Below are 56484 nucleotides of genomic sequence, written 5' to 3' on the forward strand. Positions count from 1 at the left end.
GGAGCCCTCGCTCATGGACGAGGCCCGCGAGGAACTCGGCGGCCTCGGCCGCGCCGCCGGTTCCGCCCAGGCGCAGGAGTGGGGCGTACTGGCGAACGGGAATCCGCCGACGCTGCACACCCACGACCGCTACGGGCACCGCGTCGACGAGGTCGAGTTCCATCCGGCCTGGCACCGCCTCATGGCCAAGGGCGTCTCGGCCGGGCTCACGTCGGCCTGGTCGCGGCCCGGCGGCCATCTGCGGCGCGCGGCCGCGTTCCTGGTGTGGAGCCAGGTCGAGGCGGGCCACACCTGCCCCCTGTCGATGACGCACGCGGCGGTGCCCGCGCTGCGGGCCGACCCGGCGCTGGCCGCCGAGTGGGAGCCCGGGCTGACGTCGACGGTGTACGACGCGGGGCTGCGGCCCGCCGCCACGAAGGCGGGCGTCGTGTTCGGGATGGGCATGACGGAGAAGCAGGGCGGCTCCGACGTCCGCGCGAACACGACGCGGGCGACGCCGCTCGCCGAGGACGGCACGTACGAGCTGACCGGGCACAAGTGGTTCTGTTCGGCGCCCATGTCGGACGGGTTCCTCGTCCTGGCGCAGGCCCCCGGGGGACTCACGTGCTTCCTGCTGCCGCGTGTCCTGGAGGACGGCACGCGCAACCCGTTCGCGATCCAGCGGCTCAAGGACAAGCTGGGCAACCGCTCGAACGCGTCGGCCGAGGTCGAGTTCGACGGGACGTGGGCGCGCCGGGTCGGGGACGAGGGGCGCGGGGTGCGCACCATCATCGAGATGGTCGCCGCCACGCGCCTGGACTGTGTGCTCGGTTCGGCCGCGATCATGCGCCAGGCCGTCGCGCAGGCGATCCACCACTGCACGTACCGCGAGGCGTTCGGCGGCCGGCTCGTCGACAAGCCGCTGATGCGCAACGTGCTGGCCGACCTGGCACTGGAGTCGGAGGCCGCGACGACGCTGGCGCTGCGGCTCGCGGCCGCCCAGGACGCCGTGCAGGACACCGGGTCGGAGCAGGAGCGGGCGTTCCTGCGGATCGCGGTGCCGGCCGCCAAGTACTGGGTGACGAAGCGGTGTACGCCGATGGCGGCGGAGGCCCTGGAGTGCCTGGGCGGCAACGGCTACGTGGAGGAGTCCGGCATGCCGAGGCTGCTGCGCGAGTCGCCGCTCAACTCGATCTGGGAGGGGTCCGGCAATGTGCAGGCGCTCGACGTGCTGCGGGCGTTGCAGCGCGAGCCGCAGGCGCTCAACGCGTTCCTCCAGGAGGTCGGCAGGGCGCGCGGCGCCGATCACCGCCTCGACGGCGCGATCAAGGACCTGCTGACCGAACTCGCCGACCTGGAAGGCATCGAGGCACGGGCGCGCCGGGTCGTGCAGCGGATCGCTCTCGTGCTCCAGGGCTCGCTGCTGGTGCGTCACGCGCCGTCGGAGGTCGCCGACGCGTTCTGCGCCTCGCGGCTCGGCGGGGACTGGGGTGCGGCGTTCGGCACGCTGCCGCACAGCCTGGACCTGCGGTCGGTCGTCGAGCGGGCGCGCCCCGCGAGCTGAGCGAGGGGCCCGGGGCTACCGGATCACGACCGGGGCCACAGGGGTCGACGACGGAAGTCACGGGGGTGATGCTGCGCCGACACGGCATCACCCCCGCCCTTCAGGCCCCTTGAGGAGCTCCCGCGCCGCCGGAGCGGCACGGTTTCAGCTTCGACCGACGTACGGCTGTTCGCCAGAGTTGCAGAGGGTTGCAACTGTCGCGCCCGCTTTTCCGCCCCAAGAAGGCCGGTGAAGCGGCACGATATGCACACGTCCCCACGCACTGGTCTGTTCCAGGAGGACCCGTGACGCAGCAGAACTCGACCGTCGATCTCGGCCGGCTGTCCACCATGGACTGCTCGCTGGCCGCGCGGCTCCTGAAAGGTGTCCGCGCCGCGACCCTGTCGGGGCAGCGACCGCAGATCCTGCCGCGCCCGGTGATCGGCGAGTCCTGGAACCGCATGCTCCGCAGCGGGGTCGACCCGGACCGTGACGTGCGCTCGGGCCTGCTGAGCCCGGAGGAGCTCGAGGAGCGCCGCCAGTCGTCCGTGCTCCTGGAGATCCTGCCGGTGCTGCGCGAGGCGCTGGTCACCGTCGCGGACGCGGCGCAGCACATCATGGTCGTGTCCGACGCGGACGGGCGCATCCTGTGGCGCGAGGGCAGCGCGGCGGTGCTGCACAAGGCCGACCGGCTCGGCTTCGAACCGGGCGCGGACTGGGCCGAGCAGACCGTCGGGACGAACGGGGTGGGCACGCCGCTCGTGACGCGGCGCCCGGTGCAGGTCTTCTCCGCCGAGCACTTCGTGATGTCGCTGCACAGCTGGACGTGCACGGGGGCCCCGATCACGGACCCGCGCGACGGGCAGCTGATCGGCGTCGTCGATGTGAGCGGCCCGCTGGAGACGATGCACCCGGCGACGCTCTCGCTCGTCGGGACGGTCGCGCAGCTGGCGGAGGCGCGGCTGCGGGAGCGGCACGCGGCGGCGCTCGACCGGTTGCGGGCCGTCGCGGCGCCGGTGCTCGCGCGGATCGGCGGCCGGGCGGTCGCGGTGGACGTCCAGGGCTGGACGGCTGCGGTGACGGGGATGCAGCCGGTGGACCGGATCGCGCTGCCCAAGTCGCTGTCCGAGTTCTCGGAACTCTCGGACGGGCGGGCCTGGGTGCCGACGCTGGGCATGTGCGCGGTGGCGCCGCTGCCGGGCGGCTGGCTGCTGCGGCCCGACGGCCCGGACGGGGCGGCCGAACCGCTCGGCGGCACCCGTGTCGTCCTGGACGTGAGCAGGCCCCGGAGCTGGTCGGTCACGGTGACGGACGGCACGCGGTCCTGGACGCACGAGCTGAGCCCGCGCCACGCCGAACTCCTCTATCTGCTGGCCCTGCACCGCCCCGGCGGGCGCAGCGCGTCGGGCCTCTCGGAGGACATGTTCGGCGACCCGACGCGCACGGTGACGGTGCGCGCCGAGATGTCGCGCGTACGCCGCTATCTCGGCAGCCTGCTCGGGCACCGCCCGTACCGCTTCCACGAGGAGGCGGAGCTGGAGGTGGTGCTCCCGCAGAGTCCGGCGGACCTGCTGCCGCACTCGGTGGCGCCCGGCGTGCTGAGATCACGGTCGGCGCCGCCGCGCTGACCCCGTCCCCACAACAGCGGTCCCCTCGGACGGAGTTGCCTCTCAGACCCGGGCGAGGATCACCGAGCGCGTGAGGTGGCGGGGCCGGTCCGGGTCACGGCCGCCGGCCACCGCGACCGCCACCGCGAGGCGCTGCGTCCGTACCAGTTCGGCCAGCGGGTCGAGGCCGCCGGCCACCCACATGCCGCCGGTGGCGTGCACCTCGTCGGCGAGACCGGCGGGCGCCTCGCCGAGCATCCAGGTGACGGTGCCGCGGGTCGAGCAACTGATCGGGCCGTGCCGGTACTCCAGGGCCGGATGCGCGCCGGTCCAGGGAAGCCGGCTCTCGCGCATCTTGTGGGCCGCCTCGCCGGCGAGCCCCACGGTCCAGCCCCGGCCGAGGAACGTGAACTGTGTGCAGCCGACGAGCCACGGGGCCAGCGGCTCGGCGAGCGCGTCGTGAGCGTCGTCCACGACGTCCTGCGAGTGCAGCCCGAAGTGGGTGCGCAGCAGGGTGAGGGCCGAGGTCGGGAAGCGGGTCTGCACGACGGACTTCTCGTCGGCGAAGTCGAGTGTGAGCACGTCGTCGGCGGCCGAGGCCACCGGGGTCGCGGCGTCCGTGGTGATCACGGTGGTCCTGACGCGTCCGCGCAGCCCGGCGAGGAGGCGGAGCACCTCGGTGGTGGCGCCCGAGCGGGTCAGGGCGACGACCCGGTCGTAGTGGCGTCCGGCAGGGAACTCGGAGGCCGCGTGGGCGTGGGTCTCGCCGTGGCCGGCGTCCTCGCGCAGCGCGGCGGCGGCCTGCGCCATGAAGAGCGAGGTGCCGCAGCCGACGACGGCGACCCGCTCGCCCGGCTCGGGGAGCAACGCCCGCCGGTCCAGCGCCAGTTCGGCCGCCCGGTCCCAGCACTCGGGCTGGCTGTACAGCTCGTTCTCCATATGGCTCATGACGCACCCTCACATCCCAGCACATGCTTGGTTGTGCAAGTTATAGCGCGTTTTCAAGCATTTGAGATCAGCACATCTCCTCGAACCTCGCCGAGAGTCCATGTGCGCGCACCAGAAGTCCATGCCCTTGCCCATCCGTCGCGGCCACTCTCTTGTCGAGCACGAGCACGAGCACAAGCGCATGTCTGCAAGCACCTCCCTCCCCCACCGTTCAGGAGGAACCTGTGCGTCGCTTCAGATCCATCAGATCCGTCTGCCTGACCGCCGTCGTCGCGGTCGCCGCCGCTCTGGGCCTGTCCGCACCGGCCCAGGCCGCGGGGCAGACCCCCGGCACCTACACCAACTACGGCTTCCCGTCCGGCACGACGGCCCTCACCGAGGCCACCTGGGGGACGACGGTCGAGGCGGACCCGGGCCGCGGAAACGTCTACTGGGCCCACCAGTTCGACTTCACCAACAGCGTCGGCGGCTACGTCGGCCAACAGCGCTGGCGCACCGGCACCGGCATGTTCCTCTTCTCCCTGTGGGGCTCGACGGCGGCGAAGGCGGGCTCGGCCGGCACGTACTGCCAGACCTTCGACGAGTCGGGCACCGGGTACACGTGCCGCTACAACCAGGCGTTCACGGCGGGACACCACTACACCTACCGCGTCTCCCCCGACACGACCGACGGCTGGTACAAGGCGACGATCTCCGACGTCACGGCCGGCACGTCCTTCGTCCTGGGCAGCCTCCAGGTCGGCTCGGGCGCCCGGATCAGCGCGGGCGGCATGGTCGACTGGGTCGAGTACTTCGACTGGAACAGCAACTCGGCGACCTGTGAGGACGAGCCCTACTCACGGGCCCGCTTCGACCTCCCCAAGGGCACGTCGACGGGCGGCTCCGCCGTCACCGCCTCCGTCGGCTCGACGTCCACGAGCAGCACCTGCACCCAGTACGCCGGGGTCACCCAGGTCTCCGGCGGCAGCGTGCACGACGACGCGACCGGCAACTCCGCCTCGGGCGACATCACGGGCGGCAGCGGCAAGTGCGTCGACATCACGGGCGGCAGCAGCACCGACGGCACCCCGCTCGAACTGTGGACGTGCGGCGGCGGCAACAACCAGAACTGGGTCCTGTCCCACGACGGCACCGTACGCGCGCTCTACAAGTGCATGACGGCGAGCGGGAGTTCGGTGCAGCTCTCCGCGTGCGACGGCTCGGCCGCGCAGCAGTGGCAGCGATCCGGGGACACCCTCGTCAACCAGGGAAAGTGCCTGGACGCCCAGGGCGGCGCGAGCACGGACGGCACGAGGCTGATCACGTACACCTGCACGGGTGGCGCCAACCAGCTCTGGACGACGCCGAGTTGATGCATCCGTGACCGGGCGCCGCCGCCACGCCCCACGGGCGCCCGGTCACACGCAGACGACTTCGATGCCCTGCGCCGTGATCTCCTCGACGAGCGCCTCGGGGGCGTCCTTGTCGGTGACCAGGATCGACACCGCGTTCAGCGCGCACACCTGGGCGAACGCCCGGCGGCCCAGCTTCGAGGAGTCGGCCACCACGATGACCGTGCCCGCCCGTTCGGCGAGCGAGCGGTTCGCGCTGGCCTCCGACTCGTCGTGCGTGGCCGCGCCGAGGTCCGGGTGGACCGCGTCCACACCGAGGATCGTGTAGTCGAGGGCGAGGCTCTGCAGGACGGACGTGACGAGCGGGCCGACGAGTTCGTACGAGCTCGGCCGGGCCACGCCGCCCGTGACGACGATCTTCACATGGGGGCGGATCGCCAGCTCGTTGGCGATGTTGATCGCGTTGGTGACGACGGTCAGCGCGACGCCGCCGGACGTGCCGCCCGGGTCGGTGCGGACGGCCAGTTCCCTGGCCACCTCGGAGGTCGTGGTGCCGCCGTTGATGCCGACGACGGAGCCCGACGGGACGAGTTCGGCGACCGCCTTGGCGATCCGCTGCTTCTCGTCCGCCTTGCGGGCCGTCTTGTAACGCAGCGGCAGGTCGTAGGCGACGGAGCTCACCACGGCCCCGCCGCGCGTGCGGGTCAGCAGGGACTGCCGGGCCAGTTCGTCCATGTCGCGCCGGATCGTGGCGGAGGAACAGCCCAGTCGCTCGGCCGCCTCCGTGACATCGAGATGACCCTCATTGCCGAGTATTTCCAGCAGTTGGGTCCATCGGGCGTGTGCGCCCACTTGTTCCTCCTCGCGACGCGCGTAGCGTAACCCGCGCCGTTCTCCGCATCCAGACGTGATCATCCGCGCACTTACACGTGACCGTCTGTGTGCGCACGCGGGTGTGGGCGGGCCCGCCCCCTCCGACGGGCCCGCCCACGCCTGCGCTGTGACTGCTACTGCCCGGCGTCGCGCGGCAGTTGACCGCCGTCGAAGTACGCGAGAAGCTCCGGCTCCAGCTCCGGCACGTCGTACGGGACGCCCCCCTCGCGCAGCGAGCGGGTGGCGAGCGCACCGGCGGCGACGCTCATCCGGGCCGCGACGGGCGACGTGTCGGTGACGCCGCCCTCGCGCACGAAGCGGCAGAACTCGCCGATGATGCGCTCGTCGGCGCCGCCGTGCGAACCCGTCGCCTCGGGCACGCGGTAGACGATGTCTGCGTCCTTGCGGTAGCCGGTCGGGCCCGTGTTCCAGACACGGACCTCGTCGCCGGGGCTGTCCCCGAAGTTCTCGAGGCGGCCCTCGGTGCCGATGACCGTGTAGTTGCGGAAGTAGTCGGGGCTGAAGTGGCACTGCTGGTAAGCGGCGATGACGCCGTTGTCCAGCTGCATGTTCATCACCGACACGTCCTCGACGTCCACGACGTGGTGCAGGTCGTGGCGCTCCGTCGGCGGCCAGTCGAACTCCTTCAGCCAGCCGTCGGGGCGCGGGGTGTCCGGCTCGCGGCGCGGCAGGTCCCCGTAGACCATGAGGTCGCCGAGGGCGTTGACACGCTTGGTGTAGCCGCCGGCCAGCCAGTGCACCACGTCGAGGTCGTGCGCCGCCTTCTGGAGGAGGAGGCCCGTGGTGCGGGTGCGGTCGGCGTGCCAGTCCTTGAAGTAGTAGTCGCCGCCGTACGAGACGAAGTGCCGTACCCACACGGTCTTCGGCTCGCCGATCTCGCCGCGCGCGATGATGTCGCGCATGAGACGCACGACGCCCATGTGGCGCATGTTGTGGCCGACGTAGAGGCGGGTGCCGGTCTTGTACGCGGTGCGCAGGATGGTGTCGCACTGCTCGACCGAGATGCCGAGCGGCTTCTCGACGTAGGCCGGCTTGCCCGCCTCGAGAGCCTCGCAGGCGATGGCTTCATGGGTGTCGTCGGGGGTGGCGACGATGACGGCGTCGATCGAGGGGTCCTCGAGGAGCCTTCGGTGGTCGTCGACGGCGATCGCGCCCTCGTACAGCTCCGGCACCTTCGCCCGGATCTGCGGGTCGAGGTCGGCCACCGCCGCCACGACCGACCCGTTGCCGGGGCGGTGGGCGGCGGTCGCCAGGTTCCGTCGCAGTCCGAGCCCGATGACTCCGATGCGCAGGTCTTCCACGTGCGGGTGTCCTGTTCTGTGTGCGATACGCGTAGGGGTGCGGGTCCTGCCGGGCGGTGCTACTTGCTGTCGGCGATGGCCTTCTCGAACTCGTCGCGCATCGCGTTGCCCGCCTCGCGCTGCCAGGTCGGCAGGATGTCCTTCTTGAAGGAGGAGAGCGGGGTGCGGCCGGCGACGATGTCCTTGACGGCCTGGTACACGGTGTCGCTCGAGGAGGCGCCCTTGTTGGCGTTGGTGTCCGAGAAGAAGCCCGTGGTCGGGTTGATCTTGGCGAGCTTCATCAGCTCGACCTGGGCGGCGTGGATGCCGCGGGTGATGTCGGGCTTGCCCGGGAGGTACAGCGTCTCGGGGGCGTTGCCGAAGAAGTTGATGGCCTGGCGGGTGGTGATGACCTCGGCGTTGCCCTTCTTGTTGAGGAGCACGTCGCCGTCCTTGGAGCGGGTGTGGTGCGTGCCCTCGATGCCGTTGTCCAGGAAGAGCCGCTCCTCGGTGCCGAAGGGGGCGCTGAGGTAGTTCATGACCTGGAGCAGCGTGTCGATACGGTCCTTGCTCACGGCCTTGTTGATGGCCGTGAAGCCGACCGATCCGTAGCCGAAGCCCCAAGTGGGGGTCATCCCCTTCTCCGCGGCGAACGGGATGACGACCTTCTCCGGCCAGTCGTACTGGTTGCTGTCGCTGAGGAAGCCGGGGAAGGACTGGACGTGCAGTCCGAGGAACCCGCCCTCCATCTTCTCCAGGGTCGTCGGCAGGTTCGGGTCCGGCCAGAACAGCTGCGCCTTCTGGCACTTGAGGGCGAACTCCAGGCCGGCGTGGAACTCGTCGGTCTCGAAGTAGTGGGTGAGCTTGCCGCCCTCCGCGCGCCAGCCGTTGGGCGCGCCGTGCCAGTAGGCGAACTGCAGGATGTGGTTCACGTACGCCGGCTCGAGGACGTACTTCTTGCGCTTGACGTCGAGGAGCTCCTTCGCCTTGTCGAAGAAGTCCTGGGCGCTGTCGAACTGCACGCCGCCGACCGGCTTCCAGAAGTCCTCGTTCGCGACGTAGACCTGGCCCATGCGGCCGTACGGGACCGCCATGCCCCAGATCTTGCCGTTGAAGACGGCCGTCTTCCAGGCGAACCCGGGGATGTTGGCGAGGTTCGGGTACTTCTTGACCGCGTCGCCCGACAGGTACTCGGTGAGGTCGTGGAACTTCGCCTCGAGCAGCGCGGGGACGTTCTTGAGGCCCTGGTTCGGCGGGAACCACATGAGGTCGGGCATGTCGCCGCCGGCGATGGTGGCGTTGAACTTCGCGCGGTAGACGTCGTCGGCACCGAGGCCGTTGACGATCGTCATCTTCAGCTCGGAACCCAGGCGCTTGTTGAGCTCCTGCCAGTACTGGTTGCGGTTCATCGCGGGGGCCGCGGTCGTGAAGGTCTCGGTCAGGGCCGTGACCGGCTTGCCGTCGCCCGGCTTCTTGCTGACGCTGCGGGTCAGGTTCTTGGGGTAGCGAAGGTACGCCGGGTCGAGGCCCGCCGCGTTGCCCGGCAGGTCGGGCGCCGGGACGTTCGCGGGGACGTACGTCGGCAGCTTCAGCTTGGCCGACGCCTTGGCGCCGCCACCACCCGAGGCCGCGCCGGAACCACAGGCCGTGAGGGAACCGGCGCCGGCGATGGTGAGGCCGGCGACGGTCGCGGCACCGAGGAACCCGCGGCGGTTGAAGTCTCTGGAGGACATGACTCTCCTATAGGGGCGAGGAGTGGTTGAGGGTGGTGGCTCAGGCCTTGATGGCGCCGGTGAGAACGCCCTTGACGAAGTACTTCTGGAGGAACGGGTAGACCGCGATGATCGGCAGGACCGCGAGGATGAGCACGGCCATCGACAGAGCGGTGCTGGCGGGCAGCACGCTCACGCCGAGCGCCTTCGCGTTGAAGGTGTCGCCCTGGAGGACGTAGCTGCGCAGCACCACCTGGAGCGGCAGCTTGTCCGGGTCGTTGATGTAGAGCATCGCGTTGAAGAAGCTGTTCCAGTACGTCACCGCGTAGAACATGCCGACCACGGCGATGACGGCCTTCGACAGGGGGAGCACGATCCGGCACAGGATGGTGAGTTCACCGGCGCCGTCGAGGCGGGCCGCCTCGTGCAGCTCGTCGGGAATCCCCTGGAAGAAGGCCCGGACCACGATGATGTTGAACGCGTTGAGCAGGATCGGCGCGATCATCGCCCCGTAGGTGTCGAGCAGGCCCAGCTCCTGGACCACCAGGTAGTTGGGGATGATGCCCGGCGTGAAGAGGAACGTGCCGACGACGATCAGGAGCAGCGGCTTGCCCGCGAAGGTCCGCGGCCGGGAGAGGCCGTAGGCGAGCGCGATCGTGCAGAGCAGGCTGAGCGCCGTGCCGACGACCGTGACACCGATGCTCACGATGGCGGCGCGGGTGATGACACCGCCGGACAGGACCACCCGGTACGCCTCGAGCGTGGGGTGCGACGGGAACAGCACGTAGCCGCCGTTCGCGGCGAGTTCGGCCTTGGAGGAGAGGCTGGTGCCGATGGCGAGCAGGAACGGGTAGCCGACCGCCACGATCATCGCGACGATCACGATGAACTTCAGCGTCTGAGCCGCCGGGTTGGGCTGTTCCATCCAGGCGGGGCGCTCGGCGGAGCCCCGGCGCTTCCTGCTGCCGGTGCGGCCTTGTCGGCTCTCCCCGCTCTCCTGGCTCTCGGGCCGCAGGGTGGTGGAGATGGGCGCGGTGCTCACTGGTAGACCCCCTGCTCGCCGAGGCGGTGCGCGAACTTGTTGGCGAGGACGATCATCACGAAGCCGATGACGCCCTTCATCAGGCCGGCGGCGGTGGACATGCCCCAGTCGCCGTCGACGACGCCGTGGAAGTAGACGTAGGTGTCGAGGACTTCGGAGGCGTCCCGGCCGACGTTGTCGCGCTGGAGGAGGATCTGCTCGAAGCCGACCGAAAGGATGTCGCCGAGGCGCAGGATGAGCAGCATGATCATCACGGGCCTGATGCCGGGCAGCGTGATGTGCCACATGCGGCGCAGCCAGCCCGCTCCGTCCATCGCCGCCGACTCGTAGAGCGAGGTGTCGATGGACGCCATCGCGGCGAGGAAGATGATCGCTCCCCAGCCGGCGTCCTTCCAGACGCTCTGGGAGGTGATCAGGTAGATGAACGTGTCGGGGTTGTTCATGATGTTGCCGACGTGCACGCCGTGGTCGTTCAGATAGCTGGTGACCGTGCCCGCGCCGCCGAAGACCTGCTGGAACATGCCGACGACGACGACCCACGACAGGAAGTGCGGCAGGTAGACGACCGTCTGCATGAGGCGGCGGGTCTTGTTGCTGATCAGCGAGTTCAGGAAGAGCGCGAGGGCGATCGGCGCGGGGAAGTAGAGGATCAGCTGGACGGCGCTGATCTTCAGCGTGTTCCAGACGGCCGTCCAGAACTCCGGCTGTTCGAGCAGGGCCCTGAAGTTGTCCCAGCCGACCAGCGGGCTTCCCTTGAAGCCGAGGTAGGGCTGGTAGTCCTGGAAGGCGATGCTGTTGCCCGCGAGCGGGAGGTAGAAGAACACCGCGAAGTAGAGGATGCCCGGCACGCACAGCAGGAGCAGGGTGCGGTCCTGCCTCAGACGCTCGCGCAGGCTGCGCCGGTCGGCGGGCTTGCGCCCCTTCCTGCCCGGTGTCCCCTTCGTGCCGGACGCCTTCTTCCTGCCCGACGTTCCGGGTGCCTCGTGCGGTAGGTCGGGGGGGTTGTGCGATGTGGGCGTGGGCGATGCGGACGCAGCGGCCGACACATTCACCTCCTGCGTCGAGTGGCGGGCGAGGGTTGGTTTCACAGGGCCCTCGCGGGGGCTGCGGCCCGGCGCGCGAGGTACCGGAATCTTGCGTCAGCCCGCCAACAGATGACAAGACTTGATTGGTAACTATTTAGATCTTGCAGCTTCACGCATGAAACGCGCAGGCAACGCACACGGTCACCTCAGCCGCACGCACCGCCCCCGACCTGGGCGAAGCCGACGTTCCGCATTCAGGCCACCGACCGCCGGCGTGGGGACTTTGGTGGAAATTGCTTCGTAGGGCCCGGCGGCACGAGCCCGGTCACCGAGGTCACGCTCGACGGCAAGGCGTACGAAGCGGACCCCAAGACGGCACCGACGGTCACCGGCCGCGCACACGCCGGTCTCCCCAGATCCGCCCGGCGTCGAGATGTCGCGCGCCGGGCCGGGCCTTCAAGGTCACCAGCCGCGCGCGGCACCGAGCCGTTCCGGCTCGACACCGACTTCACACGCCGCCCGAAGGAATCGGACAGCGCGGGGCGTCCACGTCGACGTACGGCCTCGCCCGCCGTCTCACCCTCCCCGCACTCGAGGAGGACGACATCCGGCGCACCCGTGAGGCCGCGATCGGGGTGCTCGCGGCACGGCGACGGCCCGGCGCGCACCCTCTTGCCCCGCGCCGCCCGATGGCGCAGGATGTGCCCGGCGCGCGCGATCATGCTCTAAGTTCAGCGCTTTCAATCACCTTCGCGCAAAGACATCGCGCGCAGCGCAGCCCGACGCACTCCCTTCACGCATCCACCTCCATCACAGGCAGGGTTTTCGATGACTGGACGCTTCACCCGTTCCCTCAAGCGGCGGTCCGTGCCGCTCTTCGCGGCGCTCGGCCTCGCCGCCGGAGCCGGCCTGGCCCTGGCCCCCGCGGCCAGCGCGGACGACGCCATCGGCACGACCCCGGGGACGTACACCTACTACTCGTTCCCGTCGGCGGCCGACGGGCTCAGCGAGGTCACCTGGTCCACGACGGTCGAGAAGGACCCCGGCTACAACGCGAACACCTTCTGGAGCCACCAGTTCGGTTTCAACGTCGGCAACGGCGCCTACATCGGGATGCAGCGCAACGGCGGCGACAAGCCGACGTTCCTGTTCTCGGTGTGGGACAGCTTCGAGCGCAAGCCCGGCTCGGAGGGGAGCTACTGCCTCCAGTTCGGCGGCGAGGGCGAGGGCTCCAGCTGTCGCATGAACCACGACTGGGAGGAGGGGCACACCTACACCTCCACGGTCGCGTACGAGGGCGACGGCTGGTTCGGCGCCACCATCCACGACAAGACCACGGGCGAGTCGTTCAAGCTCGGCAGCGTGCAGACGCCGGCCACCGCCATCAAGTCCACGGGCCTGATCGACTGGGTCGAGTACTTCGAGTGGAACGACCCACGGGCCACCTGTTACGACCAGCCGTACTCGGACGCCCACTTCGGCCTGCCCACCGGCACCGCCGTCGGCGCCGGCGCGGCCGTCAGCTCTGTGACCAAGACGAAGAGCAACCCGCCGTGCGCCGCCGCCGTGGACGCGCGTCCCGACGGAAGCACCGATCAGCGTCTGGCGCTGGGCAATTCGAAGCGCGCCGAGATCTCCGCGCCCGGCGACAAGTGCCTCGCCCCGAGCGGCGCCACCGAGGACGGCGCGGAGCTCACGCTCGCCGCGTGCAAGGACAACGGCCCCGGCGCCTTCGAGCAGTCCTGGGTCCTCGCGGCCGACGGCACCGTCCGACTGCCGTCGAACTACTGCCTGACCGCGAGCGACAAGAAGAGCGTGCGCATCGCCGACTGCGCGGGCGACATCGCCACCGGCGGCCAGGTCACCGACCCGGCCAAGCTGTGGACGTACGACCCGGGCAGGAAGACCCTGGTGAACCGGGCGACCGGGCGCTCCCTCGCCCACGCGGGCTCCGGCGTGAAGCTCGCGCCGGCCGGACCGGACACGCAGGGCTGGAACGCGCCGGTGCCGGTCGGCGCCCCGTAGGACGCCCCGTCGGACGCCCCGTCGGACGCCCCGACCAGGATCGGGGCGCCCCGCCGGTCCTCACCGGTCGGACGAACTCCCGTTCCACGCGCCGATGTTGGGCGCCGCTCCCGGCACCACCGGGTTGCCCGCGTAGTCGCGGGTGCCCGCGTCCGCGAGCGGCGCCCCCGCGCCGAGTGCGGGCGATCCGGCACGCAGGGCGTAGGCGGCCCCGGCATCGCCGCGGCCCGTGGCCGTGCCCGGACGGGCCAGCAGCGGGTCGGCGGTGGTGCCGCCGGGGTTGGGTGGCGTCGCCCCGATCCCGTACAGGACGTTGTGGGACGCGGTGACGCCGCCGGAGCGCAGCGTGAAGGCCGCCGTGCCGGTTCCTTCCTTCACCACGATGTTGTCGTCGAAGGCGATCTCGTGCCGGCTGGTGGTGTTCTCGTTGACGACGGTCTGGCCGACGCCGTCACCGACGTAGATCGTGTTGTGCAGGAAGCGGACCCCGGAGAACGAGCCGCGGCAGGTCTCGATGCCTCTGAAGTGGTCGTTCTGGCTGATGTTGAAGCGGATCACGGCGTCGCCGAGGGTGCCGTCGGCGCTGCAGACGAGGAAGAAGCCGCCCGCGTTGTCGTGGCTGTAGTTGTACTGGAAGACGGTCCCGAAGGAGCCCTCGTCGACGTCGTACGCCATGCCGTCGCGGGTCGTCTCGCCGCCGGACGTCTCGTTGTACTGGAACACGGTGCCGTCCGCGTTCCACGGCCACATGCCCGCGTTGTATCCGGCGGAGCGCCGCTGGAAGCCGTGCAGGATGTTGTGCTCGACCAGGGCGTTCCTGGTGGCGGTCATGACGATGCCGTCCCCGCCGAGGTCGTCGAGGGTGTTGCCGCGCACGACGACGCCGGTGGACGGGACCCAGTGCGGGCCGTTCGGGTCGTAGCCGCTGATGGCGGGCCGCTGGTTCCAGCTGGAGGCGAAGAAGATGCCCTCGCGGTCGACGGTCCTGAGGGTGTTGTTCTCGACGCGTACGTCGTCGTAGCGCGTCTCCTTCTCCGACCCCGTGACGGAGAAGAGGATGCCCGCGGAGCCGTCGTTGTCCTTGGTGTCGTCGCCGCGGATGTCGTGGATGTCGAGCCCGGTGAGGCGGTAGTGCCGGCCGGTGCCGTAGTCGCTGAGGACGACACGCACGCCGCGGCGCTTGGTGCCCGGGTTCGCCGCGTTGGTGATCTCCAGGTCGGAGACCTCGATCCACTGCGTGTTGCGCAGGAGGACGGCGTCGGGCGCGCCCGCACCGTCGATCACCGGCTTCGCTCCGCTGCCGTACGGGGCGATGCGGACGGGGCTGCCGGGGGCGCCCGCGCCGTTCGGGGCGAGGGTGCCCGTGCAGCGGGTGCCGCGCTTGAGGAGCACCTGGTCACCGGGGCCGAGGCGCTGGGCGTCGACGGCGGCGAGCGTGCGCCACGGCGCCGCCCGCGTGCCCTTCTGCGGGCCGGTTCCGGGCCGGCAGTCGACGTAGTGGGTGCGCGCCTTGAAAGGGGAGGCGGCCGTGGCGGCGGGGGCGGCCGCGAGGGCCGTGACGCCGGCGGTCGCGGCGGCGCAGAAGGCGACGAGCGCGGTACTGACGCGGCTGCGTCTCATGACGTATCTCCGTGAGTGGTTGCGGATGCCGGAGGGGATGGGGTCTCCCGGCGGGACGGCTCAGAGCGTGCCGCCCGCCAGGGCGCGACTCCATGGACTTACGGAGGGGGTTCGTGGACATCCGCCGGTCCGCACCCTCCGGTCCCCGCGCGAACTCACACCCCGGGGATGCCCCGGGCCTGGAACGCCTTGCGCACGGCGTCCGCGGCACTCTTTCCGTACATCTTCTGCGCGGTCGCCACGGTCTTCAGAGCCGCGTCCGTGAAGCTGGTGTCGGGGGCGAAGCCGAACTGCGCGTCGACGATGACGCGGTCGGCCGTGCGTGCGCCGAGCGCGGACCTGATGTCGAACAGCGCCTGGGACCAGATCTCACCGTCCGCGTGCACCTCCCCCACCTTGTCGGCGTACGTCTTGCCGGTGTCGAGGCGGCGCAGACAGTGCGGGGCGGTGGCCGTGTACGAGACCGAGTCCCAGTCTCCGACACAGGCGAGGTCGGTCTTGCGCGGCCAGCCGTACTTGGCGTCCGCGTAGGAGCCGACGGACGCCGCCAGGTAGTCGCCCCACGCCTCCCCGATGGCGCCGGCCTCCTCGGACGTGCCGAACCCGGGGACCTGGGCGTTGTGCACGGCGTGACCGTACTCGTGGACGATGACCTCGGCGTCCTCAGCGTCGTCGACGCCGCCCTTGCCGAAGCGGATCTCGGCCTTCTTGTCGGTGAAGAAGGAGTTGTCGGCGCCCCACTGGTCGATACGGACCGGCTGTTGCCGGTCGTTGGCCCCGGGCAGTTCGCTGCCGAAGCCGAGGCTCTGGAGGTACTCCTGTGCCTCGTTGACCCAGAAGTAGGCCATGACCTGCTCGAACTGGTCGTCCTTGCGGTCATACGCACCTGCGTCGGCGACAGAGGCGGCGCCGCCGGTGTTCGATCTCACCGAGACCCACTTGCCGGAGAGGCCGCCGCTCGCATCGAGGTTGCGCAGGGCGGCGAGGGTGTAGGCGGAGGCGGGCACCGCGGTCGCGGAGTCCTTCGCGTCGGTGAGGGTCTGGTCGCCGGACGACTGGACGGGGTTGACCATGAAGATCCGGCCTTGCGGGTCCGCGGCCTGTGCACCGGCCGTGGCGGAGGCCGGGGCGGCGAGGGTCGCGAGGGCCACGGTGGCGATGGCCGTGGCGAGGAGGCCGCGGGGTGTGCGGCGAGCTGTCGTGCGGGGCATGAACATCCTCCGGATACGTCGTGCGCGGGGGGCGGCATGGCGCGGGCGGATCTTCCCGTATCGCGGACCGCTTTGGCCAGGGTGCGGGCCCCGTGATTGCCTGACCCGCATGAGCAACATCGCTGTGACCACCTGGTCCCTGGAGCAGACCGCTCCCTCCGACCTCCGGCCGGCCGCCGCGCCCGAGGGCGGCGACCTCCGTGTCGTCCGCGCCGAGGTGCCCTCGCCGGAGTTCAGCCGTTTCCTGTACGCGTCCGTCGGGGGCGACATCCTCTGGACCGACCGGCTGAGCTGGACGTACGCGCGCTGGCAGGAGGTCCTGGAGCGTCCGGGCACCGAGACATGGGTGGCGTACGAGAAGGGGACCCCGGCCGGTTACGTCGAGCTGGAGGCGCAGGACGACGGTGTCGTCGAGGTCGTCTACTTCGGCCTGATCCCCGCTTTCCGGGGCCGCCGCATCGGCGGTCACCTCCTCTCCTACGGAGTGGCCCGCGCCTGGGACCTGGCCGAGCGCTGGCCGGACCGCACGCCGACGAAGCGGGTCTGGCTGCACACGTGCAGCAAGGACGGTGAGCACGCGATGGCCAACTACGAGCGGCGCGGGTTCCGCCTCTTCGACACGAAAGTCGAGGAGGAGCCCGAGGTGGCGACGCCGGGGCCGTGGCCCGGGGCGTAGCCGGGGACGCGCGAGTGGGACAGGAACGGGAAGGGGCGCCGCGGAACACCGCGGCGCCCCTTCCCGCACTCTCCCCTCCCCGTACGCTCCCCTTCTCCGAGGCCCCTTTCCGTCCCGTCCAGTGACGCGCGACACACCTGTCCGCGATGCGAGACAGTCTTGTCCACCTTCTGGACAGTGGTGGACTGGGCCGAAAGTCCCATGACACGCTTCCGTCATGGATCGAGCTGGAATTGCCTTGGTGAGTCGGCGGCACGTCGATCTCTGCCGCATGTCCAGCGCCATGTGTCCGGTGAGCTGACTCCACCAGCACCGCCGCACTTTCTCCCCGTACAGCACCGTGCGCACCGCCGCGCCCTCGCGCGAAGTGTGCTGGTCAAAGCTGTCAGAGCCTCCGCCCGCCTGAAGGACGTACACCCATGGCTGCCACCCCTGAAAAGCCCACGACCGCCGCGCCGCGCCGCAAGGTGAGCCGTCACCGCGGCGAGGGCCAGTGGGCCGTGGGTCACTTCACGCCGCTCAACGGCAACGAGCAGTTCAAGAAGGACGACGACGGTCTCAATGTGCGGACACGCATTGAGACGATCTACTCGAAGCGCGGCTTCGACTCCATCGACCCCAACGACCTCAGGGGCCGCATGCGCTGGTGGGGGCTCTACACCCAGCGCAAGCCCGGGATCGACGGCGGCAAGACCGCGATCCTGGAGCCTGAGGAGCTGGACGACGAGTACTTCATGCTCCGCGTCCGCATCGACGGCGGCCGACTGACCACCGAACAGCTGCGCGTCATCGGCGAGATCTCGCAGGAGTTCGCCCGCGGGACCGCCGACATCACCGACCGGCAGAACATCCAGTACCACTGGATCCGCATCGAGGACGTGCCGGAGATCTGGCGGCGCCTCGAAGCGGTCGGGCTCTCCACCACCGAGGCCTGCGGTGACACGCCCCGCGTCATCCTCGGCTCGCCCGTCGCCGGCGTCGCCGCCGACGAGATCATCGACGGCACGCCCGCCATCGACGAGATCCAGCGGCGCTTCATCGGCAACCCCGAGTTCTCGAACCTGCCGCGCAAGTTCAAGACCGCGATCTCCGGCTCCCCGCAGCTCGACGTGGCGCACGAGATCAACGACATCGCGTTCGTCGGCGTGAACCACCCCGAGCACGGCCCAGGCTTCGACCTCTGGGTCGGCGGCGGCCTGTCCACCAACCCCAAGCTGGGCCAGCGCCTCGGCGCCTGGGTGCCGCTCGACGAGGTGCCGGACGTGTACGGCGGCGTCATCGGCATCTTCCGCGACTACGGCTACCGCCGCCTGCGCACCCGCGCCCGCCTGAAGTTCCTGCTCGCCGACTGGGGCACCGAGAAGTTCCGCCAGGTCCTGGAGGACGAGTACCTCCAGCGGAAGCTGGTCGACGGCCCCGCGCCCGAGCAGCCCGCCGGCACCTGGCGCGACCACCTCGGCGTGCACCCCCAGAAGGACGGCCTCTTCTACATCGGCTTCGCGCCCCGCGTCGGCCGCGTGGACGGCACGACCCTCACCAAGATCGCCGAGATCGCGGGCGCCCACGGCTCCGGCCGGCTGCGCACCACCGCCGAGCAGAAGATGATCGTGCTCGACGTGGCCGAGGACCAGGTCGAGTCGCTGGTGGCCGAGCTGGAGGCGCTGGACCTGAAGGTCAACGCGTCCCCCTTCCGGCGCGGCACCATGGCCTGCACCGGCATCGAGTTCTGCAAGCTCGCGATCGTCGAGACGAAGGCGCGCGGCGCCTCGCTGATCGACGAACTGGAGCGCCGCGTCCCGGAGTTCGACGAGCCGCTCACGATCAACATCAACGGCTGCCCGAACGCCTGCGCCCGTATCCAGGTCGCGGACATCGGCCTCAAGGGCCAGCTGATGCTCGACCAGGACGGCAACCAGGTCGAGGGCTACCAGGTGCACCTGGGCGGCGCGCTGGGCCTCGAGGCCGGGTTCGGCCGCAAGGTCCGCGGCCTGAAGGTCACCGCGGCCGAGCTCCCCGACTACGTCGAGCGGGTCCTCAAGCGCTTCCAGGCGGAGCGCGAGGACGGCGAGCGCTTCGCCACCTGGACGGCCCGCGCCTCCGAGGAGGCCCTGTCATGAGCGAGCGGGCCGCCCCCTTCTACTGCCCCTACTGCGGTGACGAGGATCTGCGTCCGAACGAGACCGGGCACGGCGCGTGGGAATGCGCGGCGTGCAATCGGGCCTTCCAGTTGAAGTTTCTCGGGTTGCTCACCCGGGGAGTTCAGCGCAACGACGGTGGAGGGGAAGACATATGACGACCACTCAGGCCAGTGAGGTCGCCGGCAGGACCGAGCCCGACCTGCGGGAACTCGCGGAGCGGGCCGGGCGCGACCTGGAGGACGCGTCCGCCCTGGAGATCCTCACCTGGGCCGTCGACACGTTCGGCAAGCGCTTCTGCGTGACCTCCTCCATGGAGGACGCGGTCGTCGCCCATCTCGCCTCGCGTGCCCGGCCCGGCGTGGACGTCGTCTTCCTCGACACCGGCTACCACTTCGAGGAGACCATCGGCACCAGGGACGCCGTCGAGGCCGTGATGGACGTCAACGTCATCACGCTCACGCCCCGGCAGACCGTCGCCGAGCAGGACGCCGAGTTCGGGCCGAAGCTGCACGACCGCGACCCCGACCTGTGCTGCGCCATGCGGAAGGTCAAGCCCCTCGAGGACGGCCTGAGTTCGTACACGGCGTGGGCCACGGGACTGCGCCGCGACGAGTCCCCGACGCGGGCGAACACCCCGGTCGTCGGCTGGGACGAGAAGCGCCGCAAGGTGAAGGTCTCGCCGATCGCCCGCTGGACGCAGGACGACGTCGAGGCGTACGTCGCCGAGCACGGTGTGCTGACCAACCCCCTGCTCATGGACGGGTACGGGTCGGTGGGCTGCGCCCCCTGCACCCGGCGCCTGCTCGAGGGCGAGGACGCGCGGGCCGGCCGCTGGGCGGGACGCAACAAGACCGAGTGCGGGATCCACGGCTGATGCCCGGAACCACAGAGACTTTGGAGAAGCAAGTGACCGGAGCCACTGTCTGGCTCACGGGTCTGCCGAGCGCGGGCAAGACCACCATCGCCAACGAGCTCGCCGAGCAGTTGCGCGCCGACGGCCGCCGCGTCGAGGTGCTCGACGGCGACGAGATCCGCGAGTTCCTCTCGGCGGGCCTCGGCTTCAGCCGCGCGGACCGCGACACGAACGTGCAGCGCATCGGCTTCCTCGCCGAACTCCTCGCCCGTAACGGCGTGTTGGCGCTCGTCCCGGTGATCGCGCCGTTCGCGGACAGCCGCGAGGCGGTGCGCAAGCGCCACCAGGCCGGCGGCACCGGCTACCTGGAGGTGCACGTGGCCACACCCGTCGAGGTGTGCTCCGTGCGCGACGTGAAGGGCCTGTACGCGAAGCAGGCGGCGGGCGAGATCTCCGGGCTGACCGGGGTCGACGACCCGTACGAGGCGCCCGAATCGCCCGACCTGCGCATCGAGTCGCACACCCAGACCGTGCAGGAGTCCGCGGCCGCGCTCCACGCGCTGCTCACCGAGCGGGGTGTCCTGTGAGCGACGCACGCGCGGCCAGTGCGCGACAGACGACGCCGATGCCCGCACCTCTGCGCCGCGCAGGCGGAGAAGCGAACGAAAGGGAGTCAGCATGACGACCGTCGCACCCACCACCGGCGAAGCGACCGACAGCCCGTACGCGCTCTCGCACCTGGACGCCCTCGAATCCGAGGCCGTGCACATCTTCCGTGAGGTCGCGGGCGAGTTCGAGCGGCCGGTGATCCTCTTCTCCGGCGGCAAGGACTCCATCGTGATGCTGCACCTGGCGCTCAAGGCGTTCGCGCCGGCACCGGTTCCGTTCACGCTGCTGCACGTCGACACCGGGCACAACTTCCCCGAGGTCCTCGACTACCGCGACCGCGTCGTGGCCCAGCACGGACTGCGGCTGCACGTCGCGTCCGTGCAGGAGTACATCGACCGCGGCGCCCTCAAGGAACGCCCCGACGGGACGCGCAACCCGCTGCAGACGGTGCCCCTGACGGAGAAGATCCAGGCGGAGCGCTTCGACGCCGTCTTCGGCGGCGGACGCCGCGACGAGGAGAAGGCCCGCGCCAAGGAGCGCGTGTTCTCCCTGCGCGACGAATTCTCCCAGTGGGACCCCCGCCGCCAGCGCCCCGAGCTGTGGCAGCTGTACAACGGCCGCCACGCCCCCGGCGAGCACGTACGCGTCTTCCCGCTGTCCAACTGGACCGAGCTCGACGTGTGGCAGTACATCGCCCGCGAGGCCATCGAACTGCCGCAGATCTACTTCGCGCACGAGCGGGACGTCTTCAAGCGCTCCGGCATGTGGCTGACCGCCGGTGAGTGGGGCGGCCCCAAGGAGGGCGAGAGCGTCGAGAAGCGCCTCGTGCGCTACCGCACGGTCGGCGACATGTCGTGCACCGGCGCCGTCGACTCCGACGCGACGACGCTGGACGCCGTGATCGCCGAGATCGCCGCCTCCCGGCTCACCGAGCGGGGCGCGACCCGCGCCGACGACAAGATGTCCGAGGCCGCGATGGAAGACCGCAAGCGCGAGGGGTATTTCTAGATGAGCACCACCACAGAGCAGTTGGCCGACCTGTCGGCCACCACCCTGCTGCGGTTCGCCACCGCCGGTTCCGTCGACGACGGCAAGTCCACCCTCGTGGGCCGCCTGCTGCACGACTCCAAGTCGGTCCTCACCGACCAGCTGGAGGCCGTCGAGCACGCGTCCCGCAACCGCGGTCAGGAGGCGCCCGACCTGGCGCTGCTCACCGACGGCCTGCGCGCCGAGCGCGAGCAGGGCATCACCATCGACGTCGCCTACCGCTACTTCGCCACGCCCCGGCGCCGGTTCATCCTGGCCGACACCCCGGGCCATGTGCAGTACACCCGCAACATGGTCACCGGCGCATCCACCGCCGACCTCGCCGTCGTCCTCGTCGACGCCCGCAACGGCGTCATCGAGCAGACCCGCCGGCACGCCGCCGTCGCCGCGCTCCTGCGCGTCCCGCACGTCGTGCTCGCGGTGAACAAGATGGACCTCGTCGACTACGCGGAGCCCGTCTTCGCGAGGATCGCCGAGGAGTTCACGGCGTACGCGTCCGACCTGGGCGTTCCCGAGATCACCGCGATCCCGATCTCCGCGCTCGCCGGTGACAACGTCGTGGAGCCGTCCGCGAACATGGACTGGTACGGCGGCCCGACCGTCCTCGAGCACCTGGAGACGGTCCCGGTCAGCCACGACCTGACGAGCTGCCACGCGCGGCTGCCCGTCCAGGTCGTCATCCGCCCGCAGACCGCCGAGCACCCCGACTACCGCGGTTACGCGGGCCAGATCGCGGCCGGCACGTTCCGTGTCGGCGAGTCCGTCACGGTGCTGCCCTCGGGCCGCACGTCGAAGGTCTCCGGGATCGACCTGCTGGGCAAGTCGGTCGACGTCGCGTGGACGCCGCAGTCGGTGACCCTCCTCCTGGAGGACGACATCGACATCTCGCGCGGCGACCTGATCGTGCCGAGCGGCGACGCGCCCGCCACGTCGCAGGACGTCGAGGCGACCGTCTGCCACGTGGCCGACCAGCCTCTCGCCGTCGGCCAGCGCGTGCTGCTCAAGCACACGACGCGCACGGTCAAGGCGATCGTCAAGGAGATCCCCTCGCGGCTGACCCTGGACGACCTGTCCCAGCACCCCGAGCCGGGGCAGCTCGTCGCCAACGACATCGGCCGCGTCAAGATCCGCACCGCCGAGCCGATCGCGCTCGACGACTACGCCGACTCGCGCCGCACCGGTTCGTTCCTCCTCATCGACCCGGCCGACGGCACGACGCTCGCCGCGGGCATGGCGGGCGAGGCGTTCGGCGGCAAGCCGCAGGCGGCCCACGCGGAGGAGACCGCGCAGGCCTCGGACGACGACGGCTGGGACTTCTAGTCATGACGTCCATCGACATCTATGCGACGTTCGCGAAAGAGGGCGGCCGCGTCGGCAGCGGCGCCCTCGGCGCGGGCCAGGGCGGGGTCGGGCGATGTGCGTGATGACGTACGCGCACTGCCTGCGCGCCCACACCCCCCGCGACCTGTTCGTACGAAGACGAAACCCCGCCGATCTCCCGGCCACGCCCTGAGAGCGTGACCGCCGGGCCAACGAGAGGACCACCTCCCGTGCCTGCCAACTCCGCCTCCTGGCGCCGCGGCCTCGCCGCCGTCGCCGCCCTGCCGCTCCTCGCGCTCGCCGCGACGGCCTGCGGCTACGGCTCCTCGGCCAAGGACGACACGTCCGACAAGACGAACGTCGCCGCCAAGGGCAAGAAGCTCTCCGCCGACACCGTGAAGATCGGTTACTTCGGCAACCTGACGCACGGCACCGCCCTCGTGGGCAACCAGAAGGGCTTCTTCCAGAAGGAGCTCAAGGGCACTCAGGCCAAGTACCAGATCTTCAACGCGGGCCCGTCCGAGATCGAGGCGCTCAACGGCGGCTCCATCGACATCGGCTGGATCGGCCCCTCGCCGTCGATCAACGGCTTCACCAAGTCCCAGGGCAAGAGCCTGCGCATCATCGGCGGCTCGGCGTCCGGCGGTGTGAAGCTCGTGGTGAACCCGAAGAAGATCAAGTCCCTGGACGACGTCAAGGGCAAGAAGATCGCCACCCCGCAGCTCGGCAACACGCAGGACGTCGCGTTCCTCAACTGGATCGCCGAGAAGGGCTGGAAGGTCGACGCCAACAGCGGCAAGGGCGACGTCTCCGTGGTCCGTACGGACAACAAGATCACCCCGGACGCCTACAAGTCCGGCTCCATCGACGGCGCCTGGGTGCCGGAGCCGACCGCTTCCAAGCTCGTGGCCGAAGGCGGCAAGGTCCTCCTCGACGAGTCCGACCTGTGGCCCGGCAAGAAGTTCGTGATCACGAACATCATCGTGTCGCAGAAGTTCCTCAAGGAGCACCCGGACGTCGTCGAGGCCGTGCTGCGCGGCTCGGTGAAGACGAACGCGTGGATCAACGCCAACCCGGACGAGGCGAAGGCCGCGGCCAACAAGCAGCTGGCGGCCGACTCCGGCAAGGCGCTGCCGGCGGACGTGCTCGACCCGGCGTGGAAGTCGATCCAGTTCACCGACGACCCGCTGGCCTCGACCCTCGACTCCGAGGCGGCGCACGCGGTGAAGGCGGGCCTGCTGGAGAAGCCCGACCTCAAGGGCATCTACGACCTCGCGCCGCTGAACAAGGTCCTCGAGGACGAGGGCAAGAGCGCGGTGGCCGACGCCGGCCTCGGCGTCAAGTAACCGCGTCAGGCAATCCCGTAATCGCTTGAGTTCCCAGGAGGTGACGACCATGGCAACGACCCTCGCCAAGGCCGTGGACGGCACGGAGACCACCGGCCACGCCGCGCGGATCGAGCACGTCTCGAAGTCCTTCGCCACGCCCGCCGGGCAGCAGCTCGTCCTGGACGACATCACGCTCGATGTCGCTCCGGGCGAGTTCGTCACCCTCCTGGGAGCCTCGGGCTGCGGGAAGTCGACGCTGCTCAACCTGGTCGCGGGCCTCGACCGGCCCTCGTCGGGCGAGATCAGCACACAGGGCCGGCCGGCCCTGATGTTCCAGGAGCACGCCCTCTTCCCGTGGCTGACCGCGGGCAAGAACATCGAACTGGCCCTGAAGCTGCGCGGCGTCGCGAAGGCGGACCGCCGCACGCGGGCGGAGGAGCTCCTGGAGCTCGTCCGGCTGAACGGCGCGTACGGCAAGCGGGTGCACGAGCTGTCCGGCGGTATGCGCCAGCGCGTGGCGATGGCCCGGGCGCTGGCGCAGGACAGCCAACTGCTGCTGATGGACGAGCCGTTCGCCGCGCTCGACGCCATCACGCGCGATGTGCTGCACGACGAGCTGACCCGTATCTGGCGTGAGACGAACGTCTCCGTCCTGTTCGTCACGCACAACGTCCGCGAGGCGGTGCGACTCGCCGAGCGGGTCGTGCTGCTCTCGTCGCGGCCGGGCCGGGTGGCGCACGAGTGGCGGGTCGGCATTCCGCAGCCGCGCCGCATCGAGGACACCGCCGTGGCGGAACTGTCCGTCGAGATCACCGAACAACTGCGTGGGGAGATCCGCCGCCATGGCCAGCACTGAGACGACGACCGCGAGCAAGGACACGGGCGCCGTCAAGGACTCGGGCACCGCACAGGACCTGGCCGGTCTCGAAGCGGGCCTCGATGCCCTGGAGACCGTGCACACCGCCCGTACCCCGCTGCGCCAGACGCTGGTCCAGAAGGTGCTGCCGCCACTGACGGCCGTGCTCCTGGTCCTGGTGGTGTGGCAGGGACTGGTGTCGTTCAAGATCGTCGACGACCCGAGCAAGCTGCCCTCGCCGTCCGCGGTGTGGCACGAGGTGTCCGACGCGTGGCTGCAGGGGACGCTTCTCGACTACATCTGGACGAGTGTGTCGCGCGGCCTGCTCGGCTTCCTGCTGGCGCTGGTGATCGGCACCCCGCTCGGCCTGCTCGTCGCCCGGGTCCGGTTCGTCCGGTCCGCGATCGGCCCGATCCTGTCCGGTCTCCAGTCGCTGCCCTCGGTCGCCTGGGTCCCGCCGGCCGTGATCTGGCTGGGCCTCGACAACAAGATGATGTACGCCGTGATCCTGCTCGGCGCGGTCCCCTCGATCGCCAACGGCCTGGTGTCGGGCGTCGACCAGGTGCCGCCGCTGTTCCTGCGGGCGGGCCGCACCCTCGGCGCGACGGGCCTGCGGCACACCTGGCACATCGTGCTCCCGGCCGCGCTGCCCGGTTATCTCGCGGGCCTGAAGCAGGGCTGGGCGTTCTCGTGGCGCTCGCTGATGGCCGCGGAGATCATCGCCTCGTCGCCGGACCTGGGCATCGGCCTCGGACAACTCCTGGAGAACGGCCGCAACGCCAGCTCCATGTCGATGGTGTTCCTCGCCATCTTCCTGATCCTGATCGTCGGCATCGCCATCGACCTGCTGATCTTCAGCCCCCTGGAGCGGCGCGTCCTGCGCAGCCGCGGCCTCCTGGTGAGGAGCTGACCCCGCCATGCACCAGCGCCCCGCCCGCCCGGTCCTGCTCGTGATCGCTCACGGCAGCCGCGATCCGCGCCATGCCGCGACGGTCCACGCGCTCGTACGCGAAGTACGGGCGCTGCGGCCGGGGCTGCGCGTGGAGACGGGGTTCCTGGACTTCAACGTCCCGTCGGTGAGCGGCGTCCTGGAGTCCCTGGCGGCACAGGGCGTGCGTGACGTGGTCGCGCTCCCGCTGCTCCTGACGCGTGCGTTCCACGCGAAGGCGGACATCCCGGCGGTGCTGCGGCAGGCCCCGGCCCGGCTGCGGATCCGTCAGGCGGAGGTGCTCGGCCCCTCGCCGCTCCTGACGGCGGCGCTCGAACGCCGTCTGTACGAGGCCGGGCTCACCCCGGCCGACAAGCCCACGACCGGGGTCGTCCTGGCCTCGGCGGGCTCCACCGACCCGGAGGCGATCGCAGTGATCGCTGAAATCGCGCGGGAGTGGCGGCACACCGGTTGGTGCGCCGTGCGACCTGCGTTCGCCTCCGCATCTCTGCCCCGCACGGAGGACGCCGTGGCTGGGCTGCGCGCCGAGGGCGTCCGCCGGGTGGCGGTCGCCCCCTACGTCCTGGCCCCCGGCTTCCTCCCGGACCGCATCGCCCGCGGCGCCTGCGAAGCGGACGTCCTCGCGGACGTTCTGGGTCCGGCCCCGGAGGTGGCACAGCTGCTCGTGCGTCGCTACGAGGCGGCCACGGTACGGGAGTTGGCGGCGGTGGGCGCCTGACGCGACGCGTCAGGAGACCGCCGTCCCCTTCTCAGCCCGCCTGCTCCGAGCCGTTCGGTTCCTCCGAGGCGTCCGGCCCCTCCGGGGCATTCAGCTGCTCGTCGCCCTTCAGCGCGGATCCCGCCCGCTCAGCGCGACCGCCCGATGGAACAAGGACGCGTCGGCCGGCACCGGGACCTCGTCGGCGAAGCCGTCGTACCGGCGGTACTCCTCCGCGTTCGCCTCGACGACGTCGAGCAGCAGCTGGGCCGCGTCGTCGGGGAGCCGGAAGGTCTGGCCGGTGGCGTGGGCCACGTCCCAGCCGTGGAGGGCCAGTTCGGCGACGAGCAGGCGGGCGACCTCGGGCGCGGGTGACTTGGCGAAGCCCAGGTCGATCTCGCCCTCCCAGACCCGCGGGTCGGACCAGGCGGCGACGGCGCGTTCGAGCTGCGCCGCGTAGGCCTCGGCCCAGTCGGTGTCGGCGGTGAAGTCGCGTGCCGTGAGTGCGTCGGGGAGCTGCTTGCGCAGGGCCCGGTGCTCCAGACCGTGCGCGGAGTAGAGGACCCAGTGGTTGACGAGGGTGCGGACGTCCCAGTCGCCGCACCCGCTGGGCTCGGGCAGGCGGGCCGCGTCGACCCCGCGCGCGACCCTGGCGGCCTCCGCGGCGCATTCCTTCATCGACGTGTACTCGACCATGGATGTGTGCTCGGTTTCCATGCGGAGAGCGTCTCGCGCGGGGGCCGCCTGCGGCTTGAAGAAACGCGACAGCTACCGCACCGCCGCGTCGGCCTCCGCCACGAGGTCCGCGATCGCCATGGACCCGGCCGGCCTGCGCTCGCGGGCGAAGCGGTCGGCCACCGACTGCAGGGCGTCGTTGACCGGGGTCGGCACGCCGTGCAGCCGTCCGAGCAGGCCCATCTCACCGTTGAGGTAGTCGGACTCGATGGTGCCCGTGCCCCGGCTGAGGGACTGCCACGACGAGCCGCCGCTGCGTTCCGAGCCGTCGAAGGGCTCGAACCGGATCTTGTCGCCGCGCGACTCCTTCTCCTCCTCCTTGGACGCGAACGCGATGCCCGCCGCGCCGAGCACGGCCTCGCCCTCCGCGCGGGCGCGCCCGTGGAGGGCGAGCCCCTCCTCGCTGGTGATCACCCCGGACACGGCCTCGATCGCGTTGGCCAGGTTGCCGAGGAGCTTGGCGTACTTCCACCGCATCACGTCGGGCACGACGGGTGCCTCGAAGAAGGACTTCTCCAGGTCGGCGGAGATGCGACGGGCCGTCTCGTCGGTGCCTCCCGGGTACCGGCCGATGTGCAGGATGCCGGTGAGCGGGGCGCCCGCGGCGGACACGACGCCGGGCTCGACGAACGTGGCGGGCAGCCACACGCACATGCCGTACACGCGCCGAAAGAGCCGCAGCGCGAGGCGCTCGCTCTCCACTCCGTTCTGCGCGCAGACCAGCGGCAGCCGCTCGGCGGCGGTGCCGCCTGCGGCGACCGGCCGTCCGGCCCACGCTTCGAGCGCCGCGACGCTGTCCTGGGTCTTCACGGCGAGCACGAGGACGTCGTCCGGGCTCAGTTCGCCGAGCTCCTCGGGCCCGGCGACGACCGGGAGGCGGTGGATGTGCGGGCCGTCGGGGGTGACGAGCCTCAGCCCGTGGTCCCGCAGTGCCTCGTACTGCTTGCCGCGGGCGACGAGGACGACGTCGTGCCCGGCCTGTGCGAGCCGGCCGCCTATGGCGCCGCCGACCGCTCCTGCTCCGATGATGATGTAGCGCATGCCAAGGAGCCTGTCACAGAAGGCTGTAGGGGCCATTCATGATCGGGCAAACTCCCGCGCTCGGCGCACCGGGGCCTGCGAGCCTGCTCTCCGTGCGTACACGCTTGACCCTCTGGGGCCGGACTCCTCTGTCTGCTCATGGCGGTCGCGGGCGGCTGCTCCGTCTCCCGTCGGTGGCGGCAGGCGGAGCTGATCGACGCGGCTCCCGTCCGCGTCACCGGCGTCGTCACCGCCGTCGCGCATGTGCCCAGGAGCGGCTGCGAGCAGGCGATCGCGTACGAGGTCCGGTGCCCCCGGTACACCGTCACGAGAGCGCTGGGCCCGGGCCCGGCAGTCCCGGGGTCGGGCACCGGGTATGTCCGGAGGCCGACCGCGACCACCGCGGCGTGGTACGGCTCTGCGGTGAGCGGTACCCGTCGGGCGACGCCCTGTATCCCCCGTACGTCCTGGTCGCGGTCGCCGGGGCCGTCGGGGTCTGCGTCGTCGCGGGCATCGCCGTCGGGGCCCGCCGCCACTCCCGCTCGCAGCCGGCGGACCGACGTCCTTGCGCCGCGCTCACTCCCGGCTGAACGGCGTCCCCTGGTGGAAGTACAGCAGCCAGAGGCCCTCGACACCCTGCCGCCAGAGCGAACTGCGGTGGGCGCAGGCGCCGTTGCGGTCGGTGTCGAAGGTCAGATGGACGATGCCGGGGCCGAGCCGCACGCCCTTCATCCGCGAGACGGTGAGAGGCCGCACGCCCGTCTCCCCCGTGGCGGCGAGTTCGGCGATGATCGAGGTACGGTCCCAGTGGCGGCCCGACGCCCCGAACTCGAAGTAGTCGGGGTGCAGCAGCGCGCCGAGCAGTTCCGGGGAGCGGCGTACGGCCGGGTCGAGCAGCCGCAGTTCACCCTCGATGGCGGCTTCGACGGCGGCGTCGTGCTCAGGCACCGGTCATCTCCACGAGCTTGACGACGGTGTTCCAGTTGCGGGTGGTGGCGATGAGGCCCTTGTTCAGGGCCGGGCGGGCGAGCACGGTGGCGAGCTTCGAGCGGCCGAGACCCTCGGGGGCGTAGAGGTACAGCTCGCGCGGGCCGAGCCGGAAGTCCTCGGGGGCGAACGCGGCCGGGTCGACGGGGGCGAACCGCTCGGGGTCGACGGGCCCGGAGAAGTAGGTGACGTGCAGTTGCCTGCCTTCGAGCGAGTCGGCGTCGAAGGGGCACGCGTCCGCGACCGACGCGAGGGAGGCGTGGTCGCGCACGATCACGTCCACGGCGAAGCCGAACTCCTTCTCGATGGCCGCGCTCAGCTCGGCCGCGAGGGACTCCTCGTCGCCGTGGTCGCTGCTGAACGTCGCGTTGCCGCTTTGGAGATACGTCCGTACGTCGCCGTGCCCGAGCCCTTCGATCAGAGGGCGAAGCCGCGCCATCGGGACCTTTTTGCTGCCGCCCACGTTGATGCCGCGGAGCAGTGCCGCGTACGCCTTTGTCGCCATGGGGACACGATAGGCGGCCGCCGTGCCCCGTGGGGGAGGGCACGGCGACCGCCGGTCAGGGTGCTGCCGGTGCTACTCGACGATCTTGAGCAGCTTGTTCGGCGTGCCCTCGCTCGCGTTGGAGATCTTGTCGGGGGTGGCGCCGTCGGTCAGTGCCTTGGAGACGTCCGCGGGGGTCGCGTCCGGGTGACCGCTCAGGTAGACGGCGGCGGCGCCCACGACGTGGGGGGTCGCCATCGACGTGCCCGAGATGGTGTTGGTGGCGTCGTCGCCGGTGTTCCAGTCGGAGGTGATGTCCGAGCCGGGGGCGTAGATGTCCACGACGGAGCCGTAGTTGGAGAAGTCGGACTGCTCGTCGTCCTTGGTGGAGGACGCGACGGTGATGGCCTCCTTGACACGGGCCGGGGAGCCGCCGGACGCGTCGGCCGACTCGTTGCCCGCGGCGACCGCGAAGGTGACGCCGGAGGCGATGGCCTTCTGGACGGCCGCGTCGAGCGCCTCGTCGGCGCCGCCGCCGAGGGACATGTTGGCGACGGACGGGCCCTTGTGGTTCTTGGTGACCCAGTCGATGCCCGCGACGACCTGCTCGGTGGTGCCCGAGCCCTCGTTGTCGAGGACGCGGACGGCGACGATCTTCGCCTTCTTGGCGACGCCGTGCGCCTCACCGGCGATGGTCCCGGCGACGTGTGTGCCGTGGCCGTTGCCGTCGTCGGCGTTGTCGTCGTTGTCGATGGCGTCGAAGCCGGAGGTGGCGCGGCCGCCGAAGTCCTTGTGGCTGACGCGGACGCCGGTGTCGATGACGTACGCGGTCACACCCTCACCGGCGCTGTCCGGGTAGGTGTACTTCTTGTCGCCCGCGGTGTCCGCCTGGTCGATGCGGTCGAGGCCCCACGACGGCGGGTTGTCCTGGGTCGCGTCGATGTGGAACTTCTTGTTCTGGACGACCTTGGCGACCGACGAGTCGGCGGCGAGGCGCTTGGCCTCGGTCTCCGAGAGACCGTTCACGGAGAATCCGTTGACGGCGGAGGAGTAGGCGCGCTTCAGCTTGCCGCCGTACTCCTTGGCGAGGTCCTGCTTGGCGTCCGTGTTCGCCTTCCGGTCCAGCAGCACGACGTAGCTGCCGGAGACGGCGCCCTTGGCGTCGAGCCCGTAGACCTTGCCCTCGGCCGGGGTCGAGGCGCCGGCCAGGGAGCCCGCGAAGACGGTCACTCCGACCGCAGTGGCAGCGGTGGCTATCGCCGCGGTGAGCTTCATCGTGCTGCGGGCACGCTTGTGAGTTGCCATGAAGAGGGGTCTCCTCGTGGTTTCTGTGGGGGGTTTGTGGGGGGTTCACTGATGGATCTCACGTATCCCCCGGCAATCTCCGGAAGATCTCCGGGGGTTGGCACGAAACCCTGTCCGATTGACGCGGGCAGATCAAGACCTACATACAGCTGTGACTTGTTCAACAAGCCTTCGTAATAACAATTCGGGCCTCGACCGACACTTCGGACTCCGGGAATTCCCGATAGAGGTAAGGGACTTGAGTCCTCCCGAATGGGGAGCGCGCCCTGCCCACAAGGAGGAGCCGGACCCCCGCAGGCTCACCGGGCAGCACGACGAGACGCACTTGTCGGGCCCATACCTTCGATACGGAGGTGACGGCACGGTGCTGTCACCGCACACAAGGGGGCAGCCCGTCATGGGGAACCGAGACACGCGGGTACGGGGCCTGGCGGCCCGGGCCGGCGGCTGGAGCGTGCGGCACCGATGGGCTGCCGTGGGGATCTGGGTGCTGTTCGTGGTCCTGGCCATGGGGATCGGCTCGGCCGCCGGCCGCGTCGACGTGTCGGACAGCGATCAGCTCCAGGGCGAGACCACACAGGCGGCGCGCATCATCGACGACGCCGGTATCGAGGAGCCCGCGGGCGAGACCGTGCTCGTCCAGGGCAGGGACGGCGATGCGCGGGCGACGGACGCCGGCTTCCGGCGGGCCGTCGACGAGGTCGTGAAGGCGGTCCAGGGCACCGGCGCCGTCACGAACGTGACGTCGCCCTACGACCCTCAGGCGAAGACGATCTCCAAGGACGGCCGCAGCGCGCTCGTCCGGTTCGACATGCGCGGCGACCCCGGCACGGCGAGCGACCGCGTGGAACCGGTGCTCAAGGCCGTCGAGAAGGTCCAGCGGAGCCACGGCTCGCTGCGGATCGAGGAGATCGGCGGCGCGAGCATGGGCAAGACGTTCGAGGACGCCTTCGGCAACGACTTCCAGCGGGCCGAGTACTCGGCGGTCCCGGTCGCGCTCGGCATCCTGCTCATCGCGTTCGGCGCGCTGGTCGCCGCCCTTCTCCCGGTCGCCCTCGCCGTCACCGCGATCATGGCGACGATGGGCCTGATGGGCATCGTCAGTCACCTCCAGCCGATGAGCGACACCGCCAACTCCGTGATGCTGCTGGTGGGTCTCGCGGTCGGCGTCGACTACTGCCTGTTCTATCTGCGGCGCGAGCGCGAGGAGCGGATGAAGGGCCACGACCCGCAGACCGCGCTGCGGGTGGCGGCGGCGACGAGCGGCCGGGCCGTCATCGTCTCGGGTGTCACGGTCTGCGTGGCGATGGCGGGCATGCTGTTCACGGGTCTCGCCGAGTTCCAGGCGATGGGCCTCGCCTCGCTGATGGTCGTGGCGGTCGCCATGGTGGGCTCCGTGACGGTGCTGCCGGCGCTGCTCTCGCTGCTCGGCGAGCGCGTGGAGAAGGGGCGGCTGCCGTTCCTGAACCGCGGCAGGCGGCGTAGCGGGAACGGGGCTCCGGAGGGCAGCCGTTTCTGGCAGGCGGTGCTGCGCGTCGTCCTCGCCCGGCCAGCCGTGTCCGTGGTCGTCGCGATCGGCGCGCTGCTCGCGGTGACCGCCCCCGCGCTCGGCATGAAGACCCAGAACCTCACCCTGGACCAGGAGTTCGGCGACTCGCTGCCGATCGTGGCGACGTACGACCGGCTCAACGACGCGTTCCCCGGCGGCTCCGAGCCGGCCGAGGTGGTCGTCAGGGCCGCCGACATCAACGCGCCCGAGGTGCGGAGCGCGATCGCCGACTTCCGTGCTGCGGCGGTCGGTTCGGGCGCCTCGCGGGGCCCGGTGGCCCTCACCGTGCACGGCCGCGAGAACGTGGCGTTCATCAGCGTCCCGCTGGTCGGCGGCTCCGACCAGGACCGGGCGGAGAAGAGCCTCGCGCTGATCAGGGACCAGGTGCGCCCGGACACGCTCGGCAAGGTCGACGGGGTCGAGGCGCCCGTCACCGGTCAGGTCGCGGGATCGAAGGACTTCAACGACCAGATCGTCGGCTCGGTCGTCCCGGTGTTCGCGTTCGTCGTGGTCTTCGCGTTCCTGCTGATGCTGCTGTCGTTCCGCTCACTGACGGTGGCGATCACCTCGATCGCTCTCAACCTGCTGTCCGTGGGCGCCGCCTACGGCATTCTGGTCGCCGTCTTCCAGAACGGCTGGGGCGCCTCACTGGTCGGCGCGGAGGGCGTGGGCGCGATCATCTCCTGGCTGCCGCTGTTCCTCTTCGTGATCCTCTTCGGGCTCTCGATGGACTACCACGTGTTCGTGGTGTCGCGGATCCGGGAGGCGCGGCTCCAGGGGCGTACGAACAAGGACGCCATCACACACGGCGTGGTGACGACCGCGGGTGTGGTCACCAGCGCGGCGGTCATCATGGTGGCCGTCTTCGCGATCTTCGGGACGCTGTCCATGCAGTCGTTCAAGCAGATGGGCGTAGGCCTGGCGGCCGCGGTGCTCATCGACGCGACGGTCATCCGCGGCATCCTGCTCCCCGCCGTGATGGCGCTGCTCGGCGAGCGGAACTGGTACCTGCCGAAGTGGCTGCACCGGCTGCCCGACCTGACGCACGACGAGGTGGCCGCTCCCCCGCCGCCGGCCGTGGCGGACGAGAGGGTGGGGGTGTGACGACGGCGTACGGCTGAGGTACGCGTCGGGGGTGCCCCATGGACCGGGGGGTCCGGTGGGGCACCCCCTCACGTTCAGGCCGCTGCGGCCCGCCGGCCGCGCTCGGCGAACGAGTCGATCGTGCGCGTGAAGTCGCGCGTCGACAGCAACAGCTTGTAGATGATGGCGAGTTCGAAAGCGAGCAGAAGCGTTCCCGAGACGATCGTCGCCCACAGGACCTGGTCGATCAGCGGGCCGATCATGAAGACGCCCATCTGGAACTCGATCCCGCTGATCAGATGGGTACGGATGCGGTGACGGAGCAGGAACGAGCGCATCCGCAGGTACAGGGGGAAGCGGCTCCTGAACTCCTGGTGCAGGTCGACCACCTGGGGCGCGGGCCGCGGTGCGGCCTCCGCGATCCCCTGGGCCGAGCGTGCCTTCTGGAGGTCCTGCTCGATGTCCGCCTCGGGATTGTCGCGCAGGAGGTCCTCCATGAAGGCGAGCTCGGCCTCGTTCTCGGCGCGCCGAGCCTCCTTGACCCGCTCCTTGATCTGCTTGCGCATGGAGTGGCGGATCTTGAAGATCTCCAGGGAGTTGATGTAGCGCAGGGTGTCGAGGCCGACGACGGCCAGGGCCAGCCAGATGTAGAGCTCGTCACCGGTGCGTTCGTACTGGCCCGCCATGAGCGCGACCCCGCACACCATGACGCGGATGCGGTCGAAGACGAAGTCCAGCCAGGCACCGAAGACCGACCCCTGGCCGGTGAGCCGGGCGACCTTGCCGTCCATGCAGTCGAGGATGAACGACAGGTGGTAGACGACGGCGCCGGCGATGAGCCAGCGCCAGTCGCCCAGCCAGAAGAGGACGGCGGAGCCGAGGCCCAGGACGAAGGCGCCCCAGGTGATCTGGTTCGGGGTGATCCTCGTACGCATCGCCGTCAGCCGCACCAGCGGCGTGGCGACCGGGTCGACGAGGAGCACGGTCCACCACGCGTCCCGTTTCTTCTGGGTGATGCGGCGCACCTCGTCGAGGGGCGGTATGTCTCGGCGCATGGCTGGTCAACTTCCTGGCGTTCGACGTGAGTTCATCTCACGCTAGAAAGCCCTTCATACGAGGTTCAAGTAGCGCAGCGTGCAACCTTTGACCGGGGGTAACGGTCGAACTCCCTGGCCAAGTCGACGACTTCGCCAGGCGCCACCTGCGTTACCCGAGCGTTATGGAATGACCTGACCGTTACCTAAAACGCGCGATCACTTCACGCCTCCCGTGGAACCGGGCCACCGGCCCGCTCGACGAGGTCGACCGCGCGCCGGGTACCTCCCTCACCCGCCATCTCCGCGCGGATCTCCTGGAGGCGGCGTGCCACCTCGGGGTCGGACACCAGGGCGAGCACGGTCTCCCTGAGCTTTTCGGGCGTGGCCTCCTCCATCGGTACGTGGCGTGCGACGCCGAGCCCCTGGAGCATGTCGGCGTTGCCGAACTGGTCGACGGCCTGCGGGACCGCGACCATCGGCGTCGCGGTGGCGAGACCCTCCTGGCTGCCTCCCGCGCCCGCGTGCGTGATGAAGGCGTCGGCCTGCCTGAGGATCGCCAACTGCGGCACCCAGTGGTGCACCTCGACGTTCGCGGGGATCTCACCGAGCTCCTCCTCGTCGACGAACTTGCCGATCTGGAGCACCACATGCCAGCCGGGCAGGTCGCCGAAGGCCTCGATGCAGGCGCGGTAGAAGGCGGGCTGCTTGGTGAAGGACGAACCGAGCGAGACGAGGAGGACGTTCTCCGCGCCGGCCGGACGCTGCCACTCGTCCTGCGCCGCCCTCTCGACCTGGCAGGCGCCCACGAAGGTGTAACGGCTCTCGTCGACCCGGTCGGCGTTCGGCTGGAGCACCTTGGGGATGAGGACCAGGCAGCGGTCGGGGCGGCCCATGAAGTCCTCGACGGAACGGTCGATCCCGTGCGACCGGATCCAGTGCTCGAAGTTCTCGTAGAACGCCTTGCCGCGCGGCGTCTGCTTCAGCGGCTCGAACATCGGCTTGCCGACCTCTTCCTCGTACCCCTCCCAGGCCACGAGGTTCGGTGAGAACTGCACGATCGGGACGTTCCAGCGGTGGGCCAGGACGCGGGCGGGGTAGGCGGTGATGTCGTACAGGACGAGGTCCGGCTCGTCGTTCTCGTAGAGGTCGATGAGCTGGGGCAGCGCCTGGATCGCGTCGGTGAGGAAGGGTTCGAGGTGGTCGATCAGCTCCGTGCCCCACGCGTCCGGGTCGTCGTCGGTGGGCAGCGTCGAGTGCCAGATCTTCGGCTCGGCCCCGGTCTCGGCGACCTTCTCGGCGAACTGCGGCGGGATCGCGTACGTCACGCGGTGCCCGCGGGCGACGAGCTCCCTGATCACCTCGATGCTCGGGTTCACGTGCCCGTGGGCGGCGATGGAGAACATGGCGATATGGGCGTTCCTGGGGACGGTCATGACGCAACCGTAAGTGAGACGAGACGTCTCGTGCAATTTAATTCTCCGCGGAGAACCGGGAGCCGGCCGGCACGGGAGCCGGACCTCGTTCGGGCCGTGGCCGACCTCGGTGGTGACGCCTTCCACGTCGAGGAGCCCGGTGAACATCCGGATGAGGAGGGAGAACGTGAGACAGCCGTGCGCGATGGGCGCGCCGAAGACGAGACGGAGGCCAGGGCCGATCAAAGTTGCCGCCCATGGTTTCCGGGATGCTTCAAGTGCTTCATGCTGAAGCCGACCTCAGGCACCCCTGTGCCGTACGGACCGGCCCAGGAGCCCCGACATCGCTGACGAAGACGCGCCCTGGACCCGCGCGCTGCACGCCGACCCCGGCTGTCTCCGCCACCGGCTCGGGCTGTGCTCGGGCCCGCCGTTCAACGCCACGCTCACGGACAGGAACTGACCGCCCGACATGACCGAGCCGTCGCAGGACTCAGCGGGCGCGGCGCGCAGCCGTTCCGCGGCGGAGCGGCTGCTCGCGGTGCTCGGCGCTTTCGACCACCGCAGGCCCGCCCTGTCGCTCACCGAGATAGGCCGCCGGGCCGGACTGCCGCTGGCCACCGCCCACCGCCTGGTGGGCGAGCTCACCGCGTGGGGCGCGCTCGAACGCGACGCGGCGGGGTGCTACCACGTCGGACTGCGGATCTGGGAGCTCGCGGCGCTGGCCCCGCGCGGCCCCGCCCTGCGCGAGGCCGCGCTGCCCTTCCTCGAGGACCTCTACGAGGCCACCCACGAGAACGTGCACCTCGCGGTGCGCGACGGGCTCGACGTCGTCTACATCGAACGGCTGTCCGGCCGCCACGCGATCGGTGTGCGCAGCCGGATCGGAGCCCGCTGGCCGCTGCACGCGACGGGCGTCGGACTCGTCCTCCTCGCCCACAGCGCCAGGACCGTGCAGGACCAGGTCTGCGAGCGCGCGCTCACCGCCTTCACCCCGCACACCCTGTCGGACCCCGTCCTGCTGCGCCGCGCCCTGGCCGAGGTGCGGCGCACCGGCTGCGCGGTGGCGGACCGCCAGATCACGGACGACGCGGTCTCGGTGGCCGCCCCCGTCCGCGGGCCCGGGGGCGACGTCGTGGCCGCGGTCTCGCTCGTGGTCCCCTCGGCCGGGACACAGCCGCACTCGCTGATCCCGGCCGTACGACTCGCCGGCCGGGGCATCTCGCGCACCCTGGGCTGGCAGCCCTGACGCGTCGGGGCAGAGACGGCGGCGGCCGGTGTCCATGCGCGTGACGTGCGCGGACGTGCCCGGGCACCGGTGCGTCGGGCCGAGTGAGTCGCGGTCCCCGGTACGGCCCGCCGGGAAAGACGGGGTTCGGGGGACGAGAGCCCACGGCCGACCTACCGCGCCGCTTTCTCGGCACTCCGTCGGCCCGGGGTCAGCAGGACGGCGACGTCCCCCGGCCAGGGCTGTGGCGTGCTGCCTTGCACGACGGGATCGAGGCGGCCGTCCCGGCGCACGAGGAACAGCAGATCGCTGCCGGGCGGGAGGCTGTTCCCGGCGGGCCGCCCGAGAACGGCTGCCCCCTCCTCGTACCTGCGCGCGAACGTCTGCCAGGTCAGACCCGGGTCGAACAGCACCTCGCCCCCGGTGAACGGCGCCGTCACTCTCCCCACGGCGTGATCCCCCAGCGCACGGTGTGCTGCTCGCCGGGGCCGAGGCTGACGAGACCGGTGCCGCTGCGGAAGCCGTCCGGGGGGCAGGTCATCGGCTCGACGGCGACCGCTCGACGGCGCTCCTGCGGCGGCAAGGTGTCGCCGGTGTAGAGCTGTACGTAATCTGCGCCCTCGCCCAGCCACACGTCCGTACCGAACGCACCCGACGGGTGGGCCAGGCGCACCACGGCCCGACCGTCCGCGTCCCGGTCGAGGTCCCCGAAAGGGGTGTCCAGCCGGAGCGCGCCGACGGCCCGTGGCGTGCGCAGGTCGTACTCGGTTCCGGCGACCGGCTCGGCGGCCACCGGCAGTCCGCGCTCGTCGGTGCGCAGCCAGGTCCGCGCGGGCACGGTCAGCACCGCCTGGTCGACGACCGCGGTGCCCGGGGTGATGTAGGGGTGCTGGCCGAAGCCGTAGGGCGCGGCGCTCGTGTCGAGATTGCGCGCGGTGACGGCGACTTCGAGCCCCCTCTCGCCCAGCGCGTACTCGGCGCGGACATGGAGGTGGAACGGGTAGCCCGGCTGCGGCCACAGCGCAACCTCCAGGACGGCGTGGCTGCCGCTCGCCTCCACGATCCGCCACGTGACCCAGCGGAGCAGCCCGTGGATGGCGTTGCCGGCGGCCGGCTCGGTGAGCGGCAGCTGCAGATCCTGCCCCTGCCAGGCGTACCGGCCGTCACGGATCCGGTTGGGCCACGGCACCAGGATCTGGCCGCGCCCGCCGCTGATGCGGTCCTGTTCGGCGAATCCGTCGATCACGGCCCGTTCACCGACCGTGTAGGACCGAACGGCCGCTCCCAGCTCCACGACCACGGCACGGTGCGTGCCGTGGCAGAGGGTCAGTTGCCGTCCAGTGCGGCTCTGCTGCACGCGTGGCCTCCTCGGTCCGCCCTGTCGGTGCCTTCGGGCGCCGACCTGGTGGTGGCCCGCGCCGCCGCCCCCTCCCCTCGGGAGCGTGCGGCCCCGCACCGACACCGTCAAGCGCGACACGTTCCCGACGGTGAAATCGCCGGCCCTGTCCGCCCGGCCCACCAACCGGACGTGGACACCCCGTGCACAGCCTCCGCCGCCCGTACGACGGACCCACGGAGGCACCGCGACGCTCCGGCACCGGCCCCTCTCGCCTGTGATCGGCCGACTCCGGCCGGCCCCACTCCCGATGAGGGCCGGCAAGCCGGGTGCGGTGCTCGGCTCCTGCGACCCGGGCCGCTGTCGGGTCGCTTCGGTCGCCCCCGGCCGAGGCCCTCCCCGCGGCGGGCCTGCGGCACGTCACCGCCCCGCGCGAGGCCCTCCCCGCGCGGGGCCCGCGGCACGTCACCGTCGCACCGAAAGAGTGCCCCCGGCGGCCGACGGACCGTCGTCCCGCCAGGCCGCCAGGGGTGAGCGGTCGTCGCCCGCCAGGGCCGAGCGGTCGCCGGCCGCTTCGACGCGCCAGGGCCACCCGCGTGGCCGATAGTGGGAGCAGGGGCTCTGTCGAGACTTCGGAGCAGTCATGGACCGCTACCCTCCCATCGCCGAGCACGGCCTGGTGGGCGACCTGCAGACGGCCGCGCTCGTGTCGTCGCAGGGTGTCGTGGACTGGTTCGCCGCTCCCCGGTTCGACTCCCCCAGCATCTTCGCCGCGCTGCTCGACCACGACGGCGGAGGGTACATGCGGCTGGCCGCCGAGCACCCCGACACGACCTGCAAGCAGCTCTACTACCCCGACACGGCCATTCTGGTGACGCGGTTCATGTCCCCGGACGGGGTGGGCGAGGTGGTCGACTTCATGCCTCCGGACCGGACCCGCACCGCCACCGACCGTCACACCCTGATACGCGTCGTGCGGGCCGTGCGGGGGACCGCTGACTTCACGCTCGAGTGCCGCCCGCGCTTCGACTACGGCCGGGCCGGGCACCAGCTGGAGCTCGGCGAGAGGAGCGGCCTTTTCCGCTCCCCCGACATGGACGCGCACCTGCAGGCCTCCTTCCCGCTGGAGCGGGACGGCCAGGACGCACGCGGCAGGGTGACGCTGAGCGCCGGCGAGTCGGGCGGCGTCGTGTTCACCGTCTGCGCGTCCGGCGGCGAGGCACCCGCCCCCCTCACGGTCGACGGACTCACCGCACAGCTCTACGACGCCGGCCAGTTCTGGCAGGCGTGGTTGCGCCAGTCCCGCTACCGGGGCCGCTGGCCCGAGCTGGTGCACCGTTCGGTCATCACCCTCAAGCTCCTCACCTACGCCCCCACCGGCGCCCTCGTCGCGGCGGCCACCATGGGCCTGCCCGAGCAGGTCGGCGGAGAACGCAACTGGGACTACCGGTTCACCTGGGTACGCGACAGCGCGCTGTCCGTGCGCGCCATGCTGGACCTCGGCTTCGCCGAGGAGGCCACCGCCTTCCTGCACTGGCTGATCGACAGGCTCCAGGAGCGCGAGGGCGCGGAAGGCGAGCCGCTCCAGACGATGTACCGGGTCGACGGCGACCCCGACCTGCCCGAGGAGACACTCGAGCACTTCGAGGGCTACCGGGGCTCCTCCCCCGTCCGCATCGGCAACGGAGCAGCCGACCAGCTCCAGCTGGACATCTACGGCGAGGCCCTCTACGCGTTGTCCCAGGGCCGCGAGATCGCGCAGCAGTCCACCTACCGCGGCTGGAAGGCCATGACCAGGACGCTGGACTGGCTCGCCGAGTCCTGGGACCGGCCCGACGAGGGCATCTGGGAGACCCGCGGCGGCCGCCAGGACTTCACCTTCAGCCGGGTGATGTCCTGGGTCGCCTTCGACCAAGGGCTGCGCCTGGCCGAGCACTTCCGCAGGCCCGCCGACGTGGAGAAGTGGCGCGCCGCGAGGGACGCCATCCTGGAGCAGGTCATGGAACGCGGCTGGAGCGAGCGGGAGAACGCCTTCGTCCAGCACTACGGCGGCGACGTCCTGGACGCTTCCCTGCTGCTCATGCCGCGGGTCCAGTTCATCGCCCCCCGGGACCCGACCTGGCTCGCCACCCTCGACGCGATGGACCGCAAGCTCGTCTCCGACAGCCTCGTCTACCGCTACGACCCGGCGGCATCACCGGACGGCCTGCGCGGCTCGGAGGGCACCTTCAGTCTGTGCACCTTCCTCTACGTCGACGCGCTGGCCCGGGCGGGGCGGCTGCCCCAGGCCCGCTACATCTTCGAGAAGATGCAGACCCATGCCAACCACATCGGGCTCTTCGCCGAGGAGATCGGTCCGAGCGGCGAGCAACTGGGCAACTTCCCCCAGGCGTTCACGCATCTGTCGCTCATCATGGCGGCCACCACCCTCGACGAGGCGCTCGACGCGGAGAGCAGGCGCTGACCCATGGTCACGCACGCCCGTCCGGCAGGACCGCCACGGCTGACCGCCGAGGAGTTCGGCGTGCTGTACCGGGACCTGTGCTCGCGCACCGCCTGGGCCGCGGGTGGCCGCGGCGCTCTGGCCGCGCTGACTTCCGGCCGGGTGCTGGCCGCGACCCGCGAGGTGCGGACCGGCCGGACGGTCACGCTCGCCGCGCCGGTGGACACCGTGCCCGGTCCGGACAATCCGGAGCCCGCCGAGCACCGGATGTACAGGCAGCCGGGGGAAGACACTTCCAGTGGGCTCCACTTCGCGAGGGACAGCTTCGCGATGAACGTGCACGGTGACGCCGAGAGCCACATCGACGCCCTCTGCCACGTGATCTACGACGGCACACTGCACGGCGGTGTCCCGTCGAGCAGCGTCACGGCGGGCGGGGCGACGAGACTCTCCGTCGAGACGGCGCGCGACGGGATCGTCGGACGTGGCGTGCTGTTGGACATCCCGCGGCTGCGCGGCGTGCCCTGGCTCGAACCGGGTGATCACGTGACCGCCGACGACCTCGCCGCGGCCGAGACCGCCCAGAATCTCCGTGTGGCAGAAGGTGACCTGCTCTTCGTCCGTGTCGGCCACCGCCGACGCCGCGCCGAACTCGGGCCGTGGGACGTGGCACATGAGCGCGCCGGTCTTCACCCGTACGCGCTGGAGTTCCTCGCGGACCGGCGGGTCGCCGTGCTCGGCGGCGACGGGAACAACGACACCGCCCCGAGTTCCACCGAGGGCGTCGACTTCCCCGTGCATGTGCTGGCGATCCACGCCATGGGCCTGCACCTGCTGGACTACCTGCAGTTCGAGTACCTGGCACCGGTCTGCGAGGCGGAGGGGCGCTGGACGTTCCTCTGCGTGATCGCCCCGCTGAGACTGCCGGACGCCACCGGCTCTCCGGTCAACCCGATCGCCGTCCTGTGACCGCGGCGCCGACGGTCGTGGTGGTCATGGGCGTCTCGGGATCGGGCAAGTCCACCGTGGGGCTGTTGCTCGCGCGGCGGCTCACGACGCCCTTCCTGGAGGCGGACGACGTCCACCCGGCCGCGAACCGCGCCAAGATGGCCGCGGGGCACCCGCTCGACGACGAGGACCGCCGGCCGTGGCTGCTGTCCGTCGCCGCATGGATCCGGGAGGCGACCGACGCCGGCCAAGGCGGGGTGGTGGCGTGCTCGGCCCTCAAGCACGCGTACCGGGATCTGTTCCGCGAGGCAGGCGCGGGGACTTGGTTCCTGTATCTGGCGCTCGACCGTGCGAGCGCCGGCCGACGGGTGGCGGGCCGTGCGGGCCATTTCATGCCCGGCCGGCTGGTGGACTCCCAGTACGCCGCCCTCGAGCCGCTGCGGCCGGACGAGCCCGGCCTGACCGTCGACGCGGCGGCCGACCCGCGGACCATCGTCGACCGGGCGGTGCACGCCGTGCGGGAATTGAGGTGACCGGCGCCTGAACGACTGGGCCGGGTCGCCGCCACCCGACCCACCCGATAGTTTGGAAATGGCGCAACATGTCCTTATTGCGCAAGCGTTCGTACGGAACAGCGCAGCTCAGAGACCCCGGACAGGCGCCACGGCCAGGACCGCCGACGACTCCTAGAACGGGACCCTCTCATGGCCGACGATCAGCACTACGACGTCATCATCATCGGCACGGGGGCGGGGGGCGGCACGCTCGCCCACCGGCTGGCCCCCACCGGAAAACGGGTCCTGATCCTGGAACGCGGCGGCTACCTGCCACGGGAGCGGGACAACTGGGACTCCACAGCCGTCTTCGTCAAGGGCAAGTACCGTGCCCCGGAGTTCTGGTACGACAAGCACGGCAAGCAGTTCCCCCCGGAGGTCAATTACTACGTCGGGGGCAACACCAAGTTCTACGGCGCCGCGCTCTTCCGCCTCCGGCCCGAGGACTTCGGCGAACTGCGCCACCACGACGGCGTCTCCCCGGCGTGGCCGATCCGCTACGAGGACCTGGAGCCCTACTACACCCAGGCCGAACACCTCTACCTGGTGCACGGGCGGCACGGCGAGGACCCCACCGAAGGACCGGCCGGCGCGCAGTACGCCTACCCGCCGGTCGAGCACGAGGCGCGCATCCAGCAACTCAGTGACGACCTGGGAAAGGCAGGCCTGCACCCGTTCCACCTGCCGATCGGCGTGAACCTCACCCAGGACGAGAACGGCCGGGCCACCCATGACAGCGTCTGCATCCGCTGCGACCGCGTCGACGGCTTCCCCTGCCTGATGGGCGCGAAGTCCGACGCGCAGGTGATCTGCGTCGACCCGGCACTGACGCACGACAACGTCACGTTGGTGACGGAAGCCGATGTGAGGCGTCTGGAGACCGACCCGACCGGACGCACCGTCACCAGGGTCGTCGCCGAGTTCGCGGACGGGGCGACGGAGGGATTCAGCGCCGACATCGTGGTGGTCGCGGCCGGCGCGGTCAACTCCGCCGTCCTGTTGCTGCGTTCGGCCAACGACCGGCACCCCGGCGGGCTCGCCAACAGCTCGGACGTGGTGGGACGCCACTACATGCGCCACAACAACCTGGCCCTGATGGCGGTGTCGAAGGAACCGAACCCGACCGGATTCCAGAAGACCCTGGCGCTGAACGACTGGTACCTGGGCGCGGACGACTGGGAGTATCCGCTCGGCGGCATCCAGATGCTCGGCAAGTCGGACGCCGAGCAGATCCACGGCGAGGCACCGCGCTGGGCCGGTGCCGTCATGCCCGACATGCCCTTCGAGGTGCTGGCGCACCATGCCGTCGACTTCTGGCTGTGCGGAGAGGACCTTCCGCTGCCCGAGAGCCGAGTCACCCTGGACAAGGACGACGCCATCCACCTGGCTCTCGACGAGAACAACAACACCGCCGGGCTGAAGCGGCTCCAGCACAAGCTGCAGGGGATGCTCGGGCACCTGGGCATGCGCGAGCACCACCTGTTGGATCACAGCATCTACCTGCACAAGGGCATGCCGATCGGCGCCACCGCGCACCAGGCCGGCACCGTGCGGTTCGGCGAGGACCCGAAGAGTTCCGCCCTCGACGTCGACTGCAAGGCCCACGACCTCGACAACCTCTACGTCGTGGACACGAGCTTCTTCCCCAGCATCGGAGCGGTGAACCCGTCGCTGACTGCGATCGCCAACGCCCTGCGGGTCGGCGATCACATCGCCGGCCGCCTGCGCTGACGGGGGCTCCGACGCTCCGTGAACCGGCTGAGTCCCTACACGTTGTCGCCGGGCGTTCCGGCAGCCCGCGTGTCGGCGTCGGTGAGCTCCTCCAGCTCGCCCATCGTGTCGAGCCGGTACAGCAGCACCAGCGCCGGACCGACCAGCAGGATCGCGACGGCGGTGACGATCATCAGCCACCGCAGGGTGTGAGCGGCACCTGCCGCGTCGGCCACCGTCAGCGAGGTGGGCAGCAGGTACGGCCGCTGCGCGAAGCCCCAGGCGCCGACGACCAGGGCGACGCTCGCCACCGAGGTGTGGCGGGTCCAGCCGTAGGTGCGGCGCCAGAGCAGCAGGACCGTGGCCAGACCACAGACCGCGGCCAGGACGATCAGCAGCAGGCCGAGCCCTCCGGTGAGGCCGTCCCAGACGTACCGGGCGTCGTCGTGGGTGACGGGCAGGCCGATGAGTGCGAGAACGACGACCGCCGCGAAGGCGATCAGCGCCCGCAGGCGGAAGTGGTCGACGAGGTCGTCGGCGCCGAACCGCAGGGCGTCGGAGCAGAGGAAGACCGCGCCGAGGAACGCGGTGGCGGCGATGGCCAGCAGTCCCACGAGGACGGAGGTTCCGTTGGCCCAGGCGTCCGCGGAGGCGGTCGTGCCGACCTCGACCCGACCGGAGGCGATGCCACCGAGCACCGCACCGAAGAAGAACGGCGTGAGCAGCGACGAGACGGCGAACGCGGCGCCGTAGACGCGCTGTTGGGCCAGGCGTCGGGTCGGCTTGCGCAGGGCGAACCCGGCACCGCGGAGCACCAGGCCGACGGCGGCGAGGGCGAGCGGCAGCCACATCGCGGAGAAGACGGCCTGGAACATCGTCGGGAAGCCGGTCCACATGATCACCAGAATGAAGATCAACCAGACGTTGTTGACCTCCCAGACCGGCGCCATGGCGTGGTCGATCAGCCATCGGGGCCGCTTGCCGCGCTCCGCGCCGCCGGCCAGGAGGTCCCAGAATCCCGCGCCATAGTCGGTGCCTCCGGCGCAGGCGTAGGCGGCGATCGCGAGCACCATCACCCATGCGATGAGGTCGGCCATCACGACGCACCGCCAGAGGTGCGGTCGCAGCCGCCGGGCTCGGCCCCGGTGGTGGTGCGCTCGGGCTCGCTTCTGGGCCCGTAGGGGGTGTCGGTCTCCGGCGGCAGTTCGGCGCGCGCGGCGGCGTGGCCCTCGTCGGCGATGCGCCAGCGGGTGCGCATCTTCAGGACGACCGCGAGGAACGAGCCGAAGACAGCGACGTACACGGCCATGACCAGACCGAGCATCGTCCACAGCGATCCGGCGCGGGTATCGGTCACCGCCTCCGAGACCCTCATGTGGTGGTAGACGATCCAGGGCTGGCGGCCGACCTCCGTGGTGATCCACCCGCACTCGACGGTGACCAGGCACGCGACTCCGGCGATCGCGGCGCAGCGGAAGAACCAGCGGCTGCGCGGGAGGTCCCGGCGCCGCAGCCAGCACCAGCCGTACCAGAGCGCGAGCAGGATCAGCACGCTGCCGATCGTGACCATGATGTCGAAGGCCCAGTGGGCGATGGTGGCCTGAGTCGCCGTCGGGCGGTCGCTCGCCGGAACCGAGGACAGGCCCGTCACCTCGGTGTCCGGGCTGAATCCGGCGAGGATCGAGTCCAGCTGGGGAATCCTGAGTCCGCCGGAGATCGTCCCGTCGGGATGCAGGCGCCCGAACATGTACTCCGGTACGTGGGTGTCGGTCTTCCAGACGATCTCCGTGGCGGCGAACTTGATCGGCTGCTTGTGGAAGACGGCGCGAGCGGCGGAGTCGCCGAGCATGAACTGGACCGGAGTGAGGATCGCGGCGACCGTGAACGGCACGGTGAAGCCGAGCCGGTGGTAGCGGTCACGGCGCCCGCGCAGCCAGCCGACCGCGTACACACCGGCGACCACGTAGCCGGCTGTCAGGAGCATCGCGACCACGAAGTGCCAGTACTCCGGGCCGAACATCGGTGTGAAGATCGCCTGCCGCACATCGACGGCGAGGGGATCGCCCCGGGCGTCCAGGCGGAACCCCTGCGGGGTGTTCATCCAGGAGTTGGCCGCGATGATGCCGAACGCCCCCATCAGGGCGGTCAGCGGCAGAGGCACGGCGAGCCAGAAGTGGGTCCAGGGCTTGAGCCGGCGCCAGCCGTAGAGATAGATCGCGATCAGGACGGCCTCCAGGAAGAACGCCCACGCCTCGATGCCGAACCCGAGGCCGAAGACGTCGCCCCAGCGCCCCATCATGCCGGGCCACAGCAGACCGAACTCGAAGGACAGCACGGTGCCGGTGACGACGCCGACGGCGAACTGCACGGCCATCACAGCCGACCAGCGCCGGGCGAGGGTGAGGGCGACGGGGTCGTTGCGTCGAAGCGCCCGGTGGTGCATGAGCAACGTGATGAACGGCAGTGCCACGCCGAACGGGACCAGCAGGATGTGCGAGGCCAGGGTGAAGGCCATCAACTGGCGTGCCGGCAGGAGTTGGGCCGGGGTGCCGCTCGCCAGCAGGGCAGCGGTGCTGAGCATGTGAGCCTCGATGGTCTGCCCTGCGGAGGTGGCGGGGCTGTGGAGGTGGCGGGGCTGCGGAGGTGGCGGGGCTGCGGAGGTGGCGGGATGCGAAGGGGTGCCCGCACAGGGCCGGCCGGGCCCGCCCTCAGGGCGGCTCAGGCGCCGTCGGTCCGGCCGCACGGGCCGCCGACAGGTCGGTGTCGGGCAGGGTGAAGGCCCGTTCGCGGCGAGAACCGGTGGCGAAGACGACGGACCAGCTGAGCACCGCTCCCAGTCGGCTGCGGAAGCCGGTGAGAAAGGCCAGGTGGATGAAGAGCCAGGCCAGCCAGCCGGTGAAGCCCGACAGATGCAGCGGGCCGGTTCTGACGACCGCTCGGCCGCGGGCGATGTAGGCGGCGCTGCCGAGATCCACGTACCGGAAGGGCTTCGGCGTCTTCGTCCTGCCTTCGACGGCGTGGCGCACGCTCCGCCCCGCGTAGGCACCCGACTGCATGGCGACCTCGGCCAGTCCCGGCAGCCGGTTCAGACTCATCACGTCGCCCGTGACGCGGATCTCCGGACGGCCGGGGACGGTGAGGTCGGGTTCGACGAGGATGCGTCCGGCCCGGTCCTGTTCGGCACCGGTGGCGCGGGCCAGCGCGGCCGCGATCGGCGGCGCCTCGACGCCCGCCGTCCACAGCACGGTGCGTGCGTCGAACCGGGTCGTCCTGCCGTCACTGTCCCGAACCGTCAGGCCGTCCGCGCGGACGTCGGTGACCCTGGTCTCCAGGTGGAGCTCCACTCCGAGGCCCCGCAGGGTTCGGGCCGCGCGGTGGGCCAGTCGGGGGCCGAACGCACCCAGCACCGCGTCGGACCCCTCGAAGAGCAGCACCCGGGCCCTGGCGGAATCGATCTTCTGGAACTCGCGCTCGAGCGTGTGACCGGCGATCTCCCGGATCTGTCCCGCGAGTTCGACACCGGTCGGCCCGCCGCCCACGAGGGCGAAGGTGAGCCATTGCTGCCGTTCCCGGTCGTCCGCCGCCGTCTCGGCCATCTCGAATGCCCGGTAGATCCGTCGGCGGATGTCGAGTGCGTCGTTCAGGGTCTTCATGCCGGGGGCGTGCGCGGCGAACTCGTCGTGCCCGAAGTAGGACTGACGCATGCCCACCGCGACGATGAGATCGTCGTACGGCAGCACGACCTCCGCGCCGTCGGGTCGCTGGGCGTGGACCAGCCGGGCGTCGGCATCCACGTCGGTGGCATCGGCAAGCACGCAGCGCACGTTGTGGTGGCGCCGCAGGATGCCGCGGAGCGGTTGGGCGATCTGCCCCTCGGACAGGATCCCCGAAGCACACTGGTACAGCAGCGGCTGGAAGAGGTGGTGGGCGCGGCGGTCGACCACGGTCACCGCGACCGGCGACTTGCGCAGGGCACGGGCGGCGAACAGCCCCGCGAACCCTCCGCCGAGGATCACCACCCGGCGGGGCGTGACGTGATCCCGCATCGGAGATCAGCCTCCGGTGGCGAAGCCGGGAAAGAGCGTCATTCCGCCGTCGACGTACAGGGTGGTGCCGACGACGTAGTCGAGCAGGTCGGACGCCATGGCGACGACGGCGTTGGCGATGTCGTCCGGGTCGCCCACACGGTGGTACGGGATCAGGCGCAGGAGGTCGGTCTCGGCCTCGGGGGTGGACCAGGCGTCGCGGTTGATCGGCGTGCGGATGGCGCCCGGCGCGATCGCGTTGACCCTGATCCGCTTGGGGGCGAGCTCCTGGGCGAGGGTCTGCATCAGCATGCCCACACCGCCCTTGGAGGAGGCGTAGTTCACGTGCCCCGCCCACGGGATGATCTGGTGGACCGAACTCATGCAGATGATCTTCCCCGCCGAGCGGGAGACCTCCTCCACCACACCGCGCCTGATGAACTCCTTGGCGGCCTCCCGCGCGCACAGGAACTGGCCCGTCAGATTGACGGAGATGACCTTCTCCCACTGGGCGAGGGACATCTCCGTCACGGCCGCGTCCCGCTGGAGGCCCGCGTTGGCGACCATGATGTCGATGGTGCCGAACTCCTCGACCATCCGCGCGACCATGGCGGTCACCTGGTCCTCGTCGGACACGTCGGCCTGGTAGGAGTAGGCGCGGACACCGAAGCCCTTGATCTCCTCGACGACCTTGTCCGCCTCGTCCTGACCGACGACGTAGTTCACCACGACGTCCGCTCCGGCCCGGCCCAGGGCGACGGCGGTCGCCAGACCGATGCCCGAGTTGGCACCGGTCACGAGCGCCTTCTGGCCCCTGAGAAGCTGCGCGGACACCACCCCGCGGCTCTCGTCGGAGTTTGCTGCCACCACGATCCCTCCTTCTGCCTTTTCGACGGACGCCCTCGAGGACCGGACGACGCGCAGGCGGAGACCGGAACGTCGGCCGGCCCGTCAGGCAGACACAGGAGCCGTCGCACACCCGGCCCCCAGACGAAATCACCCGGCGCCGCGGTGGGGCAGACCGGCACGCGAGACAGCCGAACTTCAGCCGAGCGCGTCACACAGTCGGGCTACGCGCCGCCCCCGAGCCCCATCCGGGCCGGTGTCACGCGGGCCGCGAACGGCCAAGGGCACGCAAGGTCCGGTGGCCGGCGACGGCAGGGCTCGTGCACGCCGGAAGCGGCGATCGAGTCGTCACAGGATCCAGGGGCCGCGCGATGCCTCTCCTGGATTCGCACCCCGCTCTGACCAGGCCATGCATCAAGGTGCTTCCGTGAGGCGGAAGCCGCATTGCGTCTGCGTGACGCGCTCCCCGACGATGCGACCACCATCAGAGACGGGAGCCGCGTCCATGCCTCACACGACCGCCTTCGCCAGGAACCAGTGGTACGTAGCGGCGTACGGGACGGAGGTCGGGCGTGAGCTGCTCGCCCGCACCGTCCTCGGCGAACCGATCGCCTTCTACCGGACCGAGGACACGGCCGAGGTCGTCGCCCTGGCGGACCGCTGCGTGCACCGCCGCTTCCCGCTCTCGCACAGCCGGCTCGACGGCGACAAGGTGGTCTGCGGCTACCACGGCTTCACCTACGACACGACCGGCACCTGCGTGTACGTTCCCGGGCAGAAGCGCATCCCCCGTACCGCCAGGGTGAGTTCGTACCCCGTGGCCGAGCTGGACTCCTTCGTGTGGGTGTGGATCGGCGACCCGGCGCTCGCCGACCGGTCGACGATCCCGCGGGCCCCGCACCTGGCCGACCCCGCGCACTGGACGACGGTCGGCGGGATGGAGCCCATCGACGCCGGCTACGGCCTGCTGGTCGACAACCTGATGGACCTCTCCCACGAGACGTATCTGCACGGCGGCTACATCGGCACGCCCGAGGTCGCCGACACCCCCATGACGACGGAGGTCGACGAGGGCGCGGGCGTCGTCCGCGTCAGCCGGCACATGGACGACGCCGAGTGTCCGCCGTTCTACGCCAACTCCACCGGCATCAAGGGCCGTATCACCCGCTGGCAGGACATCGAGTACCACGCCCCCTGCCTGTACCTGCTGCACAGCCGCATCGCCCCGCAGGGCGTCCTGCCGAACCCGGACGGCACCGACCCGGACGCCTTCCACGTGGAGATCACCTACGCGATCACACCGTCCACGCAGGACCAGGTCTACGACTTCTGGGCCGTCTCCCGCGACTTCGGCCACGGCGACGAGGAGATGTCCACGTTCCTGCGCGACTTCAACCGCGAGGTGGTCATGCAGGACGTGAACGCGCTGAACCTGCTCCAGAAGACCCTGGAGAGCGAGCCCGCCGGCTACCAGGAACTCAGTATCAACATCGACACGGGCGGCCTCGCCGCCCGCCGGATCCTGTCCCGTCTCGCCGCCGAGGGCGACCGGTCCGCGACCCCCGACAACGTCGCGCGATGAGCCGCCCGCCCACCGCCGAGGTGTACCGCGTCGACTGGGTCCCCGGCACCGACGAACTGCACGGCATCTGCCACTGCGGGGCCGAGCACGACACGCAGGACCCCGTATCGATGTGGCAGTGGATGCTGTCCCACCCCGATCACCAGGAGGACGACCGGTGACCCCGCTCCACGAAGTCGGCCTCGTCGTCGCCGCACGGACCGAAGAGGCCACCGGCGTCGTGTCCTTGACGCTCCGCCACCCGGAGGCGGAACCGCTGCCCGCGTGGGAGCCGGGCGCCCACGTGGACATGGTCCTCACCGACGGCCTGGTCCGCCCGTACTCGTTGTGCGGCGACCCCGCCGACCGCACCGCCTGGACCGTCGCCGTCCTCCGCGAACCGCGCGGACGCGGCGGATCGGCGTACGTGCACGAGAGGCTGGCCCCTGGCGCGGTCGTGCGCGTCCGGGGACCGCGCAACCACTTCCCCCTCCACGAGGCACCGGCCTACCGCTTCGTGGCGGGCGGCATCGGGATCACCCCGATCCTTCCCATGGTGGCCGCCGCCGAGGCGGCGGGCGCCGAGTGGACCCTGCTGTACGGCGGCCGGACACGCGGCTCGATGGCGTTCCTCGACCGGCTCCGCGCCTACGGCACGAAGGTGCGCGTCGCGCCGGAGGACGAGACGGGCCTCCTCGACCTCGACGGGTTCCTCGGCCCGAGGGACACGGACGGCGACGACATCCTGGTCTACTGCTGCGGCCCGGGACCGCTCCTCGACGCCGTCGAGGCCCGGGGAGCCGCGCACACCGAGCGCTTCCGGCCGACGCAGGACGGACCGGACGGCTCCGACGGCACCGACCACGCCTTCGAGGTGGAGCTGCGGCGCTCCGGCCGCACCCTGACCGTGCCGCCCGGCCGCAGCATCCTGCACACGGTGCGGGAGGCGGGGATCGAGGTGCTGTACTCCTGCGCGGAAGGCACCTGCGGGACCTGCGAGACCGACATCGTGGAGGGCGCGGCGGACCACCGGGACTCGGTGCTCACCGCGCAGGAGCGGGCGGCGGGCGAGACGCTGATGATCTGCGTCTCGCGCTGCCCGGGCCCGCGCCTCGTCCTCGACATGTGACCCCGGTGTGGTGTCCGCCCTATCTCTGATATCTCGCGAGCACCAGATTTCCGTCCTTCACCAGGCGTTTGCGCAGTTCACCGAGACCGATCGAGCCGCTGTAGTACTCCTGGAGGGCGGGCGTGGCGACCTTGTCCTTCCACTCCGCGTAGCCGCGCACCGACTGCGCCGGGGCCGAGCGGAGGTCGCCGGCGAGGGCCGTGCCGGTCGCCCAGTCGTTCTTCTCCGTGTGCAGGGCCGGGTCCTTCAGGGCCTCGGTGCCGGTGGGCAGCATCCAGTCGCCGAGCGCGAGGCGCACCATGTTGCGCGGCCTCAGCAGGAAGTCGATGAACTGCGCCGCCTCCTTCTTGTGCGGGCTGTCCTCGGCGACGGACAGGGTCTGCGGGGAGACGCCCTGGGCGAGCCCGTCACGGCCCGCGGGCGCCGGGAGCACCTGCCAGTCGAACCCCTTCGGCGCCTGCTGGACGATCTGCTGACGGTAGGAGAAACCGAGCGGGACCATCGCGTACTTGCCCGCGAAGAAGCCGGGAAGCGTGTCCGAGCCGCCCATGCCGAGCGTCGCGCCCGAGGCGCTGCCGTCGGTGCCGACCTGGTCGTGGACCGTGCGGGGCAGGACCTGGTCCGCGGCGTCGAAGCGGACCGTCACCTTGCCGTCGGCACCGCGGTGGAACACGCGTCCGCCGGCCGAGAGGGAGAGGTTGAGGGTCGCCGAGACGGGCTCCTTCAGCGGCCACGCGACACCGAACTTCCCGTCGCCGCTCAGCTTCTTCGTGACGGCCCTGAACTCCTGCCAGGACCAGGGTTTCTCGGGCGTGGGGATGCGTACCCCCGCCGCCTCGAGGATCTTCGCGTTGGCGATGAGGACGCGCGGCTCCTGGAGGAACGGCACGCCGTAGACGCCGTCACCGAAGGTCGCCGTCTCCCAACTGTGCTGCGGAATGTCGGACTTGAGGCGGGCGGGCAACAGGTGACGCAGATCGGCGAGGTAGCCGCCGTACGCGAAGTCCGCGAGGTCGTCGGAGGCGTCGTGGATGACGTCGGGCGCCTCCCCTCCCTCGAAGGAGGTGAGCAGCTGGTCGTGAACGCTGTCCCAGCTGCCCTGGACGTACTTGACCTGGATGTCCGGGTGCGCCGCGTTCCACTCCTTCACGAGCTGCTTGTTGGCGTCGACGGACTCCTTCTGCCAGGCGAGGGACTGGAATTCGAGAGTGACCTTGCCGTCGTCGGCCGTTCCTCCCGAGGAGCAGCTGGTGACCAGCAGGGCCACGGCCGCGGCGACGGCGGCCAGCCGGCGTACGCGCCTCATGACTTCACCGCCCCGGCCAGCATCCCGCCGGTCAGTCTGCGCTGGATGAGCGCGAAGATCACCAGTGAGGGCAGGGTCGCGAGGAACGCGGCGGCGGCCAGCGGCCCGAGGTCGGCGACGCCTTCCGCGCCGAGGAAGTGCGTCAGGACCACGGGCAGCGTCTGCCTCTCGGGGGTCTTCATCAGGACGAGCGCGAAGAAGAACTCGTTCCACGCGGTGATGAACGCGAACAGGGCCGTCGCCACCAGGCCCGGCGCGAGCAGCGGCGCCGTGACGGAGACGAGGATGCGCAGCTTTCCGGCTCCGTCGACGGCGGCCGCCTCCTCCAGCTCGGGCGGCACGGCCCGGACGTAGCCGACCAGCATCCACAGCGCGAAGGGCAGCGACCACACGACGTAGACCATGGTCAGGCCGGGCAGCGAGTTGATCAGATGCAGGTTCTTCAGGATCAGGAAGAGCGGGATGATCAGCAGGACGAACGGGAACGCCTGGCTGACCACGACCCAGCCCGTCGCCGCGCGGGACAGCGCGGAGCGGTGGCGGGCCATCACGTACGCCATCGGGGTCGCGACGACGACGGCGATCAGCGCCGCGCAGACCGCCACGAGCACGGAGTTGACGGCGGCCCTCAGGAGGGGCTGCTCGTCGAAGGCCTGGCGGAAGTTGGCGAGTGTGGGGTCCTTGGGTATCCACGTGGGGTGCAGGCTCGCGAGTTCGCGGGGCGGTTTGAACGCCGTGGAGATCAGCCACAGGAACGGGAACGCGAGGAAGACGAGATAGGCGAGCAGCGCGAGGTACTGGCCCGCGCGCGCCGGCCCGCTCGGCCGGATGCCTGTACGGGTACGGCTCACTGCTCGTCGCCTCCCTTGAGCCGGCCCACGAGGTAGAAGGCGAGGATGACCGAGATGACCGCGACCATCACGCAGCCCATCGCCGCCGCGTAGCCGAACTGGCCGTAGCGGAAGGCCTCTTCGTAGGCGAAGAGCATGGGCAGGCGGGTCCGGCCGCCCGGGCCGCCGTTGGTCAGGACGTAGACCAGGGCGAACGAGTTGAAGTTCCAGATGAAGTTCAGCGCGGTGATGGCGAGGGCGACCGGCCTGAGCGCGGGCCAGGTCACGGCGCGGAAGCGGCCCCAGGCGCCCGCGCCGTCGAGCGCGGCGGCCTCGTGCAGTTCGGGCGAGGTGTTCTGGAGCCCGGCGAGCAGGGCGACGGTGGTCTGCGGCATGCCCGCCCAGATGCCGACGACGATCACCGCGGGCAGTGCGGTCGCCAGACCCGTGAGCCAGTCGCGCCCGTCGCCGAGGCCGAGGTCGCGGAGGGTCTCGTTGAGGATGCCCGCGTCCGGGTTGTAGACGAGGCGCCACATGATGCCGACGACCACCTCGGGCATGGCCCAGGGAATGATCGCGAGCGCCCGCGCCAGCCAGCGGAAGCGGAGGTTCTGGTTGAGCAGGAGCGCGAGGCCGAGCGCGAGCAGGAACTGCGGGACGGTCACCCCGACCGCCCACAGCAGGCCGATCCGGAACGACTCCCAGAACAGCGTGTCGTGCAGCAGGTCCTGGAAGTTGAGCGCCCCCACCCACTGGGTCGGCGCCGTGCGGCCCGCCTGCGAGTCGGTGAACGCCAGCACGATGCCGTAGAGGAGCGGCCCCACGCTGAGCACGAGGATGGGGATGAGGGCGGGCAGGACCAGGAACCAGGCGCCGCGGTCCGCCGGGTGTCCCCGCTCGGGTGGCCCGGACGCACGCTTCACCGGCCGCGTCGTCGCGGTCGTCAAGGTCACGGATTCGGCTCCTTCGGGCGGCGGGTGGGGGGTCCGGCCGCCCCAGGGCCCGTCCGGCGGGTCATGCCGGGGCGCCGGGTCCGGCACACCGGCACTTCACGAGCGCGGCCCCTCGGCCTCGGCATGATCCAGACGAAAGGCCCTGACGGCCCCCGTCATCGTGCTGAGGGACCCGTGCCCCGTCAAGCCGCTGCGCACGACGTTGTCCGTCACGGCGCCGACCGGGGCGTATGCGCATGTGAAACGGGTGCGAGACTGGGCCCGGACCATGGGATCGGCGGGAGGCACGTGATGGATGAGGCGCAGGCACGGAAGGTGCTCGCGGCGGCGGGGCTCCCCGGCGGGCACCGGGGCGGCGGGCAGGAGGCCGAGCTGCTGGCGCTCGGCGAGAACGCCGTGTTCGCGCTCGGTGACCTCGTGGTCAAGGTGGGCCGCGACGCCGAACTCCTGGAGCGGGCGCGGCACGAGCTCACCGTCGCGGGCTGGCTCGCCGGACAGGGCGTGCCGGCCGTGCGCGCCGCCGAGCCGGAGCCGCTCCTCGTCGACGGCCACCCAGTGACGCTGTGGCACCGCGTTCCGGCCGCGCTGCGCCCCGCCGAACCGCGCGACCTGGCCGAGCTGCTCCGCCTCGTGCACGCCCTGCCCGCGCCGCCCTTCGCGCTGCCGCGCCGTGAGCTGCTCGGCGGGGTCGAGCGGTGGCTGCGGCTCGCGGGCGACGCGATCGACCCCGCCGACGCGGCGTACCTGCGCGAACGGCGCGACGGCTTCGCGGACGCGGCGGCGGCGCTCGTCCCGCGTCTGACGCCGGGCCCGATCCACGGGGACGCGCTGCCGCGCAACGTGCACATCGGCGCCGACGGGCCCGTCCTCGTCGATCTGGAGACGTTCTCCTGCGACCTGCGCGAGCACGACCTGGTCGTCATGGCGCTCTCCCGCGACCGGTACGGCCTCGACCCCGAGGCGTACGACGCGTTCACGCGGACGTACGGCTGGGACGTGCGGGAATGGGACGGGTGCGCCGTGCTGCGCGGCGCGCGAGAGACGGCCAGCTGCGCGTGGGTCGCCCAGCAGGCGCCGGCCAACCCCAAGGCGCTCGCGGAGTTCGAGCGCAGGGTGGCGTCGTTGCGGGACGGGGATCCCGCGGTGCGCTGGTACCCGTTCTGACGGGTGCCGTTCGCGGCGGGTGCCTGAAGCCGCGCTCGGACGTCAGCGGCTGAACGGGCGCTCGCGAGAGGGCGGTTGGACTCCCGCTCAGGAGTTGTTGGACTTTCGCGCTGAATTCATCCGATCTCTTTCCCGCGGCAGGGACCTGG

General features: G+C 70.8%; 51 protein-coding genes (1 of these 51 running past the window's edge). 27 read left to right on the forward strand and 24 right to left on the reverse strand.

All coding sequences use genetic code 11. The features are described from left to right. Together ACFC96_RS02615 and ACFC96_RS02620 are read left to right on the forward strand one after the other, a co-directional pair. Positions 1–1543, forward strand: partial view of an acyl-CoA dehydrogenase family protein gene (locus tag ACFC96_RS02615; protein ID WP_376609747.1) — the 3' portion only. The gene continues 104 nt to the left of window position 1, outside the view; the window shows 1543 of its 1647 coding nt (coding positions 105–1647); the start codon falls outside the window, past its left edge; the stop codon is at positions 1541–1543. 329 nt (positions 1544–1872) lie between these two features. Beyond that, the gene (locus ACFC96_RS02620) at positions 1873–3150 is read left to right on the forward strand and encodes a GAF domain-containing protein (protein ID WP_376609916.1); all 1278 of its coding nucleotides are present in this window, start codon (positions 1873–1875) and stop codon (positions 3148–3150) included. A gap of 42 nt (positions 3151–3192) precedes the next feature. Here the strand turns inward: ACFC96_RS02620 and ACFC96_RS02625 are convergent, their stop codons facing one another. Beyond that, on the reverse strand, positions 3193–4077 hold the full coding sequence (locus ACFC96_RS02625; protein ID WP_376251181.1) for an SIS domain-containing protein: 885 nt from the start codon (positions 4075–4077) through the stop codon (positions 3193–3195). 224 nt (positions 4078–4301) lie between these two features. On the opposite strand from ACFC96_RS02625, the gene ACFC96_RS02630 reads away from it, so the two are divergent. Then, positions 4302–5429, forward strand: a complete 1128-nt coding sequence (locus ACFC96_RS02630) for a ricin-type beta-trefoil lectin domain protein (RefSeq protein ID WP_376609749.1) — start codon at positions 4302–4304, stop codon at positions 5427–5429. Positions 5430–5474: 45 nt separating this feature from the next. Here the strand turns inward: ACFC96_RS02630 and ACFC96_RS02635 are convergent, their stop codons facing one another. The 5 genes from ACFC96_RS02635 to ACFC96_RS02655 all read right to left on the reverse strand — a co-directional run bounded on the left by ACFC96_RS02635 (position 5475) and on the right by ACFC96_RS02655 (position 11382). Next, a complete protein-coding gene (locus tag ACFC96_RS02635) occupies positions 5475–6260 on the reverse strand; it encodes a DeoR/GlpR family DNA-binding transcription regulator (RefSeq protein WP_376251178.1) in 786 nt (261 codons plus the stop codon). 155 nt (positions 6261–6415) lie between these two features. Continuing rightward, on the reverse strand, positions 6416–7603 hold the full coding sequence (locus tag ACFC96_RS02640; protein WP_376251176.1) for a Gfo/Idh/MocA family protein: 1188 nt from the start codon (positions 7601–7603) through the stop codon (positions 6416–6418). Between the two features lie 59 nt (positions 7604–7662). Continuing rightward, entirely contained in the window at positions 7663–9315 is a 1653-nt protein-coding gene (locus ACFC96_RS02645) for a hypothetical protein (protein WP_376251174.1), read from the reverse strand. Between the two features lie 40 nt (positions 9316–9355). After that, a complete protein-coding gene (locus ACFC96_RS02650) occupies positions 9356–10219 on the reverse strand; it encodes a carbohydrate ABC transporter permease (RefSeq protein WP_376252086.1) in 864 nt (287 codons plus the stop codon). Between the two features lie 113 nt (positions 10220–10332). Then, positions 10333–11382: an ABC transporter permease gene (locus ACFC96_RS02655; protein WP_376251172.1), complete on the reverse strand. Its 1050-nt coding sequence runs from the start codon at positions 11380–11382 to the stop codon at positions 10333–10335. Positions 11383–12189: 807 nt separating this feature from the next. On the opposite strand from ACFC96_RS02655, the gene ACFC96_RS02660 reads away from it, so the two are divergent. Then, the gene (locus ACFC96_RS02660; protein ID WP_376609751.1) at positions 12190–13386 is read left to right on the forward strand and encodes a DUF3472 domain-containing protein; all 1197 of its coding nucleotides are present in this window, start codon (positions 12190–12192) and stop codon (positions 13384–13386) included. Between the two features lie 60 nt (positions 13387–13446). Here the strand turns inward: ACFC96_RS02660 and ACFC96_RS02665 are convergent, their stop codons facing one another. After that, positions 13447–15006: a right-handed parallel beta-helix repeat-containing protein gene (locus ACFC96_RS02665; RefSeq protein WP_376609753.1), complete on the reverse strand. Its 1560-nt coding sequence runs from the start codon at positions 15004–15006 to the stop codon at positions 13447–13449. 155 nt (positions 15007–15161) lie between these two features. Further along, on the reverse strand, positions 15162–16217 hold the full coding sequence (locus ACFC96_RS02670; protein WP_376251168.1) for a M4 family metallopeptidase: 1056 nt from the start codon (positions 16215–16217) through the stop codon (positions 15162–15164). A 109-nt stretch (positions 16218–16326) separates the two neighbouring features. On the opposite strand from ACFC96_RS02670, the gene ACFC96_RS02675 reads away from it, so the two are divergent. The 12 genes from ACFC96_RS02675 (at position 16327) to ACFC96_RS02730 (ending at position 26711) form a co-directional block, all read left to right on the forward strand. Continuing rightward, a complete protein-coding gene (locus ACFC96_RS02675) occupies positions 16327–16893 on the forward strand; it encodes a GNAT family N-acetyltransferase (RefSeq protein WP_376251165.1) in 567 nt (188 codons plus the stop codon). A gap of 217 nt (positions 16894–17110) precedes the next feature. Continuing rightward, positions 17111–17194, forward strand: coding sequence for a putative leader peptide (locus ACFC96_RS02680; RefSeq protein WP_323136396.1), 84 nt, complete (start codon positions 17111–17113; stop codon positions 17192–17194). Between the two features lie 118 nt (positions 17195–17312). After that, the gene (locus ACFC96_RS02685; protein WP_376609755.1) at positions 17313–19010 is read left to right on the forward strand and encodes a nitrite/sulfite reductase; all 1698 of its coding nucleotides are present in this window, start codon (positions 17313–17315) and stop codon (positions 19008–19010) included. After that, the gene (locus tag ACFC96_RS02690; protein WP_100591340.1) at positions 19007–19186 is read left to right on the forward strand and encodes a hypothetical protein; all 180 of its coding nucleotides are present in this window, start codon (positions 19007–19009) and stop codon (positions 19184–19186) included. Before ACFC96_RS02685 ends, ACFC96_RS02690 begins: the two co-directional genes overlap by 4 nt. Beyond that, positions 19183–19905 carry a phosphoadenylyl-sulfate reductase gene (locus ACFC96_RS02695; RefSeq protein ID WP_376251163.1) on the forward strand — a complete coding sequence of 241 codons (723 nt, stop codon included), beginning with the start codon at positions 19183–19185 and terminating at the stop codon, positions 19903–19905. The genes ACFC96_RS02690 and ACFC96_RS02695 overlap by 4 nt, the downstream gene beginning before the upstream one ends. Further along, positions 19905–20471 (forward strand): adenylyl-sulfate kinase, encoded by a 567-nt coding sequence (cysC, locus tag ACFC96_RS02700; protein ID WP_376251161.1) that lies wholly within the window; start codon positions 19905–19907, stop codon positions 20469–20471. Before ACFC96_RS02695 ends, cysC begins: the two co-directional genes overlap by 1 nt. Before the next feature lie 91 nt (positions 20472–20562). Beyond that, entirely contained in the window at positions 20563–21501 is a 939-nt protein-coding gene (gene cysD, locus ACFC96_RS02705; protein WP_376609757.1) for a sulfate adenylyltransferase subunit CysD, read from the forward strand. Further along, complete coding sequence (locus tag ACFC96_RS02710) at positions 21502–22860, forward strand: sulfate adenylyltransferase subunit 1 (protein ID WP_376251158.1); 1359 nt, start codon at positions 21502–21504, stop codon at positions 22858–22860. Between the two features lie 230 nt (positions 22861–23090). Then, positions 23091–24206, forward strand: a complete 1116-nt coding sequence (locus ACFC96_RS02715; protein WP_376609759.1) for an aliphatic sulfonate ABC transporter substrate-binding protein — start codon at positions 23091–23093, stop codon at positions 24204–24206. Between the two features lie 49 nt (positions 24207–24255). Continuing rightward, a complete protein-coding gene (locus ACFC96_RS02720; RefSeq protein ID WP_376251155.1) occupies positions 24256–25044 on the forward strand; it encodes an ABC transporter ATP-binding protein in 789 nt (262 codons plus the stop codon). Next, positions 25031–25954, forward strand: coding sequence for an ABC transporter permease (locus ACFC96_RS02725; RefSeq protein WP_376609760.1), 924 nt, complete (start codon positions 25031–25033; stop codon positions 25952–25954). The genes ACFC96_RS02720 and ACFC96_RS02725 overlap by 14 nt, the downstream gene beginning before the upstream one ends. A gap of 7 nt (positions 25955–25961) precedes the next feature. After that, positions 25962–26711 carry a sirohydrochlorin chelatase gene (locus ACFC96_RS02730; protein ID WP_376251152.1) on the forward strand — a complete coding sequence of 250 codons (750 nt, stop codon included), beginning with the start codon at positions 25962–25964 and terminating at the stop codon, positions 26709–26711. Between the two features lie 108 nt (positions 26712–26819). Here the strand turns inward: ACFC96_RS02730 and ACFC96_RS02735 are convergent, their stop codons facing one another. Further along, on the reverse strand, positions 26820–27407 hold the full coding sequence (locus ACFC96_RS02735; protein ID WP_376609762.1) for a TIGR03086 family metal-binding protein: 588 nt from the start codon (positions 27405–27407) through the stop codon (positions 26820–26822). Between the two features lie 51 nt (positions 27408–27458). Further along, positions 27459–28466, reverse strand: coding sequence for a ketopantoate reductase family protein (locus tag ACFC96_RS02740; protein WP_376609764.1), 1008 nt, complete (start codon positions 28464–28466; stop codon positions 27459–27461). Positions 28467–28852: 386 nt separating this feature from the next. Here ACFC96_RS02740 and ACFC96_RS02745 point away from each other — a divergent pair, with 386 nt between their 5' ends. After that, the gene (locus ACFC96_RS02745) at positions 28853–29035 is read left to right on the forward strand and encodes a hypothetical protein (protein ID WP_376609766.1); all 183 of its coding nucleotides are present in this window, start codon (positions 28853–28855) and stop codon (positions 29033–29035) included. On the opposite strand, the gene ACFC96_RS02750 is transcribed toward ACFC96_RS02745, so the two are convergent. From ACFC96_RS02750 to ACFC96_RS02760, 3 genes are all read right to left on the reverse strand, one after another. Next, on the reverse strand, positions 29022–29393 hold the full coding sequence (locus ACFC96_RS02750; RefSeq protein ID WP_376251144.1) for a DUF4440 domain-containing protein: 372 nt from the start codon (positions 29391–29393) through the stop codon (positions 29022–29024). The genes ACFC96_RS02745 and ACFC96_RS02750 overlap by 14 nt on opposite strands. Further along, on the reverse strand, positions 29386–29937 hold the full coding sequence (locus ACFC96_RS02755; RefSeq protein ID WP_376251142.1) for a DUF1697 domain-containing protein: 552 nt from the start codon (positions 29935–29937) through the stop codon (positions 29386–29388). The genes ACFC96_RS02750 and ACFC96_RS02755 overlap by 8 nt, the downstream gene beginning before the upstream one ends. 72 nt (positions 29938–30009) lie before the next feature. After that, the gene (locus ACFC96_RS02760) at positions 30010–31221 is read right to left on the reverse strand and encodes a S8 family serine peptidase (protein ID WP_376251141.1); all 1212 of its coding nucleotides are present in this window, start codon (positions 31219–31221) and stop codon (positions 30010–30012) included. Positions 31222–31618: 397 nt separating this feature from the next. Here ACFC96_RS02760 and ACFC96_RS02765 point away from each other — a divergent pair, with 397 nt between their 5' ends. After that, a complete protein-coding gene (locus tag ACFC96_RS02765; protein ID WP_376609768.1) occupies positions 31619–33874 on the forward strand; it encodes an MMPL family transporter in 2256 nt (751 codons plus the stop codon). Between the two features lie 74 nt (positions 33875–33948). Here ACFC96_RS02765 and ACFC96_RS02770 read toward each other — a convergent pair whose 3' ends face one another. Then, on the reverse strand, positions 33949–34908 hold the full coding sequence (locus ACFC96_RS02770; protein ID WP_376609770.1) for a CDP-alcohol phosphatidyltransferase family protein: 960 nt from the start codon (positions 34906–34908) through the stop codon (positions 33949–33951). Between the two features lie 203 nt (positions 34909–35111). Beyond that, on the reverse strand, positions 35112–36323 hold the full coding sequence (gene mgt, locus ACFC96_RS02775) for a macrolide-inactivating glycosyltransferase (RefSeq protein ID WP_376609772.1): 1212 nt from the start codon (positions 36321–36323) through the stop codon (positions 35112–35114). 451 nt (positions 36324–36774) lie between these two features. Here mgt and ACFC96_RS02780 point away from each other — a divergent pair, with 451 nt between their 5' ends. Further along, positions 36775–37551: an IclR family transcriptional regulator gene (locus ACFC96_RS02780; protein ID WP_376609774.1), complete on the forward strand. Its 777-nt coding sequence runs from the start codon at positions 36775–36777 to the stop codon at positions 37549–37551. Between the two features lie 152 nt (positions 37552–37703). Here ACFC96_RS02780 and ACFC96_RS02785 read toward each other — a convergent pair whose 3' ends face one another. Continuing rightward, a complete protein-coding gene (locus tag ACFC96_RS02785) occupies positions 37704–37979 on the reverse strand; it encodes a hypothetical protein (protein ID WP_376609776.1) in 276 nt (91 codons plus the stop codon). Further along, the gene (locus tag ACFC96_RS02790) at positions 37967–38887 is read right to left on the reverse strand and encodes an aldose 1-epimerase family protein (protein WP_376251133.1); all 921 of its coding nucleotides are present in this window, start codon (positions 38885–38887) and stop codon (positions 37967–37969) included. Before ACFC96_RS02790 ends, ACFC96_RS02785 begins: the two co-directional genes overlap by 13 nt. Before the next feature lie 622 nt (positions 38888–39509). On the opposite strand from ACFC96_RS02790, the gene ACFC96_RS02795 reads away from it, so the two are divergent. From ACFC96_RS02795 to ACFC96_RS02810, 4 genes are all read left to right on the forward strand, one after another. Further along, positions 39510–41330, forward strand: coding sequence for a glycoside hydrolase family 15 protein (locus ACFC96_RS02795; RefSeq protein WP_376609777.1), 1821 nt, complete (start codon positions 39510–39512; stop codon positions 41328–41330). A gap of 3 nt (positions 41331–41333) precedes the next feature. Beyond that, positions 41334–42278 carry a cyclase family protein gene (locus ACFC96_RS02800; RefSeq protein WP_340459626.1) on the forward strand — a complete coding sequence of 315 codons (945 nt, stop codon included), beginning with the start codon at positions 41334–41336 and terminating at the stop codon, positions 42276–42278. 26 nt (positions 42279–42304) lie between these two features. Next, positions 42305–42790, forward strand: coding sequence for a gluconokinase (locus tag ACFC96_RS02805; protein WP_376224573.1), 486 nt, complete (start codon positions 42305–42307; stop codon positions 42788–42790). A 171-nt stretch (positions 42791–42961) separates the two neighbouring features. Continuing rightward, complete coding sequence (locus tag ACFC96_RS02810) at positions 42962–44542, forward strand: GMC oxidoreductase (RefSeq protein WP_376251127.1); 1581 nt, start codon at positions 42962–42964, stop codon at positions 44540–44542. Between the two features lie 35 nt (positions 44543–44577). Here the strand turns inward: ACFC96_RS02810 and ACFC96_RS02815 are convergent, their stop codons facing one another. The 4 genes from ACFC96_RS02815 to ACFC96_RS02830 form a co-directional block, all read right to left on the reverse strand. Further along, positions 44578–45618 (reverse strand): cytochrome d ubiquinol oxidase subunit II, encoded by a 1041-nt coding sequence (locus tag ACFC96_RS02815; RefSeq protein WP_340459623.1) that lies wholly within the window; start codon positions 45616–45618, stop codon positions 44578–44580. Beyond that, positions 45618–47102, reverse strand: a complete 1485-nt coding sequence (locus tag ACFC96_RS02820) for a cytochrome ubiquinol oxidase subunit I (protein WP_376609779.1) — start codon at positions 47100–47102, stop codon at positions 45618–45620. Before ACFC96_RS02820 ends, ACFC96_RS02815 begins: the two co-directional genes overlap by 1 nt. A gap of 127 nt (positions 47103–47229) precedes the next feature. Then, positions 47230–48567 carry an NAD(P)/FAD-dependent oxidoreductase gene (locus tag ACFC96_RS02825; RefSeq protein WP_376609781.1) on the reverse strand — a complete coding sequence of 446 codons (1338 nt, stop codon included), beginning with the start codon at positions 48565–48567 and terminating at the stop codon, positions 47230–47232. Positions 48568–48573: 6 nt separating this feature from the next. Next, complete coding sequence (locus ACFC96_RS02830; protein ID WP_376251121.1) at positions 48574–49413, reverse strand: SDR family oxidoreductase; 840 nt, start codon at positions 49411–49413, stop codon at positions 48574–48576. Positions 49414–49897: 484 nt separating this feature from the next. Between ACFC96_RS02830 and ACFC96_RS02835 the strand changes: the two genes are divergently transcribed. From ACFC96_RS02835 to ACFC96_RS02845, 3 genes are read left to right on the forward strand one after another with little or no spacing between them, the layout of a single operon-like run. Then, the gene (locus ACFC96_RS02835) at positions 49898–50974 is read left to right on the forward strand and encodes a Rieske 2Fe-2S domain-containing protein (RefSeq protein ID WP_376609783.1); all 1077 of its coding nucleotides are present in this window, start codon (positions 49898–49900) and stop codon (positions 50972–50974) included. Then, complete coding sequence (locus ACFC96_RS02840) at positions 50971–51135, forward strand: hypothetical protein (protein ID WP_340460698.1); 165 nt, start codon at positions 50971–50973, stop codon at positions 51133–51135. The genes ACFC96_RS02835 and ACFC96_RS02840 overlap by 4 nt, the downstream gene beginning before the upstream one ends. Beyond that, a complete protein-coding gene (locus ACFC96_RS02845) occupies positions 51132–52082 on the forward strand; it encodes a PDR/VanB family oxidoreductase (RefSeq protein ID WP_376609785.1) in 951 nt (316 codons plus the stop codon). Before ACFC96_RS02840 ends, ACFC96_RS02845 begins: the two co-directional genes overlap by 4 nt. Before the next feature lie 19 nt (positions 52083–52101). On the opposite strand, the gene ACFC96_RS02850 is transcribed toward ACFC96_RS02845, so the two are convergent. The 3 genes from ACFC96_RS02850 to ACFC96_RS02860 are packed head-to-tail and all read right to left on the reverse strand — an operon-like array spanning position 52102 to position 55171. Further along, entirely contained in the window at positions 52102–53388 is a 1287-nt protein-coding gene (locus ACFC96_RS02850; protein WP_376609787.1) for an ABC transporter substrate-binding protein, read from the reverse strand. Beyond that, on the reverse strand, positions 53385–54239 hold the full coding sequence (locus tag ACFC96_RS02855) for a carbohydrate ABC transporter permease (protein ID WP_376609789.1): 855 nt from the start codon (positions 54237–54239) through the stop codon (positions 53385–53387). The genes ACFC96_RS02850 and ACFC96_RS02855 overlap by 4 nt, the downstream gene beginning before the upstream one ends. Beyond that, positions 54236–55171, reverse strand: coding sequence for a carbohydrate ABC transporter permease (locus tag ACFC96_RS02860; RefSeq protein WP_376251111.1), 936 nt, complete (start codon positions 55169–55171; stop codon positions 54236–54238). The genes ACFC96_RS02855 and ACFC96_RS02860 overlap by 4 nt, the downstream gene beginning before the upstream one ends. Positions 55172–55462: 291 nt before the next feature. Here ACFC96_RS02860 and ACFC96_RS02865 point away from each other — a divergent pair, with 291 nt between their 5' ends. Further along, positions 55463–56335, forward strand: coding sequence for a phosphotransferase enzyme family protein (locus ACFC96_RS02865; protein WP_376609791.1), 873 nt, complete (start codon positions 55463–55465; stop codon positions 56333–56335). Positions 56336–56484: the final 149 nt, after the last annotated feature.

This window comes from Streptomyces sp. NPDC055955 (assembly GCF_042270245.1).
Lineage (GTDB): Bacteria > Actinomycetota > Actinomycetes > Streptomycetales > Streptomycetaceae > Streptomyces.

Coding starts and splice junctions, on each gene's coding strand:
- ACFC96_RS02620 (WP_376609916.1), top strand. CDS start 1,873: ATGGACTGCTCGCTGGCCGCGCGGCTCCTGAAAGGTGTCCGCGCCGCG.
- ACFC96_RS02625 (WP_376251181.1), bottom strand. CDS start 4,077: ATGAGCCATATGGAGAACGAGCTGTACAGCCAGCCCGAGTGCTGGGAC.
- ACFC96_RS02645 (WP_376251174.1), bottom strand. CDS start 9,315: ATGTCCTCCAGAGACTTCAACCGCCGCGGGTTCCTCGGTGCCGCGACC.
- ACFC96_RS02650 (WP_376252086.1), bottom strand. CDS start 10,219: ATGGAACAGCCCAACCCGGCGGCTCAGACGCTGAAGTTCATCGTGATC.
- ACFC96_RS02660 (WP_376609751.1), top strand. CDS start 12,190: ATGACTGGACGCTTCACCCGTTCCCTCAAGCGGCGGTCCGTGCCGCTC.
- ACFC96_RS02665 (WP_376609753.1), bottom strand. CDS start 15,006: ATGAGACGCAGCCGCGTCAGTACCGCGCTCGTCGCCTTCTGCGCCGCC.
- ACFC96_RS02670 (WP_376251168.1), bottom strand. CDS start 16,217: ATGCCCCGCACGACAGCTCGCCGCACACCCCGCGGCCTCCTCGCCACG.
- ACFC96_RS02675 (WP_376251165.1), top strand. CDS start 16,327: ATGAGCAACATCGCTGTGACCACCTGGTCCCTGGAGCAGACCGCTCCC.
- ACFC96_RS02680 (WP_323136396.1), top strand. CDS start 17,111: ATGGATCGAGCTGGAATTGCCTTGGTGAGTCGGCGGCACGTCGATCTC.
- ACFC96_RS02685 (WP_376609755.1), top strand. CDS start 17,313: ATGGCTGCCACCCCTGAAAAGCCCACGACCGCCGCGCCGCGCCGCAAG.
- ACFC96_RS02690 (WP_100591340.1), top strand. CDS start 19,007: ATGAGCGAGCGGGCCGCCCCCTTCTACTGCCCCTACTGCGGTGACGAG.
- ACFC96_RS02695 (WP_376251163.1), top strand. CDS start 19,183: ATGACGACCACTCAGGCCAGTGAGGTCGCCGGCAGGACCGAGCCCGAC.
- cysC (WP_376251161.1), top strand. CDS start 19,905: ATGCCCGGAACCACAGAGACTTTGGAGAAGCAAGTGACCGGAGCCACT.
- cysD (WP_376609757.1), top strand. CDS start 20,563: ATGACGACCGTCGCACCCACCACCGGCGAAGCGACCGACAGCCCGTAC.
- ACFC96_RS02710 (WP_376251158.1), top strand. CDS start 21,502: ATGAGCACCACCACAGAGCAGTTGGCCGACCTGTCGGCCACCACCCTG.
- ACFC96_RS02720 (WP_376251155.1), top strand. CDS start 24,256: ATGGCAACGACCCTCGCCAAGGCCGTGGACGGCACGGAGACCACCGGC.
- ACFC96_RS02725 (WP_376609760.1), top strand. CDS start 25,031: ATGGCCAGCACTGAGACGACGACCGCGAGCAAGGACACGGGCGCCGTC.
- ACFC96_RS02730 (WP_376251152.1), top strand. CDS start 25,962: ATGCACCAGCGCCCCGCCCGCCCGGTCCTGCTCGTGATCGCTCACGGC.
- ACFC96_RS02735 (WP_376609762.1), bottom strand. CDS start 27,407: ATGGAAACCGAGCACACATCCATGGTCGAGTACACGTCGATGAAGGAA.
- ACFC96_RS02740 (WP_376609764.1), bottom strand. CDS start 28,466: ATGCGCTACATCATCATCGGAGCAGGAGCGGTCGGCGGCGCCATAGGC.
- ACFC96_RS02755 (WP_376251142.1), bottom strand. CDS start 29,937: ATGGCGACAAAGGCGTACGCGGCACTGCTCCGCGGCATCAACGTGGGC.
- ACFC96_RS02760 (WP_376251141.1), bottom strand. CDS start 31,221: ATGGCAACTCACAAGCGTGCCCGCAGCACGATGAAGCTCACCGCGGCG.
- ACFC96_RS02765 (WP_376609768.1), top strand. CDS start 31,619: ATGGGGAACCGAGACACGCGGGTACGGGGCCTGGCGGCCCGGGCCGGC.
- ACFC96_RS02770 (WP_376609770.1), bottom strand. CDS start 34,908: ATGCGCCGAGACATACCGCCCCTCGACGAGGTGCGCCGCATCACCCAG.
- mgt (WP_376609772.1), bottom strand. CDS start 36,323: ATGACCGTCCCCAGGAACGCCCATATCGCCATGTTCTCCATCGCCGCC.
- ACFC96_RS02780 (WP_376609774.1), top strand. CDS start 36,775: ATGACCGAGCCGTCGCAGGACTCAGCGGGCGCGGCGCGCAGCCGTTCC.
- ACFC96_RS02795 (WP_376609777.1), top strand. CDS start 39,510: ATGGACCGCTACCCTCCCATCGCCGAGCACGGCCTGGTGGGCGACCTG.
- ACFC96_RS02800 (WP_340459626.1), top strand. CDS start 41,334: ATGGTCACGCACGCCCGTCCGGCAGGACCGCCACGGCTGACCGCCGAG.
- ACFC96_RS02805 (WP_376224573.1), top strand. CDS start 42,305: ATGGGCGTCTCGGGATCGGGCAAGTCCACCGTGGGGCTGTTGCTCGCG.
- ACFC96_RS02810 (WP_376251127.1), top strand. CDS start 42,962: ATGGCCGACGATCAGCACTACGACGTCATCATCATCGGCACGGGGGCG.
- ACFC96_RS02815 (WP_340459623.1), bottom strand. CDS start 45,618: ATGGCCGACCTCATCGCATGGGTGATGGTGCTCGCGATCGCCGCCTAC.
- ACFC96_RS02820 (WP_376609779.1), bottom strand. CDS start 47,102: ATGCTCAGCACCGCTGCCCTGCTGGCGAGCGGCACCCCGGCCCAACTC.
- ACFC96_RS02825 (WP_376609781.1), bottom strand. CDS start 48,567: ATGCGGGATCACGTCACGCCCCGCCGGGTGGTGATCCTCGGCGGAGGG.
- ACFC96_RS02835 (WP_376609783.1), top strand. CDS start 49,898: ATGCCTCACACGACCGCCTTCGCCAGGAACCAGTGGTACGTAGCGGCG.
- ACFC96_RS02840 (WP_340460698.1), top strand. CDS start 50,971: ATGAGCCGCCCGCCCACCGCCGAGGTGTACCGCGTCGACTGGGTCCCC.
- ACFC96_RS02850 (WP_376609787.1), bottom strand. CDS start 53,388: ATGAGGCGCGTACGCCGGCTGGCCGCCGTCGCCGCGGCCGTGGCCCTG.
- ACFC96_RS02865 (WP_376609791.1), top strand. CDS start 55,463: ATGGATGAGGCGCAGGCACGGAAGGTGCTCGCGGCGGCGGGGCTCCCC.